General features: G+C 40.5%; 57 protein-coding genes and 1 tRNA gene (1 of these 58 cut by a window edge). 33 read left to right on the plus strand and 25 right to left on the minus strand.

The annotated features are described in order from the left end of the window. From F3059_RS12825 to F3059_RS12830, 3 genes are all read left to right on the plus strand, one after another. Positions 1 to 868 (plus strand): RHS repeat-associated core domain-containing protein (locus F3059_RS12825; RefSeq protein ID WP_151169914.1); only part of this gene is annotated, 868 nt, incomplete at its 5' end. A 471-nt stretch (positions 869 to 1,339) separates the two neighbouring features. Beyond that, complete coding sequence (locus tag F3059_RS13700; RefSeq protein WP_170265177.1) at positions 1,340 to 1,504, plus strand: hypothetical protein; 165 nt, start codon at positions 1,340 to 1,342, stop codon at positions 1,502 to 1,504. A gap of 16 nt (positions 1,505 to 1,520) precedes the next feature. Continuing rightward, entirely contained in the window at positions 1,521 to 1,751 is a 231-nt protein-coding gene (locus tag F3059_RS12830; RefSeq protein ID WP_151169916.1) for a hypothetical protein, read from the plus strand. Positions 1,752 to 2,094: 343 nt separating this feature from the next. Here F3059_RS12830 and F3059_RS12835 read toward each other — a convergent pair whose 3' ends face one another. Continuing rightward, positions 2,095 to 3,372: a DDE-type integrase/transposase/recombinase gene (locus F3059_RS12835; RefSeq protein WP_170265178.1), complete on the minus strand. Its 1,278-nt coding sequence runs from the start codon at positions 3,370 to 3,372 to the stop codon at positions 2,095 to 2,097. Positions 3,373 to 3,585: 213 nt separating this feature from the next. On the opposite strand from F3059_RS12835, the gene F3059_RS12840 reads away from it, so the two are divergent. From F3059_RS12840 to F3059_RS12880, 9 genes are all read left to right on the plus strand, one after another. Then, the gene (locus tag F3059_RS12840) at positions 3,586 to 5,238 is read left to right on the plus strand and encodes a PKD domain-containing protein (RefSeq protein ID WP_151169920.1); all 1,653 of its coding nucleotides are present in this window, start codon (positions 3,586 to 3,588) and stop codon (positions 5,236 to 5,238) included. Between the two features lie 145 nt (positions 5,239 to 5,383). Continuing rightward, positions 5,384 to 5,830 carry a type IV pilin protein gene (locus F3059_RS12845; RefSeq protein WP_151169922.1) on the plus strand — a complete coding sequence of 149 codons (447 nt, stop codon included), beginning with the start codon at positions 5,384 to 5,386 and terminating at the stop codon, positions 5,828 to 5,830. After that, positions 5,827 to 6,327 (plus strand): hypothetical protein, encoded by a 501-nt coding sequence (locus F3059_RS12850; RefSeq protein ID WP_151169924.1) that lies wholly within the window; start codon positions 5,827 to 5,829, stop codon positions 6,325 to 6,327. The genes F3059_RS12845 and F3059_RS12850 overlap by 4 nt, the downstream gene beginning before the upstream one ends. Next, positions 6,324 to 7,742, plus strand: a complete 1,419-nt coding sequence (locus tag F3059_RS12855; RefSeq protein ID WP_151169926.1) for a GspE/PulE family protein — start codon at positions 6,324 to 6,326, stop codon at positions 7,740 to 7,742. The genes F3059_RS12850 and F3059_RS12855 overlap by 4 nt, the downstream gene beginning before the upstream one ends. Positions 7,743 to 7,745: 3 nt before the next feature. Continuing rightward, positions 7,746 to 9,653, plus strand: coding sequence for a type II secretion system protein GspD (locus tag F3059_RS12860; protein WP_151169928.1), 1,908 nt, complete (start codon positions 7,746 to 7,748; stop codon positions 9,651 to 9,653). Positions 9,654 to 9,660: 7 nt separating this feature from the next. Continuing rightward, the gene (locus tag F3059_RS12865; protein ID WP_151169930.1) at positions 9,661 to 10,839 is read left to right on the plus strand and encodes a hypothetical protein; all 1,179 of its coding nucleotides are present in this window, start codon (positions 9,661 to 9,663) and stop codon (positions 10,837 to 10,839) included. After that, complete coding sequence (locus F3059_RS12870; protein WP_151169932.1) at positions 10,836 to 11,342, plus strand: hypothetical protein; 507 nt, start codon at positions 10,836 to 10,838, stop codon at positions 11,340 to 11,342. Before F3059_RS12865 ends, F3059_RS12870 begins: the two co-directional genes overlap by 4 nt. Beyond that, positions 11,299 to 12,261, plus strand: coding sequence for a fibronectin type III domain-containing protein (locus F3059_RS12875; protein WP_151169934.1), 963 nt, complete (start codon positions 11,299 to 11,301; stop codon positions 12,259 to 12,261). Before F3059_RS12870 ends, F3059_RS12875 begins: the two co-directional genes overlap by 44 nt. Further along, a complete protein-coding gene (locus tag F3059_RS12880) occupies positions 12,258 to 12,791 on the plus strand; it encodes a hypothetical protein (RefSeq protein WP_151169936.1) in 534 nt (177 codons plus the stop codon). The genes F3059_RS12875 and F3059_RS12880 overlap by 4 nt, the downstream gene beginning before the upstream one ends. On the opposite strand, the gene F3059_RS12885 is transcribed toward F3059_RS12880, so the two are convergent. Genes F3059_RS12885 through F3059_RS12910 form a run of 6 tightly spaced genes read right to left on the minus strand, consistent with a single transcriptional unit; the run spans position 12,778 to position 17,254 of the window. Further along, positions 12,778 to 13,899, minus strand: coding sequence for a type II secretion system F family protein (locus F3059_RS12885; protein ID WP_151169938.1), 1,122 nt, complete (start codon positions 13,897 to 13,899; stop codon positions 12,778 to 12,780). The genes F3059_RS12880 and F3059_RS12885 overlap by 14 nt on opposite strands. Further along, positions 13,871 to 14,347 (minus strand): type II secretion system protein, encoded by a 477-nt coding sequence (locus F3059_RS12890; RefSeq protein ID WP_151169940.1) that lies wholly within the window; start codon positions 14,345 to 14,347, stop codon positions 13,871 to 13,873. Before F3059_RS12890 ends, F3059_RS12885 begins: the two co-directional genes overlap by 29 nt. Beyond that, positions 14,337 to 14,678, minus strand: a complete 342-nt coding sequence (locus tag F3059_RS12895) for a hypothetical protein (protein WP_151169942.1) — start codon at positions 14,676 to 14,678, stop codon at positions 14,337 to 14,339. Before F3059_RS12895 ends, F3059_RS12890 begins: the two co-directional genes overlap by 11 nt. Then, positions 14,666 to 15,880, minus strand: coding sequence for a bactofilin family protein (locus F3059_RS12900; RefSeq protein WP_151169944.1), 1,215 nt, complete (start codon positions 15,878 to 15,880; stop codon positions 14,666 to 14,668). The genes F3059_RS12895 and F3059_RS12900 overlap by 13 nt, the downstream gene beginning before the upstream one ends. Next, positions 15,877 to 16,557: a toxin-antitoxin system YwqK family antitoxin gene (locus F3059_RS12905; RefSeq protein ID WP_151169946.1), complete on the minus strand. Its 681-nt coding sequence runs from the start codon at positions 16,555 to 16,557 to the stop codon at positions 15,877 to 15,879. The genes F3059_RS12900 and F3059_RS12905 overlap by 4 nt, the downstream gene beginning before the upstream one ends. A 49-nt stretch (positions 16,558 to 16,606) precedes the next feature. After that, entirely contained in the window at positions 16,607 to 17,254 is a 648-nt protein-coding gene (locus F3059_RS12910) for a response regulator transcription factor (RefSeq protein ID WP_151169948.1), read from the minus strand. Positions 17,255 to 17,487: 233 nt separating this feature from the next. Here F3059_RS12910 and F3059_RS12915 point away from each other — a divergent pair, with 233 nt between their 5' ends. Continuing rightward, positions 17,488 to 19,305, plus strand: coding sequence for a PKD domain-containing protein (locus F3059_RS12915; protein ID WP_151169950.1), 1,818 nt, complete (start codon positions 17,488 to 17,490; stop codon positions 19,303 to 19,305). A gap of 80 nt (positions 19,306 to 19,385) precedes the next feature. Here the strand turns inward: F3059_RS12915 and F3059_RS13705 are convergent, their stop codons facing one another. Next, positions 19,386 to 19,571, minus strand: a complete 186-nt coding sequence (locus F3059_RS13705; RefSeq protein WP_170265179.1) for a hypothetical protein — start codon at positions 19,569 to 19,571, stop codon at positions 19,386 to 19,388. Further along, the gene (locus tag F3059_RS12920) at positions 19,568 to 19,774 is read right to left on the minus strand and encodes a hypothetical protein (RefSeq protein ID WP_151169952.1); all 207 of its coding nucleotides are present in this window, start codon (positions 19,772 to 19,774) and stop codon (positions 19,568 to 19,570) included. The genes F3059_RS13705 and F3059_RS12920 overlap by 4 nt, the downstream gene beginning before the upstream one ends. A 348-nt stretch (positions 19,775 to 20,122) precedes the next feature. Between F3059_RS12920 and F3059_RS12925 the strand changes: the two genes are divergently transcribed. Further along, positions 20,123 to 20,494 carry a helix-turn-helix domain-containing protein gene (locus F3059_RS12925; protein WP_151169954.1) on the plus strand — a complete coding sequence of 124 codons (372 nt, stop codon included), beginning with the start codon at positions 20,123 to 20,125 and terminating at the stop codon, positions 20,492 to 20,494. 324 nt (positions 20,495 to 20,818) lie between these two features. Here F3059_RS12925 and F3059_RS12930 read toward each other — a convergent pair. Continuing rightward, positions 20,819 to 20,893 (minus strand) — tRNA-Pro (locus F3059_RS12930). A 217-nt stretch (positions 20,894 to 21,110) separates the two neighbouring features. On the opposite strand from F3059_RS12930, the gene F3059_RS12935 reads away from it, so the two are divergent. From F3059_RS12935 to F3059_RS12950, 4 genes are all read left to right on the plus strand, one after another. Next, a complete protein-coding gene (locus F3059_RS12935) occupies positions 21,111 to 22,181 on the plus strand; it encodes a cytochrome-c peroxidase (protein WP_151169956.1) in 1,071 nt (356 codons plus the stop codon). Between the two features lie 176 nt (positions 22,182 to 22,357). Next, the gene (clpB, locus tag F3059_RS12940) at positions 22,358 to 24,985 is read left to right on the plus strand and encodes an ATP-dependent chaperone ClpB (RefSeq protein WP_151169958.1); all 2,628 of its coding nucleotides are present in this window, start codon (positions 22,358 to 22,360) and stop codon (positions 24,983 to 24,985) included. Positions 24,986 to 25,169: 184 nt separating this feature from the next. Then, the gene (gene rpsA, locus F3059_RS12945; RefSeq protein ID WP_151169961.1) at positions 25,170 to 27,236 is read left to right on the plus strand and encodes a 30S ribosomal protein S1; all 2,067 of its coding nucleotides are present in this window, start codon (positions 25,170 to 25,172) and stop codon (positions 27,234 to 27,236) included. Between the two features lie 121 nt (positions 27,237 to 27,357). After that, entirely contained in the window at positions 27,358 to 28,500 is a 1,143-nt protein-coding gene (locus F3059_RS12950) for a pirin family protein (protein ID WP_151169963.1), read from the plus strand. A gap of 57 nt (positions 28,501 to 28,557) precedes the next feature. On the opposite strand, the gene F3059_RS12955 is transcribed toward F3059_RS12950, so the two are convergent. Both F3059_RS12955 and F3059_RS12960 read right to left on the minus strand, forming a co-directional pair. After that, positions 28,558 to 29,535, minus strand: a complete 978-nt coding sequence (locus F3059_RS12955) for an endonuclease/exonuclease/phosphatase family protein (RefSeq protein ID WP_151169965.1) — start codon at positions 29,533 to 29,535, stop codon at positions 28,558 to 28,560. A 47-nt stretch (positions 29,536 to 29,582) separates the two neighbouring features. Continuing rightward, entirely contained in the window at positions 29,583 to 30,002 is a 420-nt protein-coding gene (locus F3059_RS12960; RefSeq protein ID WP_151169967.1) for a nucleoside-diphosphate kinase, read from the minus strand. A gap of 94 nt (positions 30,003 to 30,096) precedes the next feature. Here F3059_RS12960 and F3059_RS12965 point away from each other — a divergent pair, with 94 nt between their 5' ends. The 4 genes from F3059_RS12965 to F3059_RS12980 are packed head-to-tail and all read left to right on the plus strand — an operon-like array spanning position 30,097 to position 33,327. Next, entirely contained in the window at positions 30,097 to 31,119 is a 1,023-nt protein-coding gene (locus F3059_RS12965) for a DHH family phosphoesterase (RefSeq protein WP_223274620.1), read from the plus strand. Then, the gene (locus F3059_RS12970; protein WP_151169969.1) at positions 31,112 to 31,648 is read left to right on the plus strand and encodes an FKBP-type peptidyl-prolyl cis-trans isomerase; all 537 of its coding nucleotides are present in this window, start codon (positions 31,112 to 31,114) and stop codon (positions 31,646 to 31,648) included. Before F3059_RS12965 ends, F3059_RS12970 begins: the two co-directional genes overlap by 8 nt. Positions 31,649 to 31,694: 46 nt before the next feature. Next, positions 31,695 to 32,504 (plus strand): FKBP-type peptidyl-prolyl cis-trans isomerase, encoded by an 810-nt coding sequence (locus tag F3059_RS12975; protein WP_170265180.1) that lies wholly within the window; start codon positions 31,695 to 31,697, stop codon positions 32,502 to 32,504. Beyond that, the gene (locus F3059_RS12980; protein WP_151169973.1) at positions 32,473 to 33,327 is read left to right on the plus strand and encodes an FKBP-type peptidyl-prolyl cis-trans isomerase; all 855 of its coding nucleotides are present in this window, start codon (positions 32,473 to 32,475) and stop codon (positions 33,325 to 33,327) included. Before F3059_RS12975 ends, F3059_RS12980 begins: the two co-directional genes overlap by 32 nt. Here F3059_RS12980 and F3059_RS12985 read toward each other — a convergent pair. The 3 genes from F3059_RS12985 to dnaA all read right to left on the minus strand — a co-directional run bounded on the left by F3059_RS12985 (position 33,311) and on the right by dnaA (position 35,976). Then, on the minus strand, positions 33,311 to 34,021 hold the full coding sequence (locus F3059_RS12985) for an SAM-dependent methyltransferase (RefSeq protein WP_151169975.1): 711 nt from the start codon (positions 34,019 to 34,021) through the stop codon (positions 33,311 to 33,313). The two genes, F3059_RS12980 and F3059_RS12985, sit on opposite strands and share 17 nt — an antisense overlap. Next, a complete protein-coding gene (locus F3059_RS12990; protein ID WP_151169977.1) occupies positions 34,014 to 34,475 on the minus strand; it encodes a low molecular weight protein-tyrosine-phosphatase in 462 nt (153 codons plus the stop codon). Before F3059_RS12990 ends, F3059_RS12985 begins: the two co-directional genes overlap by 8 nt. 64 nt (positions 34,476 to 34,539) lie before the next feature. Continuing rightward, complete coding sequence (gene dnaA, locus F3059_RS12995) at positions 34,540 to 35,976, minus strand: chromosomal replication initiator protein DnaA (RefSeq protein ID WP_151169979.1); 1,437 nt, start codon at positions 35,974 to 35,976, stop codon at positions 34,540 to 34,542. Positions 35,977 to 36,431: 455 nt separating this feature from the next. Here dnaA and F3059_RS13000 point away from each other — a divergent pair, with 455 nt between their 5' ends. Beyond that, the gene (locus F3059_RS13000; protein WP_151169981.1) at positions 36,432 to 36,836 is read left to right on the plus strand and encodes an acyl-CoA thioesterase; all 405 of its coding nucleotides are present in this window, start codon (positions 36,432 to 36,434) and stop codon (positions 36,834 to 36,836) included. Here F3059_RS13000 and F3059_RS13005 read toward each other — a convergent pair. Genes F3059_RS13005 through ribD form a run of 5 tightly spaced genes read right to left on the minus strand, consistent with a single transcriptional unit; the run spans position 36,833 to position 42,496 of the window. Beyond that, positions 36,833 to 38,608: a T9SS type A sorting domain-containing protein gene (locus tag F3059_RS13005; RefSeq protein WP_151169983.1), complete on the minus strand. Its 1,776-nt coding sequence runs from the start codon at positions 38,606 to 38,608 to the stop codon at positions 36,833 to 36,835. The genes F3059_RS13000 and F3059_RS13005 overlap by 4 nt on opposite strands. Then, positions 38,605 to 39,222: an IMPACT family protein gene (locus tag F3059_RS13010; RefSeq protein WP_151169985.1), complete on the minus strand. Its 618-nt coding sequence runs from the start codon at positions 39,220 to 39,222 to the stop codon at positions 38,605 to 38,607. The genes F3059_RS13005 and F3059_RS13010 overlap by 4 nt, the downstream gene beginning before the upstream one ends. Beyond that, complete coding sequence (locus F3059_RS13015; RefSeq protein ID WP_151169987.1) at positions 39,215 to 40,066, minus strand: EamA family transporter; 852 nt, start codon at positions 40,064 to 40,066, stop codon at positions 39,215 to 39,217. Before F3059_RS13015 ends, F3059_RS13010 begins: the two co-directional genes overlap by 8 nt. Beyond that, positions 40,063 to 41,469 carry a tetratricopeptide repeat protein gene (locus tag F3059_RS13020; RefSeq protein ID WP_151169989.1) on the minus strand — a complete coding sequence of 469 codons (1,407 nt, stop codon included), beginning with the start codon at positions 41,467 to 41,469 and terminating at the stop codon, positions 40,063 to 40,065. The genes F3059_RS13015 and F3059_RS13020 overlap by 4 nt, the downstream gene beginning before the upstream one ends. Continuing rightward, entirely contained in the window at positions 41,459 to 42,496 is a 1,038-nt protein-coding gene (gene ribD, locus F3059_RS13025; protein ID WP_151169991.1) for a bifunctional diaminohydroxyphosphoribosylaminopyrimidine deaminase/5-amino-6-(5-phosphoribosylamino)uracil reductase RibD, read from the minus strand. The genes F3059_RS13020 and ribD overlap by 11 nt, the downstream gene beginning before the upstream one ends. Here ribD and prmC point away from each other — a divergent pair. From prmC to dapA, 4 genes are read left to right on the plus strand one after another with little or no spacing between them, the layout of a single operon-like run. Beyond that, positions 42,474 to 43,424 carry a peptide chain release factor N(5)-glutamine methyltransferase gene (gene prmC / locus F3059_RS13030; RefSeq protein WP_151169993.1) on the plus strand — a complete coding sequence of 317 codons (951 nt, stop codon included), beginning with the start codon at positions 42,474 to 42,476 and terminating at the stop codon, positions 43,422 to 43,424. The two genes, ribD and prmC, sit on opposite strands and share 23 nt — an antisense overlap. Next, positions 43,417 to 45,438 carry an NAD-dependent DNA ligase LigA gene (gene ligA, locus F3059_RS13035; protein ID WP_151169995.1) on the plus strand — a complete coding sequence of 674 codons (2,022 nt, stop codon included), beginning with the start codon at positions 43,417 to 43,419 and terminating at the stop codon, positions 45,436 to 45,438. The genes prmC and ligA overlap by 8 nt, the downstream gene beginning before the upstream one ends. Further along, complete coding sequence (locus F3059_RS13040) at positions 45,435 to 45,995, plus strand: DUF6913 domain-containing protein (protein WP_151169997.1); 561 nt, start codon at positions 45,435 to 45,437, stop codon at positions 45,993 to 45,995. The genes ligA and F3059_RS13040 overlap by 4 nt, the downstream gene beginning before the upstream one ends. Before the next feature lie 4 nt (positions 45,996 to 45,999). Continuing rightward, entirely contained in the window at positions 46,000 to 46,893 is an 894-nt protein-coding gene (dapA, locus tag F3059_RS13045; protein ID WP_151169999.1) for a 4-hydroxy-tetrahydrodipicolinate synthase, read from the plus strand. On the opposite strand, the gene F3059_RS13050 is transcribed toward dapA, so the two are convergent. The 5 genes from F3059_RS13050 to F3059_RS13070 form a co-directional block, all read right to left on the minus strand. Beyond that, entirely contained in the window at positions 46,880 to 48,850 is a 1,971-nt protein-coding gene (locus tag F3059_RS13050; RefSeq protein WP_151170001.1) for an ATP-binding cassette domain-containing protein, read from the minus strand. The two genes, dapA and F3059_RS13050, sit on opposite strands and share 14 nt — an antisense overlap. A 63-nt stretch (positions 48,851 to 48,913) precedes the next feature. Continuing rightward, on the minus strand, positions 48,914 to 50,041 hold the full coding sequence (ribB, locus tag F3059_RS13055; protein ID WP_151170003.1) for a 3,4-dihydroxy-2-butanone-4-phosphate synthase: 1,128 nt from the start codon (positions 50,039 to 50,041) through the stop codon (positions 48,914 to 48,916). Positions 50,042 to 50,055: 14 nt separating this feature from the next. Further along, entirely contained in the window at positions 50,056 to 51,234 is a 1,179-nt protein-coding gene (gene mnmA / locus F3059_RS13060) for a tRNA 2-thiouridine(34) synthase MnmA (RefSeq protein ID WP_151170005.1), read from the minus strand. An 83-nt stretch (positions 51,235 to 51,317) separates the two neighbouring features. After that, positions 51,318 to 51,962 (minus strand): YceI family protein, encoded by a 645-nt coding sequence (locus F3059_RS13065; RefSeq protein WP_151170007.1) that lies wholly within the window; start codon positions 51,960 to 51,962, stop codon positions 51,318 to 51,320. Positions 51,963 to 51,968: 6 nt separating this feature from the next. Next, the gene (locus tag F3059_RS13070) at positions 51,969 to 52,919 is read right to left on the minus strand and encodes an isopenicillin N synthase family dioxygenase (protein WP_223274621.1); all 951 of its coding nucleotides are present in this window, start codon (positions 52,917 to 52,919) and stop codon (positions 51,969 to 51,971) included. A 232-nt stretch (positions 52,920 to 53,151) separates the two neighbouring features. Between F3059_RS13070 and F3059_RS13075 the strand changes: the two genes are divergently transcribed. The 6 genes from F3059_RS13075 to alr form a co-directional block, all read left to right on the plus strand. Next, positions 53,152 to 53,631, plus strand: a complete 480-nt coding sequence (locus F3059_RS13075) for a MarR family winged helix-turn-helix transcriptional regulator (protein WP_151170011.1) — start codon at positions 53,152 to 53,154, stop codon at positions 53,629 to 53,631. Positions 53,632 to 53,710: 79 nt separating this feature from the next. Next, positions 53,711 to 54,100 (plus strand): hypothetical protein, encoded by a 390-nt coding sequence (locus F3059_RS13080; protein ID WP_151170013.1) that lies wholly within the window; start codon positions 53,711 to 53,713, stop codon positions 54,098 to 54,100. Between the two features lie 6 nt (positions 54,101 to 54,106). Then, positions 54,107 to 55,567: a sodium:solute symporter family protein gene (locus tag F3059_RS13085; protein ID WP_151170015.1), complete on the plus strand. Its 1,461-nt coding sequence runs from the start codon at positions 54,107 to 54,109 to the stop codon at positions 55,565 to 55,567. 4 nt (positions 55,568 to 55,571) lie between these two features. After that, complete coding sequence (locus tag F3059_RS13090; RefSeq protein WP_151170017.1) at positions 55,572 to 56,006, plus strand: GNAT family N-acetyltransferase; 435 nt, start codon at positions 55,572 to 55,574, stop codon at positions 56,004 to 56,006. Positions 56,007 to 56,008: 2 nt separating this feature from the next. After that, complete coding sequence (locus F3059_RS13095; protein WP_151170019.1) at positions 56,009 to 57,157, plus strand: amidohydrolase; 1,149 nt, start codon at positions 56,009 to 56,011, stop codon at positions 57,155 to 57,157. A 1-nt stretch (position 57,158) separates the two neighbouring features. After that, positions 57,159 to 57,355: the start of an alanine racemase gene (alr, locus tag F3059_RS13100; RefSeq protein ID WP_151170021.1), read on the plus strand. It continues 955 nt past the right edge of the window; the window shows 197 of its 1,152 coding nt (coding positions 1–197); it begins with the start codon at positions 57,159 to 57,161; the stop codon falls past the right edge of the window.

Raw genomic sequence — 57,355 nt, forward strand, 5'->3', positions numbered from 1 at the left:
GATGATGCAACCGGGAAGGGTGTACAACTCGCCTGAGTATCGTTATGGCTTCCAGGGACAGGAAAAAGATGATGAAATCAAAGGAAGTGGAAACTCAATTAATTATAAGTACCGGGTACATGATCCAAGGCTGGGCAGATTTATGAGTATTGATCCTCTGTCTCCCAAGTATCCTCAATGGTCTCCTTATGTCTTTAGCGGAAATAGAGTTGTTGATGCTTTTGAATTAGAAGGACTAGAGCCCGTTGATGCAAAGAAAGGAGCAAAACATTTAGTAGTTGTTGTACAAGGTTTTTGGGGGGAACCAGGAAAGAATAAAACTTTGGTCAGTAATACTCCAATGGCTGTTGATAATACCGGTCTTGGCTCTGTAGAACAAGGTTTTGGGGGTAAAAGTCAAATTCAAGTTGCCACTTATAATTCTTCTCGCAAGAGCGGAACTATTGCTGACGTAGGTCAAACAATAGATAACTTTATGTCAGCAAATCCAGATGGTGAAATAATCATGGTGGGACATAGTTTAGGAGCTGATAATGTAATGGATATAGCAAATGAAACAGAACATGAAATTGATTTAATCATAACTCTTGATATTGCTGATTACTGGGATAGCGACAACGCGCCATCAAATGTCAATAATGTGGTTAACATATATCAAACCAATGATTTTCCCGGTGGAGAAGATGTAGAAGGTAATGGGAATACTAATGTGCAGAACTTCAATGCAAAAAAATCTACTCATAGGTCAATTGATCAAGATTTTGCTGGAACTATTTTGCAAATAATTGAGAATCAAGTGCATGTAAAACCGAGTAGTACCAGTGCTGGGAATGCTGCAAGTCATGAAGATGTAGATAAAGATGAATAATAGAAGCGTTAAAATATTTATTGCTGTCCTTGTTTTAGCTATCACCGCTTTGATGCTCATCATAAATACGAGGCCTTCTAAAGATTGGTTGTGGCTGACTTTATTAGGAGTAATTTTTTTATTCACTGCTAGAGAAATATTCTTTTACTGGAAAAAGAAAAGAATACTTCATCTTATTATCGTATTATTATATATGACCATCTTCTGTTTTGTGCTTTTCTATTTTTTTTATGGAAAACTGCTAATAGTCAATTGACTTAGGTGATGTCGGTAATGTCTCAAACATGTTGGTAGCCCTGTCTTACTTCTTTAAAATGCAGATTATCAGTGTTTCAATCAAAGTGAAATGATCGGTTTTAACCGAAACTACACCTCACTCAACAACTTTTAATCGCTAAAAACCACCTTAAAAAGGCTTCTTCCTGTACCTGGTGTATCAAATGTGTTGGAAATCTTATAAAACACTCACCCATGAAACCCCTCCAACGCATCCTGTCAGACTTTATCAACCTGATTTTCGCTCCTAAAGAGCGAGAAGAAGAAACGGTAAAGCGGAGCTGGGGAGAAATCATTTTAGTACTGATAGTTTTTGATAGGTATAGGAACCATTACGGCATAAGTAACCGTAATAAGTAGATAAAGAATTAATATTATGACGTATAAAAAATACTTTGAACAGCTGAGAAAGGACTTTGAGAGAACAACAGATGCTTACATGAAAGCTAAGCAAAACGGCATTGATAAAAAAACAGAAGAAGATTTTAGGTATGCAAAAACCGAATGGGAAAACGCAACTAACAACTGTAATACATTCCTTGCCTTTGCAAAGAAATATGAAATTAATCCTGAGGACGAGATAAAAGCTTCTAATGTGAACTTATAAGAAGCATCGAAACCAACTAGTATACGTCATAAATGAACTGGAAAGAGGGCTTTTCTATTAGGAAAAGCGACAAAGCCCGGGAAGAGTAGCCCGGGTTTTTTTGATTATTGCTTAAACTGATTTTTTACTTTAATAGAACTTAATTCGATAAAGCCATGAAATTTGATATTGAAAAGGTTACAATGCTACTTCCACGCAAATACTGGAATAAATTATCCGCTGGAGCGGAAGTGACAGAAAATGAGGTTGTTGAGTGCTAGTTAAAAGTAGAGGTATGAACCATTACTTTTTCAAGTTCACCAGGAAAGAGAAGTATGAACTTAGGAGAGTTCAGGTTGAACTGTTACTTGCAGACATTACAATTTGTTTTGCGGTTTTCTTTAATCCTTTTTGCTCTTGCTGTATAGGTGTTTTGATATTCTTTTGGTCTTTTTTGTATTGGATAAGTGTAAGCTTCGTAAGGGGTGAGGCCATCAAGTGAATTATGAGGTCTGTTATAATTGTAATCTTCTACTGCTTTCATGAGGTGTTTTTCGAGAGACTCTTTTGTGGTTGAATGAAATGCTATAATGCGTAAGTATCGTTTCATGATTTTGATAACTGCTTCTACAGGTGAATTAGAAAAGCGAATATGCTTACGGGCTATAAGCTTTTGAATGGTTGTTGAATTTGTTTCAGAGATCAGTGTTTCAATTTCTTTGTTATGGTTTTCCATACCGCCATCAGCCAGGAGATTTATCAGCTCACAGTTTGGGTAATAGTAGTTGATCTTTGCAATTGCATCTCCAAGAGCATCTTTAACGTTTTGTGCATTATTTAAAAATGAAGTATTCCAGCCCAGTATTTTTCTTGAGTAGTTATCTGTGACAATAGCAATAGCCAGTTTTTTATTTGATGAAGGAAGCTCCCAAAAAGTTGTATCAACATGGATGAATTGATTTGGACACTCGGTTTTGATGCCTTCCCTTTTCTTGAGTTTTGAAGGATGAAGCCTCTTTAAGTTGAGAAGTTTAGCATACTTGTAAAAAGTGCCTTTTGCTACTTGAATTTGTCCTTCTCTCAATCCTTTGTAATAGAGAGATGAAATCGGCCAACATTTAAATTGAGGGTTTTCAAAAAGGTTTTTAATACTATTTATTTCAGAAGTTGATAATTGAAGTGGATTTCTTCTGAAACAATTTTGAGTCGGTGAAATACCACATTTGAGTTTTACATTCATCAATTTGTTATAGAAGCCAGAAGATGAAATACGGAACCATTTAAAGTTTGTGTTTCCTGGGAAAAACTCTATCATGTACTGGATTTTGTCAATAAAGAAATCTTCATATTCTTTCATTTTGTAAACTACAGGCATAATAATTTTGCTACTTTGGATCCATACTCTTTTTATTGCAAATAATACTTTTTTGAGATTTCTATGCTCATTTAATAGAGCATAATGGTCGATCACTTCTTTGAGCATTGTGTTCATTTCAGAACCAAAATAGTGAGAGTGGTAGTTGCGGTTTTTCCAATCGTTGATTGTTGAACTGGGTATTTGACTGTGTAACTCTTCAGGAATTAAATGCTCTTTACCCATTGAACAGATTAAGGGTAGAGCTGTATCATACTGTTTTCTCATAGTAATAACTGACGGTTGTTCATGCAATAATGCAAAGAAGTTTTGTCGGTTATTTCTAGAATTCAATGTCGTAAAACGACAGACCCCCTCGTAAAAATACATTTACTGTTGGCGGTTATTTCGCTTTGATTTTTAGCAATTTAGTTAGCTGTCGAGGATTCATATTTGGATCTGACCATGAGAATAAAGTGTTAATCTAAAATCTAAAATTCTATGAAAAAATTAGCAGTAAGTGTTTTTGCGTTGGCTGTGAGCTTCGCAGGAATGTCACAAACATCGAATAATCTTGTCGATTTTGAGGATATTAACGGACATGCTCCGGTTGAAACAAACTCAATCGACAATAATTACTTTTACAACAATTATTGTATCGAGTTCTTTCATGATTCAATCAATAGTTCTACTTTACCTATTTACTCACAAGTTGGAGCACCCAGAACGGCTTTTGTAGTTGCATATAATACTTATAGTACTTCAAAAGGGACCGTATGTAATAATATATCGACAGACGATGATGCTCCTATAAGTTCTCCTTTGGATGAAGGGTGTTACTTACTTACAGACGTTGATGCTGGTCCTACTCAAAATCCAAAGCCGCTTGTCATTGATTACGATGAAGATTGTACTGTTTGCGACAGTGCATCTGGTTTTTTACTTGATGTTGATGGAAACAGTAACTTTCAGGAAGGCTGGAGATTAGAGGCTTTTACAACAAACCCAAATATTGCTGAAGATACTATTTACATTCTTTCAGACGACTGGAGTAATTGTGGAGTTTGTCCTAATGTTCCAGGTTTTTCTTCACCAGGCTATTACAATTCTGCTGACGATGGAACGGCAAAGTACTGGGAGTTTCAATTGAATAATCCAATCGATTATTTGAAATTTACATATATAGGTCACCCTGATCGTGGTGCCGGTATAGCTTTTGACGAATTTTATTTCTGTAGTATTGAACAGGATACTACACCTGAGCCGGAAATCTGTGAAGTGAATGCAGGCTTTGAACCGCAAATAGACATGTGTAAAGTTTCATTCACGAACTTTTCTGCACCCGGAAATTCATCAACTGAAATTGTCGGTTACAAATGGACTTTTGGTGATGGAACCTCATCAAATGAAGAAAACCCTGTTTATTTCTATGATCAGCCGGGAGTATATCAGGTTTGTCTTGAAGTAACAGCCATTAAAGACGGAGAATGCTGTACTGATATTTACTGTACTGAGATAGAAATCAACGAAGAGTGTCCTGAAGGTTGTGAAGGTGATATAGAATTAAACTATGAAAGGACAACGGTTTGTGATTCATGTGCTTATACTTTTAGTGCTAATATCTTTGGAAATTACTATCCGGTAATTGGATATCAATGGGACTTTGGAGACGGTACAACAAGCACAGAAGCGAATCCGACTCATGTTTACCAGGTTCCAGGGGCACAACAAGTTTGCTTGAGGGTTGTATTGGATAGCCCTGAAGAATGCTGCATTATCGAGAGATGTATTGAAATTCCGGGTTGTGAAGAAGTAAAAGCGATGATGAAAAATGAATCTACCGGATTCAATCCGTCAGACTCGGAAAGAGATTTCACAGATGATGTTAGAACAGGAGATAAGGTGAGCTTATTTCCAAATCCTGTAAACGATATGATGAATATAGAATTACTCGATAAAGTTGAGAGTTCAACTTTATACAATAAGCGTTATACAATATTTGATGTGCGCGGAGTTGAAGTACAATCAGGTACACTCGAAAGCACCTCAAAGAACAAAGCTATAGTTGATGTTTCTGAACTTCCTGAAGGAATGTATATCATGAAGATTAACGGCTTTGATGTAAACGAATCTTTCTCTTTCCAAAAGAAGTAAGAGATTAGTTTTACATTGATTAATTAGAAAAGGGCCTCCGGGCCCTTTTTTAGTTATTAAGTGTCGTGTTTTACGCAGGTAAATTGCGAAAAACCCGACAGTGTTTAGGGTTATATTTGGAGCTCTTCAATATAAACACCTAATCATGAAATTCAACAACCCTATTCATACCGGAACTTTTAATTGTAAAACATCAAAATCTAAGTTGGCTGCGTGGACCTTGATGGAAGTGTTGCTTGTTTTAGCTATAGTAGGCATACTGGTGTTATTGGCGCTTCCAAATTTCACTTCTATTATCTCTAAAGCCAAAGGAAAAGAAGCTGAGCTACAATTGAATGCCCTGCATATGATGCAAAAAACTCATTTCTACGAAAAGTCAAAGTATGGCAAGACGCTTGAATCTGTAGGGTTTCAACAGGAAAAACTTACAACTGAAGGGGGGAAAGCCAATTACAAAATTGAAATTGTGGAGGCTTCAAACACAGGTTACACGGCAAGGGCAACTGCTGTTGTCGATTTTGATGGTGACGGGCAGTACAACGTTTGGGAAATTGATGAGGATAAGAACTTAGAAGAAGTAACTAAAGATTGAATACCATTCTCTACATAGTATTGGGGATTGCACTCTTCATGATTCTTTACCAGGACTTGAAAGACCGTGCAGTTGAAGTACTTTGGTTGTTACTACCGGGGATAACAGGAGTGGTGTATTTGATAAGTGATTCTGCCAATAACATTGAAACCACACTTTATAATCTCGCATTGATTACAGTACTTTATGCAGTTGTCTATCTCTATTTTCTTTTAAAAAGCAAGATAAAGCAAACCAGATTTCAGTCATTTATAGGAGCGGGAGATGTTGTTTTTCATCTTTCGCTTTGTACCGTCATGTCTCCGGTTAGCCTAGTTACTCTTATAGTATTTGGAAATATAGCCGGTCTCTTGCTTTTGTTATTAAAACAGGCAAAACTGACACGAAACAGTATTCCGCTTGCAGGTATTCACTCCGGGACTTTGTTTGTGTGGTTGTTATTTGCTGTATTCTTATCTCCTAATTCAAATCCTCTTTTAATACCACTTGCCCAATGATTGAAAGTGAATTTGAAATAAAGACAAGCTTATTGCAATTGATCTCATCAGATCAGGCTCATCAGTATGAAATAGTCCCAAATTCAAGTGAGGGAGAAGTCTTGTCTTTGCTCACCTTTGAAAACAGCAAGGCTATTCAGAATAAAGATGAACTAGAACTTGTTTTAGGAAAGTCGATCGATTTTGAGATCATCGATAAAGAAACATTCAATCATCTTCTTCATTCCAATTACAGGAAGCGCAGGGATCAAGCGAAAGTTCTCAAAGGAAACAGCGCTGATTTTTTGGATGAATTGTTATCCCTTTCTACAGAGTTAGACAGTTCAGATATTCATATAGAGCCTTACGACAAAAGATGCCGGGTGAGGTACCGTATAGACGGTCACCTCGTGGAAAAATTCACGATCAGTAAAGTGAATTACCCTCCCTTGCTCAACAAATTGAAGATCAGATCCAATCTCGACATTTCTGAGAAAAGATTACCGCAGGACGGTCGGTTGAGATGGAAGAACCACGGCAAAGAGTTTGAATTCAGAGTATCTGTTTTGCCAACGCTCCACGGAGAAAAAGTGGTTTTACGTCTCCTTCAGAATGATGCCGATCACGTAGAGCTATTGAGGTTGGGAATGAACGATGATCAGTATAGAACATACAGCGAAATACTGAAAAGACCTAACGGAATCATCTTAATATCAGGTCCAACCGGTTCGGGGAAAACAACTACACTTTACGCCACGCTGAAAGAGCTCAACAAGATAGATCGCAACATCTGCACAGTTGAAGATCCAATTGAATACACACTGGAAGGAATCAACCAGGTACAGGTCAAGGCCGATATCGGGTTGACATTCGCCAAAGCATTGAGGTCATTTTTGCGGCAGGACCCCGATGTGATAATGCTCGGTGAGATCCGTGATGGCGAAACAGCCCAAATGGCGATCAGGGCAGCGCTGACAGGTCACCTGGTATTGTCTACCATTCACACAAACTCTTCTATCGATACAATCAACAGGCTTATCGATATGGGGGTACCTACATTTTTATTGTCCTCAACGCTCAACCTCAGCGCAGCTCAAAGATTGCTGCGTAAGCTCTGTCCGCACTGCAAGCAAAAACAGGATGATTTGAGCCAGGTCAAACCACCTGAGGGTTATTCAGTTAAAAACGATCACGAAATATATAAACCGGTAGGGTGTCAGGAATGTCATTACACCGGCTACAGCGGTCGACTGGCCATTTATGAATTAGTTGCCATCAGCAGTGCTATATCGACCGAAATCCGCAAGGGATCTGACCCTGATAAAATCAGGGAATCTGCTGACCATTTTAAATCACTTTCTGAACAAGCCTGGTATCACTACACACATGGGACAACTTCTCTCGAAGAAGTATATCCACTGCTAATACAAGATTAGTTTATGCGAACAAACAACATCATATTAATGACAGTCTTCGGTTTCCTGATGAGCATTTTGGCTCTTCAGGCTAATGGTCAGAACCGGATTGACACCCTGCGTAACACGCTGGATTCACTTTCTGCAGAGTTTCCCGGATTGGAAGAAAAAGTAGAGTTCAGCGTGAGTGGAGCTACCATTCACGAGTTTTTGAGAGGGATAGCTGAAAACCACGATCTCAATATTTCAGTTGATCAAAATCTCGATATAAGAGTATCGAATAACTTCAATAACGCAGTCGTGAAAGACGTCCTTATTTTTCTCAGTGAAAAATATCGTCTCGATGCAGATGTTTATGGTTCTATATTAGCGTTCAGGCAATTGCCGGAAAAAGAAAAAAAGCCGGTTATCAGGGAGCCTGATGTGAACTTCAACAACCTCAATTCCTTTCTCAGTCTGGATCTCAAGAATGATACACTGGCTAAAGTGATAAGAAAAATCACAGATCAATCAGGTCTTAACGTACTCGCTGATCCCGCAGTAAAAGACAGGAGAGTCAATGCTTTCATCAAGAACAGACCATTTGAAAATGCCATTATTATGATGGCTGAATCAAACGACTTGAAAGTTGAAAAAAAGGCAGATAACTACTTTTTCATCACAGAAAAAGGCCAGGAAGAGAACGAAAGGACTGCCCAACAAAACACTGATGAAAGAGGAGGCAGAGAAGAGATAGAACTGGTAAAAGGTCTTGAGATTGAGCTGGAAGACGACAGGCTTACAGTTGTAGCTAATGAAGTTGAGTTGAAAACAATACTCGACAAGGTTTCACAAAAATGTGAAGCCAGGTATTTTCTCTACACTGAACCTAAAGGCAAAATCTCAACTTACATTGATAATGTTACATACGAAGATTTTGTCGAGTATTTATTGCACGGCACAGAATACACATTTAAGTTCACTGAAGGAGTCTATCTCATCGGTAAGCGGGATCATGAGATTCTGAGAACAACAGAATTGGTGAGGTTACAAAACCGCACAATAGAGTCTATCTTAGATTTTGTTCCCCAGGAGCTAAAAAAGGGAGTAGACATAAAAGAATTTACTGAGCTAAACGGGTTGATCCTTAGTGGGTCAAGACCCAATATCAGGGAGCTTAAAACCTTTTTAGCTTCTGTCGATCAGGTTGTGCCGGTTGTTAAGATTGAAGTGATGATTGTTGATGTTACCCGTAATTCAACATTACAGGGAGGTGTTGATCTCAGGCTTGGAGGTGATGTTGTTCAACAAACATCAGGAAAACTGAGTCCCGGTATTGACATGGAACTATCCAGCACAACAATCAATCAGTTAATCAACAGCTTTAATGGATTCGGGTTTGTGAACCTGGGAAAAGTTACGCCTAATTTTTATGCAAGTATCCAGGCTCTGGAAGCAAACGGAGTACTGAAAATGCGTTCCACACCAATGCTAGCGACACTAAACGGACATGAAGCCGATCTCAAAATCGGGAATACCGAATACTATCTTGAAGTACAAAATGACTTAGTGGGAACTCAAAATCCGGTACAGCAGCAATCGCAAACATATAAAGCCGTAAATGCTGATCTATCGCTCAACATAAAACCGATTGTGTCAAGTGATGATAATGTTACGCTTGAAATTGAGGTTCAGCAATCAGATTTTACAGCACGGATTTCAGAAACAGCTCCACCAGGTAAAGTGACACGGAATTTTAAATCCTACATCAGGGTGAGAAACGGAGAAATGATTATGCTTGGCGGATTGGAAGAAAAATCGGTGGAACGTTCAGGAAGCGGGCTTCCATTCTTATCAAAAGTTCCGGTTTTGAAGTGGATCTTTGGCAAGCAGTCAAAGAACAATAATAAAACGAGGTTGAATATTTTCATCAGACCTCGAGTAATCTATTAGTGTTGGTATGGCGCTATCTGATTTAAAAGAAAAGTTTCTCAAGCGAAAGGAGCTCGGTTTAAGTATTGAGCTGGGAAATGAAGAGCGTACGTTCCATCTCTTTAAATCATCAGTAAAAGAGGGCAACCTCTCAGTTGATGAAACAATAAGTGTGCCTTCAATTACTGAAGTAACAGATCATTTTAAGGGAAGGAGTATTGTACTCCATTTGAGTGGTAAGGGAATTTTAGCCAAAACCGGTTACGAGGAAAGAGTGGAGGATGTTTTCCCCACGATCTCTGTCGATGAGTTTTTTATCCAGCATTTCAGCTTTGGTTCAAAGCATGTTTGGAGCATAGCTAGAAAAGAAACAGTGAACGCTGTGGTGGAGGAGTTGCTGAATGAAAACATACTGGTAAAATCAGTTTATTTGGGCCCTTCAGCAGTTCAGTTGGTGAATAGTGATCTCGTAAAATCTGATGATAAAATCGTTGCCAATCCGTATACCATAAATCCGGTTAGAGAAGAAGTTACAGTTGGTACAGAGGGAACGATAAAAAGCTATCAAATTGATCAGTTTGAAGTTGAAAGCATTTTCCTGAACGTTTTCGGAGCCGTTTTGATGAACATTCTGTCACCCCAAAAAGCAATCCCGGTAAAGGGATCTGAGAATGAGGAATTGCTAAATGATTTGATTTACAGTCAGCGGTTTAAGACACTGGCACCTGTAATGATTTTTACTTTTTTCTTTATCTTGTTGGTGAACTTTGGCGTGCAACAACATTTACAGGGCGAGAGAGAAACACTCAATGCTGAGGTGCAGTTATTAGAGAAAGATGCTGAAAGACTCGAGGAGATAGAGAAAGCAATTACGACTCAAAAATCACTGTTGGGAAACACGGGACAGTCTGTTAGGTGGTCTTATTACTTCGATCTACTGGCACAGGATATTCCCGGGGAAATCCAACTGGAAAGCTTAAACGCTTACCCGATGGACAATGATGAAATGCAACTGTCAGATCCGATGAAGGCTGACGTTGACAATATCGTGGTTGAAGGGTTGGTAGCTGATGTAACTGATTTTGAAAAATGGTACAAGAAACTGGATCAACACGACTGGATTAAAGGGAAATCAATCCTGAATTATGGAAAAAAATCAGGAGTTGAAAGATCAGTGTTTAAGATCAAACTGAATGTTTCGGTATGAATTTGAATTCGCAGCAGAAATATTATTTACTGATAGCGGGAAGCATACTACTGCTGATCCTGATTTATCCGTTGGCGATTTCTAAAACTGTTGCAGTTAGCTCGTCAATCGATAAACTGGAAAAGCGGAAAACGGAGTTGGCCAGCCTCAAGTCAAAAGAAAATGAGTTGCTCCGGATGCAATCCCGCCTCAAGGATACGGCTACCATCGGTTCTGACCGTAACTCTATATTGACTTATATTTCCATGAAAGGAGAGAAGTTGCCGGGATTGGAAGTTGCTCAAATTCCTGAAGTTCACTTTTACTCGAGTGATGACCTGAATATTGAAACGAATGTTTTTGTGCTGGAAGGACCGTTTAAGAGTCATTTGGGAATTTTAGACAGCCTGTATTTCAACGGAAAAATTTCACCTAAAAGTGTGCACCTGTACAAACAAAGAAACTTTAAAAAGCGAAAAAATGAGCTTTACTGTAAACTGTATTTTCAAAGAGTTAAGGATTGATTATTTGTCTGTTCTGCTCGTGATAGGCCTGCTTAGCAGCTGTGATGATATTATTGAAAAGGATATCAGTGATGAGCGTGTGTCCATTATTGCACCTGCAGACAGTTTGCGAACTGAAGAGAGCAGCCAGTTTTTCATCTGGAACGAAATTGACGGTGCAAGTGAGTATCAGTTGCAAATTGTTTCTCCCTCATTCAAACAGGTGAGAAGGTTTGAGCTGGATACAACAATAAATGATTATCGCTACGAGTATTCTTTTACACCAGGCGTTTACCAGTGGCGTGTAAGGGCAAAGAACGGAAGTTACGAAACTCCTTACGCTACAAGGACAATTATCATTGACAGCTCACTCAACCTGAGCAATACGACTGTGTTTTTGACCAGTCCGCCTGATAATTCGGTGATGAGAGAAGGTCCGGGGGAATTTCGTTGGAGTGAAGTTTACAATGCAAATTACTACGTGTTCAGGCTTGTAGAGGGAAATAACTTTGACGGAGGCGTCAGGGTCGTGCAGGATGAAGAAGTCAATACTCTTCAGTTCAATTATTCTGATTCATTACCTGAAGGTGATTACACATGGGGGGTGAGTGCTGAAAATCAAATTTCAAAATCTGCCTTTTCAACGAGAACCTTTACCATTGATCGCACTCCGCCTACCGTACCGCAGTTGACAAGTCCAAATGACGGAGATATTGTGAACCCCAATGTCACTTTAACGTGGAATTCTAACTCAGAATACGATTCATTGATTATTGGAAGTGATGGCCAGCTTAACCAGGTGCTTCAAAAAGTTTATTCTGATTCGAACTCTTACTCTGACTCACTGAGTAATGGTACTTATTACTGGACAGTGAAATCCTTTGATAATGCAGGAAATGTTTCGCAGGCTAATGAGATAAGAGAATTTATGGTTCAATGAGTAAGCCCAAAAAGAAGAAATATTTGACGTTTATACTCATTCCTGTAGTTGCAGGAGTTTGGGGATATATTGCCTATATCATTTACGATATGCTAAACCCTGATGAACCTGTTGTTTCAACTCAAACCAACTACAGCGAACACAAAACCGAGCCCGATTCAATCGATGAAGCTCAATTGAAGCTGAATTACGATGATCCGTTTTTAAAAGGGAGCCCTTACACCAGGAGGAAATACACGGTTCAAAAAAAGAAAGAACCTCAAAAAACACAGCAGGTCATTCAGCAGAGCAACCAAAATATACCAAAGTCTAAATTCAATTGGCCTGATATTGTCTTTGTGGGAAAAATGGAAAACAGATCAGATAACAGGACACAGGTGTTGTTGACCATAGGTGAAAAGCAGAATATTTACTCAATAGGTGATAGTCTCACAGCTGGTATTTACATTGATGAACTCCATCAGGATACTTTGATTTTAAAGCGAAGTTCCGGTGGAGAGTCAAAAACGCTGGTCATCAACTCCCGATAGAGAGCGAGAACAATGGCATGTACATCGCGACAAGTATCGTCCCGATTACGATAGCTACAAATGTAATGAGGATAGGTTCCAGGATCTTTCCCACTATTGAGGCCTGGGATTCGAGATCTTCACGCACCTGGCTCGAGATGCGTTCAAAGGCCTGGTGAAGTTGATTCGTCTCCTCAGAGATCTCGATATACATCAGTTCCGATTCACTGAACATCTCCGTGTTTTCCAACGATTTTTTCAGAGAACTACCATGAGCGATTTTTTCTGAAGCTTCACCCACTTTTGAAGAAATGTATTTGGTGTTCATCGAGTTTTGAGCGAGGTTGAGTGCCTCCAGTAAGTTGACATTCGCTTTTAACAGGAAAAACAGAACACTGCTGAATCGGCTTTTTACTGATTTGATGTAGAATGATCCAAAGAAAGGCACTCTGATCAGGATACTTTCAACCCTGATCCTGAAGGAATCCTTTTTCCATAGCTGCATGAAAACGAGGATCAGGATGAGTACAGCCATCAACCAGTACAAATATTGATTCTGAACAGTGTCACTGATCGCAATGATATGTTGTGTGATTTGTGGCAGTTCAGATCCCAGTCTTTCGTACAGTCCGCCAAACATGGGAACCACAACATTTACCATGAAGAATAAAATACCCGTTGAAACAACGATCAGTAACAAAGGGTAAGACATGGAACCGATGATCGTCTTCTGTATTTTGGCATTGAACTCATAGAAATACAGGAGATCGCCAAAAACAGCTTCCAGTTGTCCGCTCTCCTCACCGGCCTTTATGCTGGATGACTCAAATTTTGAAAAGTGCCCTGTTTGTTCAACAGCCTCTGCAAGTGAATTTCCTTTGAGTACACTCTGTTTGATTTCTGACAACACCTTAGCGTATTTATCCTTCTTTTTGGTGTTGACCGTGATCATTTCAAGGAGCGTATTCATGTCGACTCCCGCCTTGAGCAGTGAGTGAAACTCTTTGTAAAAACGAATCTTATATTTTTTGCCAAAACTGTCCTTTTTCAGGGCAGCGAGTATTCCGCTTCCTGTTTTTGATGAGGACTTAGCCTGAACTTTAGTATTTGCTTTGAGTTCTATCGGCATAATTGATCAATTGAGTAGCTGAGTACTGTTTCTTTAAAATAAATGGGTATTTTGATTGCGGGAACTGAACCTCAATAGCGTTTACCAGTTTCGTGTTTTTTTGATACCCGGTGTTTTGAACTGAAAAAGTGAGCGTGTCACTACCGGGTGAATTGCTCGTGGTTCTGACAGTGAACCCGGGTTTCAGCTCATAGTTGATTACTTCACCTGTTTTTTTCATCACCAGTGATGAGGTTGACTTGTTGATCTCTTTTGAAGATTCAATATCTGATTGCAGGACATGTAAACCCTGAAGTTGGTCGTATTTGGTGATCGATTGATGTTCAATATTCAGGAGGAAGTTATTACTCTGTTGATACACAAAGGCTCCCAGTAATGCCACGATGGATATAACAGCCATCACGATCATGAGTTCCAGAATCGTAAATGCTTTGAGTTTACTCTTCATGATCTTCCAGTTGTTTCAGGTTGCAGACTTGCAGATCATGATCAGTTGTGGAAGCACATATTTTCATCAGACCTGGGTTCAGTTTTTCGAAAGTTAAATGGATTTTTTTGTTTTTGTAGGATACTTCAACTTTATCAGACGAGAGGTTTTCCAACTCTCGGGTTGATTTGTTGCAGTATGAAACGGAAATAAAGCTCAACTCTGATCGGGTTAACCTGCTGTTCAAAGAGGTGAGTTTTCCAAATGTGGAAAAAGCAAGGAGGGCCACCAGTACGATTAAACTGGTAGCAATCACAACTTCGAGTATGCTGACAGCTCTTAGTTTAACCATTTCATTACCTTTCCTTTTTGACTTCCTTTCATCGTGACGGAGAGGAAGTCTTTTTGATGCATGTCGTGGTTGATTATTCCGTCCATCAAGGTATTCGTGTAAACACCCGTGGGAGTTTTTAAGTAAAAGCGCTGGGCAAAAACACTGCCCTGTACTTCTCCCTGCAGTTGGATGTCACCGTTTGTGATGATATTTCCTTTAACTGTGCTTTTGTCTCCTATTTTGATAAACGATTTTTTTTCAGTCAGGAAGATTTCACCGTTATATTCAGAACCCTCATCAATCTCAGCGTATCCGTTTTCACCCGTAACGACAATGTGTGAAGGATAGTTCAACTGAGCCATTGAGGAGATGAAGAGCGAATCGGTTGCCCAAAACTGTCCGGAGCCCTTAAAGCCGGCTTCGAGTCTGATCTCGGGTGCTGCCACGATTCCGCTATTTATGGTAATGCTGGACGGTATCGACAGCGGAGTGTTTGATTTCAGAATAATATTTCCCTCAAAAACGGAGGGGCGGGAGAGAGGCTGATCGATTTGAATAATCAGTGGATTTGACCTGAATGAGTTCCTTATTGTATCAGAATTGAATTCAGATAAAAGTCTGGTATTGCCGAATCCCGTGAGTCTCTTTGCTGTGTTTCGAATGTTTGTGATCGTTTCTTTGATCTCTTTAGGAAAGTCGCGATCACTCTGTTTCGGTTTCGACTTGAGAAAATCCTGAACAGTTGATGACTTCCCCTCAATGTAAACCTCTTTTACGCTTTTACTAGGGAGAAAAGCTTCACCGAATATTTCAGCCTTGCCAGTGTATTTGAGTTCATCAAAATTACCGGCCAGGTAAATTGCCGGCCAGTGTTTGTCTGCATAACCGATAGCCCATCCTTTGTAAAAGGTATCCTGTTCAGTTTTGATGTAGCCGGTATAGACATTGAGTAGTCCGAAGTTTTTAACAGATAATAAAGACGATGCAATAGATTGGGGTTTCCAGGAAGAGTTGTCAGATTCACTTATCGGAGACTTTGAGAATTCAACCATATTTTGAAATTCGTGGTTGATAAGAATGTTTTGTTCAATTTTAGAATTGACCGTTTGCTGTTTATCGAAAAAAAGGAGAATGGCAGAAAGCAGAGCAAATACAAGGGTTGCTATCAACAAGCTCTGTAAAATAGCTGACGACCTGAGTTTTTTGTTGTAAAACTTCATTCACATGCATCGTTTTTCTCTTTCTTCTCATCCTTTTTGAAAAAGAGTTTTACTCGTTTAAAGAATGTGGTATCGTTTTCCTGCTTCTTGAGTTCACGCTTCTGTTTCCTCAGTTCTCTTTTTTGTTCACGTTCTTTTGTTTTTTCGGGATCTGCTTTAAACAGAGATTTAAAAAAACGTTCTTTTTCTGGTTGAATGATTCCGTTTGAGTAATAGATTTCTGCTATAAGTGTATCATTATGATACTTCTTTGACCAACCATGCTTTAACCCGTTTTTAAATGGAGTGCTTATCACGGTATCTGACTTGTAAATGATAGTAGACCCGTTTTTCAATCCCTTTTTAAAATTTTCGATCTTGTGCAGTTCACCATTTTGATACCAAACTTTCCATTCCCCCACTTTCAGCCCTTTTTCGAACTCTCCTTTTTCCCTGAGGTTACCCTCGAAGTAATGAGAAGTGTATTCACCGTCAAGGAGTTTACCTGAGTAATCTCCTTCAGATTTGTGTATTTCGCGCGCCTTCATCCAGTAATAGTCCTTGCAGTTGATGGTACCTGTACTTTTATCAGTATAGGAAGTGTGAATAGTGCCGGAATCGGTACGTATCCGCAAAAGGTTATAATTGATGTCTTCTTTGACGTTGTAAGAGCTGCATCCAGTCAAAAGACAAATCATTAGGATACATATAAATGATGTGATTCTGAGAAACATATATAAAAATAAGTTATACAGTTAGCACTCCTTCCTCAAGCATCTTACGCATAAGCCCGAGAATATTGTCTGATCTTGTTTTCTTCAATAGACGAGATCTATATCTTTCAATTGACCTCACAGAAAGAGATAGTCTATCAGCAATTTCATCATTCGTTTCACCTTTCCATAATAGCGAAATGATTTCTTTTTCAATGCTCTTTAGTTCAGCAACTAGCACACCTTCAAGGTTTTTTTGCTTTGTCGCTATTATTCTGTCAATAAACCCTTTTGGATAGTAGGTTCTCATTGATTTATGACCGATACAATGATCAATATCAATTTTCAGTTCACTAATAGATGATGAAGAGTTAATAAATCTTTGAACACCATGTTTAAAAGCAAGATAACATTCTAGAGTATCATTTGAGTTATAACAAGCGATTGTCTTTTTAATTGCTTTAGCATCATTTAAAAGAATGAAAAAGTTATTTACTTGTTGTTTAGTGAAACCACTTAAGAATATAATGATATCTGAGAAGCCAGATAAATCAGGAAGGTGATCAGTTTCTATCCAGGTTTCAAATTCGACAGATGATTGACAAAGGTTTGTTATACCAAAAGTCTGAAATTCGCCTGTGCTAATACACAGAACTTTAGGGTCAGTAGCTTGAATTGTCATGTTCGCGGTATTAGGGTATTAGTAATTAAAGGGACTACTAAGTTAAAGTAATTTATATATAATTAACAAATCTTGATATAAAATAATGCCATATAACCTGTTATCAGATTAAAGTTTCATAAAAGTGGCGGTTTTTACTAGCTCTTCATTAGTAAAAATACTTTTTTCATTGGCGATTATCCGACTTCATAAGCCTTTAGTTTTACATCATTAAAACAATAAATTATTGCATTATGAAAACACTTAAAACTTTAGGCTTATTAGTCTTAATGTCGATGCTGAGCTATGTCAGTATTGCACAATCACCCAGCTGTAGTAGTTCAGGGTGTATCGTTGATACTTTAATACTCAATACTGGTTATGATCACACGACTAATAGTCAGTATAGTTATGGAGATTATGATAATTACTGGAGATTAACTAATGTTCCCAGTTCTTCAGGATTGACTTTACCGTCTCCAAGTTATGTTATTAGTCCGAACAGTGCATGGCATAATTTCCCGAATTCTCAGTGGATCTCGGCCTTTAATGATAATTCTTACAATACAAATAACCCTGTTCCTGATGATCCTTACAGCTTTGAGAACTGTTTTTGTATCTGTCAGGACACTACGGTGTACTTTAATTTTGAAGTTGTAGCCGATGATTATGGTTATGTTTATCTTGACAATAATCTGCTTGCAGCTGGAGATTCAGGTTATCATTTTCAGTATGGAAACAGGATTATCGTTGATACTGCCATTTCATTAACATCAGGAACACACTGTCTGAGGCTAGATATGAGAAATATTTCTGGAGTGGCAATGGGAATTAGCCTTGAAGGTTACATGACAGGTGGAAGCCCTCTAGATCAAAATTGTTGTAATCCAAACGGTAGTATTTGCGGAGTTAAGTATCTTGATCAAAACTGTGACAGTTCCTATGCTGGTGATCCAACATTAGATGGTTTTGAAATTATCTTGTACGACAGCCTCAATAACCCTATTGATACTACAATTACGGATTCACTCGGTAATTATTGCTTCCTGGATATCCCTGCCGGTAATTATTATGTTGGTGAGATTAACCAACCGGGTTATGTTCAGACTTACCCATCATCAGGACAACATAATATAGATGTTACAGTAGGTACTGTAACAGGAGCTGATTTTGCAAACTGTGATACAACAACTACACCATCAGAGCCAGATCCATGTGAAGAAAAACTGGAAATCAAACCTGAAATAAAAAATTGTAAAGCAACATTTAATTTACTCAACAGTCCTAGTAATCCGTGGGTTCTACTCAGCGCAGAATGGACATTTGGTGATGGTTACAGCTCCAATGAAGTTTCACCAACTCATTACTATGATGCTCCAGGAGCATATCAGGTTTGCGTTGAGGTTACTTATTACAATACAGAGACACAAGAATGCTGTACAGTTAAAGAATGTCTTGAAATAGAAATAAAAGAGCCTTGTCCTGAAGAGTGTCAAATTGATGGAGAAATACTGGTAGATTTTGACGAATGTTGTGAGTATGAATTCTCACTCAATGTGAATTCAAACACAGAGATCATCGGTTACATTTGGACATTAGGAGATGGAACAACTTTAACAGGTGAAGAAGTTGAGCACATTTATACTCAAGCTGGCGGTTATCAAGTTTGTGTTACTGTTATAGCTGAAGGCCCAGACGGAAGATGTTGCTCAAAACGCATCTGTATTGAACTCGAAGTTCCATGTGAAGGAAAACCACAGGATGACAGTAGTGGAAAGAGAAGTCTTGGAAATGATGAAACAGATGTTGATGATCAATACAACTTCAAGGTTTACCCTAATCCAACAAGTGATAATGTGAACATCGCACTCAACTTATCAGAAAAGCAGCAAGTGCAAATAAGAATGTTCGATATCAACGGACGTGTGGTAATCGAAAAAAATGCCGGTGAGCAAGGTGCCGGTAGTCACAAGTTCCCGATGAGCACAAGTAATCTCAATACAGGAATGTATTTCTGCTATGTGACGTTATCTAATGGAGAGGTATTACACACTAAAGTTGTAATAGAGTAGTCTGAATAGTACCCCACACTTACTTTCTTTATCAGAGAATAAAAGCCGCTGCAAATTTTGCAGCGGCTTTTTTATAGCAGCTAACTCCCCTGATCAATTATTAAAACAACTCCATTGTGTATTACTTCCCTTTTTTCGCAATACTGACATATTCTTGAATAAGGTTCTTTGTTTGGTTTAGTCTTATCAATAATTGCCCATTTATGAAAACCTAAATAGTTGCAACCAAAGCGAACGCGAAGAGATTTATTATTTGATTTTTTCATTTTGAACGGATTTCGAGAATTACATTATCGCCCACTTGCATGCGATGCAGTATTTCAGTGACTTTTTGTTTTTTCTTTAAGTTGCGGTGAAGTTCAAGTAGTGACAGGTCATCACGATCTTGATTGTTATTCAGTAGCTCCAGATATTCTTTCAGAGCCTCTCTTATAACTTCGTGCCATTTGGAATCAGCTTCGATTAGCATAAATTCGGTTGGTTTTGTAGTGAATATTTGAGGAATTGTTATTTAACTATCCACCTCGTTTAATGTGCGGTTTTTGCATGTTCATTGGCTGAATATCTCGCCACAACATTGGGAGTTGATGTTTTTTGTGTTTGCCGTTATTAAAAAAGGTTGTTAAATAGTTTTTTATTCTATTTTCGCTTGACTTCATAAATCAATTTTTCAGTATTCCTCTTCTCTTTTATTGCGTTATTGTGTGTTTTTGTTCGTTTTTAGAGTAATTAATTGACTCAAAAATAGCATAAATATGCGAAATAAGGTGTAGTATACTGATCGGTGTAGCTATAGATTTGCGAAAAATGACTTTTTATGGGTTCGAAAAATGAAAGCCCGAGTGATTTATTAATTGAAAGATTAAAGAAAGTTCGCAACGACAGAGGATTCTCCCAGGAGTATGTTGCCGATAAGCTCGACACAAGTGTAACATCCTATCAAAGACTCGAAGCCGGAAAGGTGAAGATTACTGTTGATCGACTTTTGCAGTTATCCTCGATTCTCAATGTCTCATTTAAGTATTTTGTCGATGACTTTATCGATGATGAAGTTGAAACTTCAACACTCAATGATGAGCAGGTTCCGTACGATAAAAAAAGCAGCAGAAAAATTCTCATCGAACTGGAAGTTGATGATGAGCTCGATAAAATTCTACGTGATAAAGTAAAAGAACAGTACAGTTCATAATATCTATTTATATCATCTGTTAGGTGAAGTTCTGAGAAAATAGACAAGGAGTACCGTCAGTTTGATTTAGCCATGCTCGAATGCAGATAGTACAAAAAAAGCCTCTCAATCAACCGATTAAGAGGTTTAATGCTTGAAGCTCAGTGAAGAGTTTGTCGGGGTGGCAGGATTGAATATCCTTTTACCCCTTAAGTGTTAGCAAACAAAACCCTGAGCTCGCTTCGCAGCGCTACTGGTCTTTTTTAATTCCTAAACCCTTGTGTAGTGGCACAGATGTTCAGCAATAAAAAAGCCCATTCGTTGGCACGAACAGGCTTTTATTTGTCGGGGTGGCAGGATTCGAACCTGCGACCTCCTGCTCCCAAAGCAGGCGCGATGACCGGGCTACGCTACACCCCGTTTCCGTCAAACGGATGGCAAAAGTAAACAACATTTTTACTTTCCCAAGTTCTTTAATGGAAGAATTCAACCTTTTTACAACTCTTCAATCACATTTTGCTGACTCAAAACTATTTAGAACTCTATTAAAATGTCTTATAGCTTTATTGACAAAAGTTAAATATGATTATCGGTATATGTTTATGATTTTTTATTTTTGACAAAAATCTGACAATCCATGAAGAAAGTATTAATAAGCGCTACAATAATTACAGCAACAATAGTTGCTTGTAACTCTGGTTCTGACCAAAAAGAAAGCGGAAAAGAAGAAAAAGCGAAGACGGAAACGAAAAAGAAGGAAGAAGCAGATCCGGTAGCTAAACAGGCTAAAGCTTACTTCAAGCAATTGCCTAAACCAGCTTCATTTGATAGACCAATAGCTAAACTCGGTAAAAAACTCTACTACGAAACAGATGTGAGTCTGTCGGGGGATATGAGTTGTAATTCTTGCCACATGCTAGATAATTATGGAGTGGATAACGAGCCAACTTCTCCCGGTCATGATGGTACGCGAGGAGAGCGAAATAGTCCAAGTGTTTACAATGCTTATTTCCATATCGCACAATTTTGGGACGGTAGAGCGGCAGATTTAAAAGAGCAGGCAAAAGGTCCGGTCCTCAACCCAATTGAAATGGGGATGAAGTCTAAAACGGATGTTGAAAGTGTACTTGGCGACAATGATGAGTATAAAAAGATGTTTGCTGAAGCTTTTCCTGACGACAAAAAACCGATCAACTTCGATAATATGGCTGAAGCTATTGCAGAGTTTGAAAAGACTCTCTCTACTCCGGCTCCTTTTGATGATTATCTCGGTGGAAAAAGTGATGCTTTGAGCAGCGCACAAAAAGAAGGACTTCAAACTTTCATCGAAACCGGTTGTACAACTTGTCACATGGGACCGGGGCTTGGCGGTCAGATGTATCAAAAATTCGGATTAGTTGAAGGTCCGTACTGGGAATACACCGGATCAGAGCACAAAGATGAAGGTCGTTTTGATGTTACTGGAAACGAAGGTGATAAATATTTCTTCAAAGTTCCATCACTCCGTAACGTTCACAAAACTGCTCCATATTTCCACGATGGAAGCGTTGCTGATCTTAACGAAGCGATTAAGATCATGGGAAAAACACAACTCGGTAAAGACTTAACTGAAAAACAGGTAGCCAGCATTTCAACTTTCCTCAAATCGTTGACTGGTGAAATTCCTGAGCACGCTTTACAGTCAGAACCGGCAACCGCTTCAATGTAAGTCTAAACGTTTTTCACAATATTTATCGAGCGCCTGTTCAATATTGAGCAGGCGCTTTTTTATGTTCTGATCTGCCTTTTTGTCTGTCATTTTTCAAATTGACTGACTTTTTTACCGTTTCTATCCCTGTAATCTCAATTGGTCTCGTATTTGACAATATCAGAGAAAAAAGTCAAATGAACTTCAATAACTTTACAATAAAAGCACAGGAAGCTGTACAGCAGGCACAGCAAATGGCTCAGGGAAATGGCCAGCAGGCTGTTGAAACGGGGCATTTACTGAAAGCCATGCTCGATGTTGACGAAAACGTAATACCGTTTTTACTCAAAAAAAATGCAGTCAATGAAGACACCTTCAGCAGAGCGATAGATAAGGTTGTAGAATCTTATCCCAAAGTTGAAGGCGGCAGCCTTTATCTCAGTCAGAACGCAGGAAAAGCTCTGAACAAAGCATCAGACCTCGCGAAGAAAAACGGAGACGAATACGTTTCGCTTGAACACGTATTCCTCGGATTGCTCAACGGATCTGACCAGGTTGCTTCAATGATGAAGGACAGTGGATTGAAATCTACTGATGTTGAAAAAGCGATTAACGAACTTAGAAAAGGAGAAAAAGTGAAAAGTCAGAGTGCTGAAGAAACATATAATGCATTAAATAAATACGCTATTCATCTGAATGAGCGTGCTAAAAACGGAAAACTGGATCCCGTAATCGGGCGTGACGAAGAAATTAGACGTGTACTTCAAATCTTGTCCAGGAGAACAAAAAACAACCCTATTTTAATCGGTGAGCCGGGAGTTGGTAAAACAGCTATTGCCGAAGGAATCGCACATCGTATTGTGAATGGTGACGTGCCTGAAAACCTCAAGTCTAAAGAGATTTTCTCACTCGATATGGGTGCGCTTGTAGCCGGTGCCAAGTACAAAGGTGAATTTGAGGAGCGACTCAAAGCTGTGGTAAAAGAAGTGACAAAGAGCGATGGAAATATCGTTTTGTTCATAGATGAAATCCACACATTGGTCGGAGCCGGTGGAGGCGAAGGCGCAATGGATGCAGCGAACATTTTGAAACCCGCATTGGCGCGTGGTGAGCTCCGTGCAATAGGTGCCACAACTTTAGGAGAGTATCAAAAGTACTTTGAGAAAGACAAAGCTCTTGAAAGAAGATTCCAAACGATTGTAGTTGATGAGCCAAATACTGATGATGCTATTTCCATCTTGCGTGGTATCAAGGAAAAATATGAAACACACCACAAGGTAAGGATCAAAGACGAGGCGATTATCTCAGCTGTAGAACTCAGTGAGCGATACATCACTGACCGTTTCCTTCCGGATAAAGCGATCGACTTAATCGATGAGGCTTCATCAAAGATGCGCATGGAAATCAACTCGATGCCGGCTGAACTCGATGAAGTTGAACGTAAAATTCGTCAGCTCGAAATTGAGCGCGAGGCAATCAAGCGTGAAAAAGATGATAAGAAGCTCGAAAAATTATCGAAGGATATTTCAGAATTGAGCGAAGAGCGCAATTCACTCAAAGCTCAATGGGAGAGTGAGAAAGAAGTGATTGAAGGCTTGCAAAAAGTCAAGGAGGACATTGAGAAATACAAGCTAGAAGCAAACCGGGCAGAGCGTGAAGGCGACTTTGGTAAAGTGGCCGAGTTGCGCTACGGTAAAATCAATGAACTTCAGGAGCAGTTGAAAGAGTACGAGTCTAAGGTTGCAGATTTACGCGAAAAAGGATCAGCTCTTATCAAAGAGGAAGTAGATGCTGAGGATATTGCTGAGGTAGTTTCGAAATGGTCTGGAGTACCGGTGAGCAAAATGCTACAAAGCGAACGCGAAAAGTTGCTCCACCTCGAAGATGAATTGCACAAACGTGTAATTGGTCAGGAGGAAGCAATCGAAGCTGTTTCTGATGCGGTTCGCAGATCACGATCAGGATTACAGGATGAGGATAGACCAATTGGTTCGTTCCTGTTCCTGGGTACGACTGGTGTTGGTAAAACAGAGCTGGCCAAAGCACTTGCCGAGTTCTTATTCGACACTGAAAATGCCATTACACGAATCGATATGAGTGAGTACCAGGAGCGTCATGCTGTATCCAGATTGGTGGGAGCGCCTCCCGGATATGTAGGCTACGATGAAGGTGGTCAGCTCACTGAGGCTGTCCGCAGGAAACCGTACTCAGTAGTGCTGCTAGATGAAATTGAAAAAGCACACCCAGATGTGTTCAACATCTTGCTGCAGGTACTCGATGATGGCCGATTGACTGATAACAAAGGTCGTGTCGCGAACTTCAAGAACACGATCATTATCATGACATCGAACCTCGGTTCTGACATTATCAAGCAGAGTTTTGAGAACCTGAATGATACGAATGAAGAAGAACTCTTTGAACAAACGAAGAACGAGTTGTTGGCTTATGTTCGTCAGAACCTGAAGCCAGAGTTCCTTAACAGGATTGATGAAACCATCATGTTTACACCGCTCAGCAAAAGCGATGTGCTCGATATAGTGAAATTGCAATTTGCTCACATTCAGAACCGGGTGAAAAAGCAAAACATCACCATCTCCGCAACTGATGAGGTGTTGGAAAAACTCGCCAGCCGTGGATTCGATCCGCAATTTGGTGCACGCCCCATCAAGCGATTGATGCAAAAGGAGATACTGAATACACTCTCGAAAGAGATACTGGCTAATAAAATTCAGGCAGGTGATAAAGCCGTGCTCGATGAATTTGATGACCGATTTGTATTCAGGAAACCTATCGAGAAAGATCAAATTTCAACAGAAGAAGAATAAGAGAAAGGCCGGATCCCCCGGCCTTTTTATTTTGCCCTAATTTCCAGTGACTTATTTTGCAACTGGATAAATAATCACTAATTTTGCACCTCCTTTCCAAAAGGAAGGGGCTGTTTAATGCGGAAACAGCTGAAGTTAAATTACTTGCAGATACCGCAAACTGCAATACAAATCGAGGCCATTCATGGCAGAAGAGAAAAAAGAAGCTGCTGAAAACAAAGAAGCAGCAAAAACCGAAGCGGCACAGGAGTCTGCTTCTAAAACTCCTGAAACCAAAGCTGATTCTAAAGCTGAGGAAAAATCAACTGAAAAATTTGAGCCAAAGGCTGAAACAAAAACCGAAGCGAAAAAAGCTGAGAAGGTTGACGTGGATGCTGAAACGGAAAAATCAGAACCTGAAGACAAAGGCGGCAACGCTAAAGCTTCTGGATCTGACAGTGAACCGGTTGATTACGACAAGGTTGAGCCATTAGACGATTTCGACTGGAGTAAACTCGGAAAGCAAAAAGAGATTTACTCTGAAGATGAAGTTTCTGAGATGGATGAAGAGTACAGCAAAACGCTTACTTCTATCGCAGAACACGAAGTTGTTGAAGGAACAATCGTTTCTCTCGGTAAAAAAGAAGCTGTAATCAACATCGGTTACAAATCTGAAGGAATTGTTCAAACATCTGAATTCCGTTACGATCCTGATCTTAAGGTTGGTGACAAAGTAGATGTTTACGTTGAAAGTCTTGAAGATAAAGAAGGACAGCTCGTTCTTTCTCACAAAAAAGCGCGTACACTTAGCGCATGGGAGAAAGTTAACAAAGCGAAAGAAAACGATGAAATCATCAAAGGATACGTTAAATGTCGTACTAAAGGTGGTCTTATCGCTGATGTATTTGGACTTGAAGCTTTCCTTCCGGGTTCTCAAATTGACGTGAAGCCAATTCGCGACTACGATCAGTTTGTGAACAAGACAATGGATTTCAAGGTTGTGAAAATCAACCACGAATTCAAAAACGTTGTTGTATCACACAAAGCATTGATTGAAGCTGAGCTAGAACAGCAAAAAGCTGAGATCATGACGAAACTAGAAAAAGGTCAGGTACTTGAAGGTACTGTTAAAAATATCACTTCTTACGGTGTATTTATCGACCTTGGTGGAGTTGATGGTCTTATCCACATTACAGATCTTTCATGGGGTCGTATCAACCACCCTGAGGAAGTTGTGGAACTCGATCAAAAACTCAATGTTGTTATCCTCGACTTTGATGATTCGAAGAAACGCATTGCACTTGGTCTAAAACAACTTCAGTCTCACCCATGGGATAACCTTGATGAAAACCTCAAAGTAGGCGACAAAGTAAAAGGTAAAGTAGTAGTACTTGCTGATTACGGTGCTTTCGTTGAAATTCAGCCAGGTGTTGAAGGTCTTATCCACGTTTCTGAAATGAGCTGGTCACAACACTTGCGCACAGCGCAGGACTTCTTTAAAGTTGGTGACGAAGTAGAGGCTGTTATCATGACGCTCGATCGCGAAGAGCGTAAGATGTCGCTTTCAACTCGCAGACTCACTCCAGATCCATGGGAGAATATCGAAGAAAAATATCCTGTTGAATCTAAGCATAAAGGTAAAGTTACCAACCTTTCAAACTTCGGTGTGTTCGTTGAACTCGAAGAAGGAATTGACGGATTGGTACACATTTCTGACCTTTCTTGGAGCAAGAAAATCAATCACCCAACGGAATTCTGTAAAGTTGGTGACGAGCTAGAAGTAGTTGTTCTCGAAATCGATAAGGACAACCGCAGACTATCACTCGGTCACAAACAACTCGAAGAAAACCCATGGGATGTATTCGAAACTGTGTTCACTGAAGGATCAGTTCACCAGGGTACTGTAATTTCTAAGAATGATAAAGGATTCATCGTTTCACTTCCTTACGGAGTTGAAGGATTCTGCCCAACACGTCACGCTAACAAAGAAGACGGTGGCAAAATCAATATCGATGATACTTTAGATTTCGAAATCCTCGAATTCAACAAAGAAGCGAAGAAAATTATCATCTCGCATGGTAAACTTCACGATGATGTTGATGAGAGTAAAAGCAGTGGCGGTGGAGCCAAGAAGAAACCTTCTGGCGCCAGAAAAGCTACACGTCAACAAATCAAGTCGCACAATGACAAAGGAGAAAGAACCACTCTTGGTGATCTCGATGCATTGAGTGATTTGAAACAAAAAATGGAAAATGGCGATGACGAGAAATAGATAGTCGCTCTTCTATAAATTTTGAAACCGCTCCAATTTTCGGAGCGGTTTTTTTATACCTAAAAAATTACATGTATAAACAAATAATTACTAAATTTGGTTATATCAAAAACAGAATGATATGAGTACCAAAAATGACAGGAGAAGTTTTTTGAGTAAACTCACGGTCGGAACCACAGCCGTGTTAACGTGGCCGTTTTCAGGAGTAACTCGTTCTGGATTTGTCAACGATCAAAAATCAGTAGATGTGAACCCGATAAGAAACATAAAACCGCTAGGATTTAACTGGGAAACGCCAAACCCGTTTCTCTTTTGTGTACACCATGATGACCAATTTCCACAGGGAAATGAAAATATGGGACCCGATAAGGAACTGCTCAAAGGTAGGGATATCGGAAACGACTTCATCATTAAAGATGGGTTCCGAATGTATCACGGAACAAAAGTACCCGGATTTCCGGGACATCCGCACCGCGGATTTGAAACCATAACGCTCGTTCGTGAGGGATTAATCGACCATGCTGATTCACTGGGTGCTGCTGGTCGTTATGGATTTGGTGACGTTCAATGGATGACAGCCGGAGAAGGAGTACAACACTCTGAGATGTTTCCGCTCATTAATGAAGATAAGGAAAACCCGCTCGAACTATTTCAAATATGGTTGAATCTACCGCGAAAAAGCAAAATGGTAAAGCCACATTTTAAAATGATGTGGAAAGAAGATCAGTCGAAATACTCTGCTCGCGATGAAAATGGCAATAAGATTAAAGCTGAAGTTATTGCCGGTAAGCTCGGAGATGTTAAAGCTCCGGCACCACCACCTGATTCATGGGCAGCAGATGAAAACAATCACGTTGGAGTTTGGAACATTGTCCTCAACCCAAACGCTAAATGGACATTACCAAAAGCACCAAAAGGCGTAAACCGCACTGTTTATTTCTATGTAGGTAAAAGCATCACAGTAGCAGGAAAAGAGATTCCACGCTATCACTCAATCGAGGTTGAGCCAGATGTCGATTTGCCAATTATTAACCACGATCACGTGTCACGTATACTTGTTTTACAGGGCCGCCCGATCGATGAGCCGGTTATTCAGTATGGTCCGTTTGTGATGAATTCCAAGGAAGAAATCCAGCAAGCATTTAAAGATTACCAACAAACACAATTTGGAGGATGGCCATGGCCGCGCAGAGATCAGGTTCATGATCGCAATGAAGGAAGATTTGCGATCCATGCTGATGGCCGCAAAGAAGTTAAGGGGTAAACGAAAATTTATATTAGAAAATGAGGAGTGCTGAAATATTCAGGATTCCTCTTTTTTTTACAAAGATTTCACTTCAAAATCAGCGATCACAGGCAAGTGATCACTAACGATTCGCATTCTGCCGGGCTCAAAAGGCTTGTAGATCTTAGCAGAACTATCGATCAATGATTTCTCCATGCTGCTGTTGTAAAGAATGTAATCCAATCTCCTTTGAGGTTGATCAGAAGGGTGAGAGTAAACAGAGTCACCTAACGGATCAAAGAGCTGTGTGCGTTTTGTTCCCTGTTTGAGCAGCTCCAGCTCTTTACTGTCTGGATAGGCGTTGAAATCACCTAGAACAACAAGGTTTTCGCGTTTGTTGATCTTTGTCAACTGTTTCATCTGGTAGTTCAAAAAATCAATCTGACCGGCACGAGTAGCGATATCTCGGTTATCTCTTCCGGCTTTTAAATGTAAACCGGTAATCACGACAGATTTCTTCTGAGTGGGCCAAACGCGGCAACTCCACATGCGTGTATTGATATTGATCTGTGTTTCTTTGCGCTCTTTCCCTTTTTCGTCAACATACTCAACCGGAGTGTATACATTCCCATAACCGTACATTACACCCAGCGGAACTTTGCTCATGATCACAACATTCATGTACCAACCCAAACTTTCATAATCGGCAAAGAATTGATAATCGTGTTCCTGATCGAGTTCACCCATCAATTTTTCGAGATACTGGGCACTCTCAAATTCCTGAAGTACTACAACATCTGCGTCTGATTTTAGAATAGCCTCAATGAAAAGAGCCTTTTTCTCAGGTGCAACTGACGGATTATTTTCTTTGTAGGCATCAGTGTAAGGAGAATCGTATTCATCGACAAAATGCTCCACATTCCAGGTCATGATGCGCAGTTCATCACCAACCGGATTTTTGTAATCCATGGGCAAAGCAGCCTGATTCGGTAACATTTCAATTTGTGAGCAACCCAGCAACGAACCGAGTGCAAACAAAACCAATAACTTGTATGAAAGAGAGAGCAATTTCATCTGAGAATAGAAATTAAAAAAGGCAGCTTTGAGCTGCCCTGCTATTTTTAGAATTTTTCGAAACGTGAAAAGAAGAAGCTTCCTTCAATCTGTGCATTTTCATCACTGTCAGAACCGTGAACCGCGTTCTCAGCTTTTGACGTAGCGTATTTTTTGCGGATAGTTCCTTCAGCAGCTTCGCTTGGATCAGTTGCACCGATCAACTCACGGAAGTCAGCTACAGCGTTGTCTTTTTCCAAAATTGCAGCAACGATAGGACCTGAACACATGTAGTCAACTAACTCACCGTAAAATGGACGCTCTTTGTGTACTGCGTAAAATTCACCAGCCTGGTCTTTGTTCAATTGCGTTTTTTTGAGCGCAACAATTCTAAAACCAGCCTCATTAATCATCTGTAAAATGTTTCCAATATGCCCTGCTTCTACTGCTTCGGGCTTGATCATTGTAAATGTGGTTGTACCAGCCATTGTTAATAATTTTCTTGTTCAATTTCGCTGCAAAAGTAGCATTATTGTTACTATTAACCTTTCCTTTGTTTTATCTAATTTTAAAATAAAAATTTTGACAGAAGGCGATTATTTACATTTACACGATATACTCAACAAACCGCAAAAAATTGCGATCACCATGCACAAGAGTCCTGACGGTGATGCCGTTGGATCTGCTCTCGGTTTGTTTCACTACCTCAAGCTTATCGGTCAGCAGGAAGTTACAATCGTAGCACCTGATCCGTATCCTAATTTTTTGAACTGGCTGCCCGGAAGTGATGAAATCATGGTTTACACTGAGCAGGAAGAAGAAGCAAAATCTGCGCTCAAAAAGGCAGAATACATCTTCAGCCTCGATTACAACAATCTCAAACGTACCGGTGATCTGACCGAAATACTAGAAGACAGCGATGCTTGTTTTATCATGGTTGATCATCACCAGGAGCCTGATGAGTTTGCGGAGTTTGTATTGAGTAAAACGAGTGCTTCTTCAACGGCTGAGTTGATTTACGAACTCATCAAGAATCTCGAATTTGATCAAAAATTGACGCTCAACTCTGCCCAGGCACTTTACACCGGGATTTTGACTGATACAGGCGGATTTAGATTTAATTCTACTTCAGCTAAAACGCACCGAATTGCAGCTGAGTTTATCGATATTGGACTCAAACCACACGTTGTTTATGACCGCGTTTTTGATCAAAACAAGTTGTCAAAACTCAAGTTGATGGGGTACGTTCTCAACGATAAGCTCAAACTAGTGGAGGAAAATGCAGCTTACTTCGCTTTATCGCAGGATGAGTTAAACGCTTACGATTATCAAAAAGGCGATACTGAGGGTCTTGTGAATTACGGACTCAGCATAAAAGGTGTTGTTTTTTCAACATTTATGCGTGAGAGTAGTGAAGGATTTATCAAACTTTCATTTAGGTCAAAGGGGGATTTTGACGTCAATAAATTTGCTCGCGAACATTTTGAAGGTGGTGGTCACATCAATGCTGCGGGAGGAAAGAGTGATCTTTCTCTTCAGGAAACTATCGATAAACTGGAAGCGTTAATCAAAGAAGTTAAACTGGAACTTTCTCAAAATGCGTAGCCTCATCTTTTTGTTTCTGTTATCTGCGATTTTCAGTTGCAACTCCAACTCAAAGTCATCTGAAAATAAGTTGGTAAATGCCGATAAAAAGGATTTTACAAAAGAGGAGTTGTTGGAAATCAACCGCGAACGTGAGATGGTTGAGTTCAAGCTGATTGAAAAATACATCGAGCGAAGAGGATGGGAGATGGAAAGATCAGGATCAGGACTTTTTTATTCCGTTTATGATTCGGCATCAACTCCCGGACCCAAAGCAACAGAAAAGAGAGTGGCAACGATTGAATACGTTGTGTCATTACTCAACGGAGATACCGTTTATACCAGCGAAGAGGACGGTTTAAAAGAATTTGTCATCGGGATGGATCACGTTGAAAACGGCTTGCATGAGGGGATTACCTACATGCGGGTTGGTGATAGGGCACGTTTTATTATTCCGCCCCGTTTAGCTCACGGTTTGGCTGGTGACAGAAAGAAAATTCCAATGCACTCATCAATTGTTTACGATGTTAAACTGGTGTCGCTTAAGTAGTTTGATCGTTCTTGTGTTGCTCACATTTGGCTGCCAAAAGCACGAAATGGACGGGAGCTCAATAACTGCGAGCGGGCTCGAATACAAGATTCACTCTTTCTCTGATACTCGTGATTCAGCCCGGGATAATCAATGGATCGGCATTCGCTACAAAGCTGAAACAATCAACGGAGATGTCATTCAGAACCCGGATTCTATCACTGTCATTCCATATCAAACTTATGTGGATACCGGAATTATGGAAGCGCTATCATTGTTGTATTTAGGTGATAGCGCAAGCTTTGTCATGCCTGGGCGCAGGTTGAGACCACTTGGCATTTCAAGCAGTGCACCAAAAGTGAAATTGACATTGAGCTTCAAAGAAATATTTTCACCTGAAGAATACCAGTTTTCAAAGCAATATCCCGGATTATTACAGTTAATTCCTGATTCTAATCAGCAGCACATTATTTCGATGGTCAGATCCAAATCTATAGCTGACTATCGTGTGACAAGCGGAATTCACGCTTTTTGGTTGAAAGAAAATCATCAAGGCAAAAGAGCAATTGCAGGTAAACGAGTGGTGATTGATTATGAAGGATTCACGACAGAAGAAAAACTCTTTGACAGCACTGTAAAGCGATCAGAGCCGTTTGATTTTGAGTTAGGCTTACAGGGACAGGTTCTCCGCGGAATTGAAATTCTACTCCAACAGATGCGAGAAGGTGAAGAAGTGTTGGCGGTGATTCCGCCCGAATTAGCATTTCAAAACGGCTCAAGTGATGGAACGATTCCGCCAAACACCGTTGTAATGTACAATGTGAAATTGCGAAAAGTATTTGACAATGAAACAGCAGACGCTACTACTTCTCTTTAGTTTCTTCTTCATGATTGGTTGTAACAACAGCCAGACTAACAAAAACGGTTCAGGAAATGAAAACGAAGGTGAGCCAGTTAAAGGCTCTGACCGTGAAACAGAATACACTGTTCTTGATAGTTCGGGATTGATGTATAAAACGCTTGAAAAAGGGAAAGGCGAAAAAATTGATTCTGGAGATGTTGTAATCTTTCATTACAAAGGAAGGCCACAAAATGATGATCGTTTTTTCAGCAATACTTTTCAGTCTGGAAGCCCTTCACAAATGGAGGTTGGGCAGGTTCAAATGGTTGACGGGATGAACCGGTTTTTCCCTCATTCCAGAGAAGGAGGAAGGTATATTTTGAAAGTGCCATCTCACCTCGGGTTTGGAAATAAGATTGTGATGCGTGTCCCGTCAAACTCAGATTTACACTACGAAATTCAGGTGCTGGGAAAAAAGAAATCGGTTGCTCCACTCGATACTGCCGGAGCTGAAGAATTGATTACTAATTCAGGACTGAAAATTTATAAGGTTAGCTCAGGAGGCGGTGCCAGGCCAGCTCCCGGAGATCTCGTCAAGATTCACTACAACGGTTATTTCAAAAATGGGCTCAAATTCGATTCGTCTTATGACAGGGATAAGCCTCTGGTTTTTAACCTCGGTAAGGGACAGGTTGTTCGCGGATTGGATGAAGCGGTGTCAATGATGAGACAAGGCGATCAATGGAGAGTTGTCATTCCTTCTTATCTCGGCTATGGAGAGCAGGGGAAAGGTGTTGTAGGTCCAGATAAAGACCTGATTTTTGATGTGAAACTGATCGATTTTAAGAAGCCTGAATAAGAAAAACAGCGGGCTGTTTGTTGAAGTCTGGCGTTTTGTTTTTCCATTCTGACACCGTTTTGGTCATAATCTTTTCCTGATCAGTTGTGATGTTAGCTGCCACGCAAACATGAGTTTTTGGACCGCACGTTTCCACGATGCTTTTTATCATTTGATTATTCCTGTACGGAGTCTCGATGAAAATTTGTGTTTGATGATGCCTGCTGCTCAACCGCTCAAGCTCAAGTAGCTTTTGTTTTCTGTCTTTTTCATCTCGCGGTAGATAACCGTGAAAAGTAAAAGACTGCCCGTTGAGTCCGCTCGCCATCAATGCCAATAGAATAGAAGAGGGACCGACAAAAGGAACCACCTTTATCTTATTTTCGTGAGCCATTTTCACGAGCAAACTTCCGGGATCAGCAACTGCAGGAGCTCCGGCTTCAGAGAGCATTCCCACATCTTTACCCATTAAAAGTTCCTGTAAAATCTCAAGAACATCATCTTCGCTCGATTTTTTGTTGAGAATGAAAAACGAAGTGCTGTCAATATCGCGATCTCTATTCACTTTTTTGAGAAATCTGCGAGCTGTTTTCACTTTTTCAACCGCAAAACAGTTGAGTTCATCAATTTTGGTCAGAACCTCACCTGGCAGGGAAGTCTCCAGTTTTCCAGGGCCAAGAGTAGTTGGTATGAGATAGAGTGTTCCTTTATTCATCCTCGATTCTGTTTAGGAGATTGTCAGATGCAGCATCCAACAACTTGAAAACGTGCTCAAAACCGTCTTCATGACCAAAATAAGGATCGGGAACACTCAGGTTTTCGCCATCGATCTCTGATAAGAAGAACTTCACCTTTTTGCGCTCTGACCGATCTTTTGCCTGAGCAATAATGTCGTTGTAATTATTCTCATCCATCGCAAAGATTTCATCGTATTCCTCAAAGTCTGATGGAATGAATTGTCTGCCTTTTAAATCGCTGATATCGTAACCGTAGCTTTTCATTTTCTCCTGGGCACGATTATCAGGTGACTCATCAACATGGAAATTACTGGTGCCGGCACTTTCAATTTCCAATTCGATACCGCGTTTTTGAGACTTGTCGCGAAGCAAACCGTGAGCCATTGGAGAGCGGCATATATTTCCTAAACAAACAACGAGAATCTTCTTCATAGGGCGAAAATAAAAAAGGAACCGCAATGCAGTTCCTTTTATCCAATAACAATGCAGTAATTAATTACTGTATAGAGATTTTCTTTTCAAGGTCGTCAATGTAGTTTCTAAAGCGCTTATCTGTATCGATAAGGTTGTTGACTGTTTTGCAGGCGTGCAATACAGTAGCGTGATCTTTCCCGCCACAGTGAGCACCGATGTTTGCCAATGACGATTTAGTCATTTGCTTGGCAAAGAACATCGCAATTTGACGAGCCTGAACAACTTCTCTCTTGCGCGTTTTAGATTTCAGTAGTTCAATTGGTAGGTTGAAGTAATCGCATACAACTTTTTGTATGTAATCGATTGAAACTTCTCTAGCCGTGTTTTTCACAAACTTGTCAATCATCTCCTTGGCCAAATCGAGTGTAATCGATTTTTTGTTGAGTGACGATTGTGCGATAAGTGAAATTAGCGCACCTTCAAGTTCGCGAATATTACTGGTAATGCTGTATGCAAGATACTCAACAACTTCGTTAGGAAGCTCTATTCCTTCAGTGTACATCTTCTTTTGAAGGATAGCAATTCGCGTTTCGAGTGACGGAACCTGTAGATCAGCACTCAATCCCCATTTGAAACGCGATAACAAACGTTGTTCAATGCCCTGCATTTCAACCGGAGGTTTATCAGCTGTTAAAACTAACTGCTTACCGGTTTGGTGCAAATGGTTAAAAATGTGGAAGAAAACATCTTGTGTCTTTTCCTTTCCGGCAAAGAATTGCACATCGTCAATGATGAGTACATCAATCATTTGGTAGAAGTGCACAAAATCATTTTGTGTGTTATTCCTTACCGAGTCGATAAACTGCTGAGTGAATTTCTCTGAAGAAACGTAAAGAACAGTTTTGTTGGGATGATTATTCTTAATCTCGATCCCAATAGCGTGTGCCAAATGTGTTTTACCCAAGCCAACGCCTCCATAAATAAGTAATGGATTGAAAGCAGTTCCTCCTGGCTTGCTAGCTACTGCATAGCCTGCACTCCTGGCCAAACGGTTGCATTCACCTTCTACAAAATTCTCAAAAGAATAGTTTGGATTGAGTTGTGATTCAACAACAACTTTCTTCAACCCCGGTATGATGAATGGATTCTTGATTCCTTTATTTCCACCAACTTCATAAGGCATGGAAACAGAGGGATTTTTCACGGCACTCTTATTTGTAGTGGGAACTTTTACAGACAACGATTTGTTGTTGTTCTTGTAATTGTTCTCCATGATGATAGAGTACTCGAGTGAACCATTAGGACCCAGTTCTTTTTTAATGGTTTTCTTGAGTAGAGTGATATAGTGCTCTTCTAACCATTCATAAAAAAACTGACTTGGAACTTGAATTGTTAACGTGCTCCCTTTTTGATTGAGAGGCTTGATTGGCTCGAACCATGTTTTGAAGCTCTGGTGACTAACATTATCCTTGATAATAGACAAGCAATTGTTCCAGACCTCCTCGTGTGGTTTACTCATTACGCTAACAGTTATTAAATTAATAAATCGTTTAACTTAAACACCAAAGGAAAATTGTTAACGTCTCTCCTGACAGTTTAGGGTAGGTTAAAGACTTTTTGTTCCGTTTGATGCAAGACAAAAATTTTAAGAAAAAAGTGAAAAAAAAAACCGAATGTGGGTTGTAATTCAAGTTTTTTTTACTCCGTGTTTTGCCTCTCAATTTAAAGAAAAAAACGAGACTACAAAAGGTTTAGAGCTTAGAGTTCACGCGGTTTTTTGATATTTTTTCTTTTCTTAACAACAGTTCCTTTGATGCTCAGTAGATTGGTGACTTTTGACTTTGTTTCAACAAATTTGAAAATTCTGTGTATAACCTCTATTTACCCAATTTTTGACGATTACATATACAAAAATTAGTATGTGAAAATTTCTTTTTTAACCTTTAACAACTGTTCATAAATCGATTTTAAATAATGCTTCAATTTACACATAAGTTAAGGGTCCGTTATGCCGATACTGATCGCATGGGATATGTCTATTACGGGAATTATGCAACTTATTTTGAGGTTGCCAGAGTAGAGATGTTGAGAAATTTGGGAATTTCTTACCGTGATTTAGAGGATTCTGGTGTGATGCTTCCCGTTTTGGAATATCAAACGAAGTTTTTCAATCCGGCTTATTACGATGAAAACATCACAATAAAAGTTGAAGTTCGCGAATTGCCATCTGTGCGAATTACTTTCCATTACAAGGCTTACAATGAAAAGGGAAAACAACTAAACACAGCTTACACAACGCTTGTTTTTGTGGATGTCAAAACTGGTAAGCCAACCAAACCACCTGAAGATCTCATCTCAAAATTCAAACCTTATTTTTAAGGAACAACGATTTTTTGAATGCGGCTTGCATTATCTGTTTTCACTTCGATGATGTAAAGTCCGCTTGTGGGTAGTTTGTTAGCTACAATTCGGTAATGGTCAGATCCCGGCTCTGACCGAAAAACCAATTTACCTGAAATGTTGTAAACCGAAATTGATTTGAGTGGGCTTGAAGCATTTACTTCTAAAGAGCCATTTTGATAGGTAAACCCGTAAGTGTTTTTTATTTCGATAAATGAACTGTGATTGACTTCCTCAGCATCGGCAATGATACCGGGTGGGCGGGGAACCTGAGACTCCTGGATAAATCCGCGATCTAATAATATGTGTGAAATAACAGGATAATTAGATCCGCCAGTGAGGTTGCTATCAGCCTGAATGAAAAGGTGGGCTGCTTGCCTCATCGTCATTCCAGATTGGTAGTTTCTCATACTTTCGAACAATATTTCATGAGTGAGATCTCTGCTAAGGTTGTTTTCAATGTGAACAAGAGCTGAACTCCACAACTCTGCATTTTGGTAAAAGTTACCGGTTAAAGTCTGCGGATAAGGATCGTTGCGCCATGCAATGCGACCATCCCAAAATTGATTGTGACCGTCCCAATTGAAAACCTCACTGTACAAATGATTGGTGTATGTTTTTGAATAAGAAACAGCTGTGTAATCGCAAATTCCTTCATCGAGCGCTCTTCGTTCGCCACCCGAGTTTGTAAAAGGAGCCAATGCGTGGGAAATAGCGTGAGTGTATTCGTGGACGATTACGTCTGCATCCTCGCCATCATCTACTCCTCCTTCACCAAATGTGAGTTGAGGTGGGTTAGTGAAATTGTCAAATGATGATTGATCATCACCGTTAAATCCGTGTGCATCGACAGGTATTGAATAGTTTATCTCAGTACCGTAGCCGAGTCCATCTATATAATGCCAAAAATTTGAAATGTGATAGAGAATATTGGCGTCTTCAAATCCTGATTGATCTCTGGTGAAATCAAAGTTTGGAGTTGATGAGGTGACAGGAGCTACATTTGGCAAACTGTGTTCGCGTATTCTCACATAGTCGTTTTGGAGAAAATACGTTCCGGTATCGAGGGTAACTTCTACAGAATCGAATTGTATTTCAGCTTCTAATGCTGAGTTGTTAGCGTCATTGTTATCGAGGAAAGGAGATTGCGAGTAGGAGGAGCCTGAGCTCGAAATGGGATCGGGAGCGTAGTGACTGCATCTTGCTTTTACGTTTTGCCCGGAGAAAGCTCCCCAGGGTCTTTTTATAAGGTTACTTCCATCGAGCTTCGTGACAGATTCGTAGTGCATTCCCCCAGCATCTTCAGATGTCTCGGTCAGAGCCGGAATCAGCTCCTTACCATCGAAAAACCAAACGTCAAATTCCTGGCTCGAAGTAGGTCTGGCGTTCCATTTATCTGGTGATGAAACTCCAATAAAGACTTTATTCTGAAGCCGTTTTAATCGCTGTACAGAAAGTTGAGCTAGATAGACCGGTTTATCCTGGTAAGAAATATTGTAGCGAATGATGGCTCCGGTTTTTGTTGTCTTGTGACTTGTCTCGCTAAGCGTGATGTCTCTTGCAATATGAGCTGGGAGCGTTTTAGAGATGGCTTTTTGAGCCAAATATTCAGTTGGTGCATCGCTTACTTCCTTATTCAAATAGAAATAATGGGATTTGTTGCCCGTATAAGTATCAACTTGTAAATCCTTTTGTGCTAAAGCACTAAATGAAAGGGTTGTAGTGAACAGAAGTGTGAAAAAAAGCTTCATTGTACTGTTTTAATAAATGTAGGCTCGCTCAGTTGTTTGGCAGTTAGCTGTGCTAGCAATTGCTCGCTGTTTGTGGTTCTGACCGCAAAAGTCATACTGACAGAGCTCCCAAAATCCTGATTGACAATTCTAACGTTTTGCTGCTCTAATATACGATTTAACAGACTAATGTTTTCGTAACTTTCTGTAATGCTGTAATAGTGCTCGATGTATCGTTTTTCAACGGTGTTGTTTTCGAGTGCTTCACGGGCTGCTGTTTTGTAGGCGTTGATCAACCCAGAAACTCCCAGCTTTGTACCTCCGTAATACCGGACAACTGCAACGAGTGTGTTGGTAACTTCAAATGATCTGATTTGATTTAGTATTGGAGTTCCGGCAGAGTTTGATGGTTCTCCGTCATCATTTGCTCTTATCTGCGGTTGTTTCACACCAATGATGTGAGCAAAACAAACGTGGCGTGCATTGTGATGTTCTTTCCACAAAGCATCAATTTTTTCTTTCACTTCCTCAACGCTTTCAATCGGAATTGCATATCCTAGAAACTTGCTGCCTTTTTCTTTGTAAAAGCCTTCAGTTTGCTTAGTTATAGTAAGGTATGTGTCTTGCTCATCCATGACTTAAAAATCCTAAAATTGCAATGCTCGCTATTGCGAAGAGTATCCCTAAAATATTGAGCAATGATAACTTTTCTTTGAAAAAAGAGGCTGAAACAAAGGTCGAGCACAATACAATTGAAAGGTTGTTGATGGGAAATATGGCGCTTGCACCCAGAATATCGGCATTGAGAGTTTTGAGAATAAAGTAAATACTGCCAAAGTTTACGGTTCCCAGTACCAAACCGCCAATTAGAGCTTTGTTCTGGAGCTTTTCCCGCTTAAAAAGGATGGCTATAGCGCCTAAAATTCCGGCAGATAAAAAGATAAATGAAGTGAAAATTCCTTCAAATTCCCTCACTAATTTAAAGGCTGCATAATTTAAGATTGTATCGATGAGTCCGCTACCCAGGAATACAATTATTGGAAACAACCCGATGTATTTACTGCTGTCTTTTCCTTTCTTTTTGTTGGTAAGGTACAGGCTGACGATAGCGAGCAAAATCCCGATAACCTTCCATGAATTTACGGGCTCTGAATAGAGAAAGATGGCAACAACTGTGGGGATAACGACTGCCATTTTATTGGCTACACTTCCCACGCTGATGCCGTACTCTTGTGTGGTTCTTACCATGAAGTAAAAAATGGTGATAAAGAGGATTCCCATCGCTCCGCTAGTAATGAGATTATCTGATTTTGCTGTAAACTCCGGGACATCCCTGAAGAATAGTCCGAGCCCCAACAATCCGGCAACCCAGTAGTTGATAGCGACTGCCTGAAAGTTGTTGATGCGCGCTACGCCAATCCACCTGAAAATGACAAATAAAAGGGTAGAAGAGGCTATGGACAGTATTAAATAGATCATTTATTGACGCTTTTACGGACGGCAAAAGTGTAGAAAATAATGGAGGATAATGTTGTTATTCCAAGCTGGAGTGTGAAGTTTAGTTTGCTTGAAAAGTCGATATTCCAATAATACTGAACGATGTGATAAAGAATTCCTGAGAAGCTGAAAATGATAAGGAACCAGGATACTTTTTTGATAAGCTGAGAAATAAATGATGTTTTTAATTTTAGTGATATTAGGTTGATTATCAGGAAAAGTGCTAGAGAGCTTGAGTAGACCCATAGTCCGAACCTGAATCTGTTTTTTCGTTTCTCTTCAAATGCTTTTTGTTTTATTTCTGCTTCAGTCCTTTCCTGAATCTCAGCTATTTTCACTCCATCGTTTACCAGGTCAAGGCTGTCTCGAAGTTGAATACTCCTCTTGTAATGCTCGAGAGCCTTTTTGTGATCTCCTTTTGATGAGTAATATTTCGAGAATGTTTTGTAGTAATCGAACTCCAAATCCGGGTAGTTGATTTCTTTCGTCAATTTAAGTCCTTTGGTTCCGTATTTCAATGCTGAATCTAATTGACCTTTATAAATATACAGGTCAAAAATGTTCAATAGCGCTACTGCTTTACTTTCAACATCCATAGCTGAGTCGAACCGACTCAAAGCTTTTCTTGTGTAGTACAACCCGAGGTCATAGTCGCCTTTTTCAGCATATAGATTTCCAATATTGATGTAACTTTTGACAATACCGTTGTCTCTTTTTAACTGTTTTTCGAGTTCCAGCGATTTCATAAGATACTCAGCTGCTGTATCGTATTTGCTGAGCTTTTGATAACAAAGAGCTACGTTGTTGTAAGAATTACAAATTCCAAATGTGTCTTTATCACTTATATTGAGTAAAAGCCCTTTTTTCGCTGTTTCAAGTGCCTTTCTATATTTTCCCTGTATGCGGTATATTTCGCATAAATTGGAATAGTTAGCTCCGGCTGAAGAGAGATAATTCAACTCCTGGTTGATCTTTAGAGCATTCATGATGCTACTGATTGCATTGCCGTAATCAGTTTTTTTCTTGTAAATTATCCCCAACAAGTTGTATGTGAGAGCCGCATTGCTTTTATCATCATTTATGACTTGAATTTCGAGTGCTCGATCAGCTAGGTGTAAAGCTGAATCCAGCTCACCGGCATAGAGTTGTTTTACTGCTTTGTAGCGCCATCCCTGGCTAACTCCTGCATGATAACCAATTGCTTTTGCATCCTTCATTATCTCACTCACTTCCGTCTCAAATGAATCGGGGTGTGAGGACATATAATCCCAAATGTCGTAAAGTCGCTGATCAATTTTTTTGATAAGAGCGGAGTCTGGGTTCTGACCAAAACTCATGCTACTCAATAGCAGAAAAATGAATGAAATGAAAAGTCTAATTTTCATAATATTCAATTAAATCATTACCAATTGAAAAGCGGTTTTTAAACGGAAAGTTGAAAGTTGGTGCTTTAACTCCTTCGGTCAGAACCTTGGGTGAGCTGTAGAGCCAGGCATCATCCCATAAATCACGTTCAATGAAGCTTTGCAAGAGCATCGATCCACCTTCAACAAAAAGCGATTGAACTTGCAATTCATGTAAATCGTGAAGCAGAGACGGAATTAAATCGTTATCAAAAGAGCGCTTTTTATAAACCACTTCTCTTTCCACATGATTTTCCTGTGCATTGAAAACAACTGTGGGTTTTCCATCTGTGAAAAGCTTAAGGTCTTTTGGCAACATAACATTGCGATCGAGCGTGATGCGCACCGGGTCATTTCCATTCCAGTATCGCGTGTTGAGTGAAGGATTATCCAGCCATGCAGTTCGGGTGCCAACCATAATGGCTGCATGTCTGCTGCGCATCTTGTGAGTTAGAATTGCTGTATGCTGACCTGAAATTGCCTGAGCACTTTTCTCACTCGAAATACGGTGGTGATCGATAAAGCCATCTGCACTTTTAGCCCATTTAAGTGTGATAAAAGGACGCTTTTTCGTGTGAAAAGTAATGAAAGGTCTGTTCAGTTGTTGAGCCTCACGTTCGAGCACTCCGATCTTTACCTCGACTCCGTTTTTTTTCAATCGTTTGAGTCCTTTTCCCGCAACAGCTTTGTGCGGATCCTGCATAGCAACTACAACACGTTTTATCTTTTTTTCTACTATCAGATCACTGCATGGAGGAGTTTTACCGTGATGCGAACAAGGCTCTAAATTGACATAGAGAGTGGACTCAGGAAGCAATGACTGATCTTCAACCGAGTTGATCGCATTTACTTCAGCATGAGGTTCGCCAGCTTTTTTATGAAATCCTTCACCGATGATTTTTCCATTGTGAACAATCACACAACCAACCATCGGGTTGGGAGCTGTAAATCCGTTGGCCAAATTCGCCAATTCCAAACAACGCTGCATGTACTGTTCATCAATGTTCATCGGGTATTCAGATTTTCATTTTAATGGCTCAAATGTATCCATTTCTCATAACTTCGCAGTCGTGGAAATACCCGAAAATACAATAAAAGCCGTTAGTGAGTATCTGCATCGCAAACTTTCTGCTCAATTCACTAGCGGAGAGATTGATTTTATCACAAAAGAGGCTATGCGTAAGTTCCTTGGAATGGCGCCTCATGAAATGCGGTTGAATCTCTCGCAAAGGCTTTCTGAATCGGAGTTGTTGAAGTTTATTTACCTGGTAAAAGATCTCAAAAAAGACATTCCGCTACAATATATTTTGGGTGAAGCACATTTTTACGATCTCGATTTTGAAGTTGACGAAAATGTGCTCATTCCGCGACCTGAGACGGAGGAGTTAGTACATTTGATTTTAAACCGTTTCGGTCAGAGCCATCATAGCTTGCTCGATGTGGGAACCGGCAGCGGTTGTATCGCTGTATCGGTAAAAGTCAATCGGCCAGAGTGGAATGTTGCGGCAATTGATAAAAGTGTGGGAGCTGTTGAGGTGGCCAAAAGAAATGCCGGCAGATTGAATGCTGTGATCGATTTTGAGGTAACGGGTATAGAGGATTACGGCTCTGACCGTGAATTTGATATTGTAGTGAGTAACCCACCTTACATCGATACAAATGAAAGAGAATCAATCGATAAAAATGTGGTTGATCACGAACCACACCTCGCATTGTTTGCTCCTGAAAACAAACCACTCTATTTTTACGAACTCATAGCCGATAAAGCCAAAAAGCTATTGCGAAAAGGAGGCTCACTATTTTTTGAAACGCATTATCAATACGGAGATGAAGTAGTGAAAATGCTAGAAAAAAAAGGCTATGAAAAAGTTGAGTTGATTGAAGATTTAAGTGGAAATCCGCGAATTGTAGCGGCTGAATACCATCAAAATGGCTGATAAAAAAGACATTGAAGAAAAGATAAAAGCGCTCCGTGAAGATTTACAGCGCTATAATCATGAATATTACATAAAGAATGATCCTTCGATCAGCGATCAGGAGTTCGACATGAAAATGAAGGAACTCGAAAAGCTGGAGGAGGAAAATCCGGAATTTGACGATCCAAACTCTCCTACGAAGCGAGTTGGCGGAGACATCACAAAGGAGTTCAATACAATTGAGCACGATTACCCGATGCAATCGCTCAGCAACTCTTATTCAAAAGATGAAATTGTGGATTTCATCAAACGTACGGCAAAGAACATTGAAGGAGAAACAGAGTTTGTATGCGAGCTGAAATACGATGGTGTGGCTATCGGGATTAAATACCGGGATGGGAAGTTTTACCAGGCTGTGACCCGCGGAGACGGACAAAAAGGCGATGATGTATCGAACAATGTGCGCACGATCAAAACGGTTCCACTGGTTCTGACCGATGCTGATTACCCTTCTTCATTTGAGATTAGAGGTGAAATCATGTTGCGCAAACCGCAATTTGAAAAGCTCAACAAAAACCTGATTGACAAAGGCGAAAAGCCTTATGCAAACCCGCGAAACACAGCTTCAGGTTCCTTGAAATTGCAGGATAGCAGTGAGGTCGCCAAACGCGGACTCGACTGCTTTCTGTACGGGATCTACTCAGAACATGAAGTGGCTGATGAACATTTCGCATCAGTTGAAAAAGCCGGTGAATGGGGCTTTCAGATCCCTAAACCTAGCGATCACCGTATCAAGAAATGTAAGAACATCGATGAAATAATGGATTTCATCAATTACTGGGAGGAGAAACGGCTCGGACTCGATTTTGAGATTGACGGAGTTGTCATAAAAGTCAACAACTACGAACAACAACGAGAGTTGGGAAGTACGGCTAAGTCGCCACGTTGGGCAATTGCTTACAAGTACAAAGCAGAGCAGGTACAAACAAGGCTGAACAGCATTTCTTTCCAGGTTGGCCGTACAGGGGCTGTGACACCAATTGCGAACCTGGAACCGGTTCAGCTTGCCGGAACAACCGTAAAACGCGCTTCACTTCACAATGCTGATATCATCAAAAAGCTGGATGTGCGAGAAGGAGATCAGGTTTACGTGGAAAAAGGAGGCGAGATCATTCCGAAAATTGTGGGTGTCAACAAAACGGAACGAAAAAAAGATAGTGAGCCTTTCAACTATATAACTGAATGTCCCGAGTGCGGTACTGAACTGATTCGCAAGGAAGGCGAAGCGCTACATTTTTGCCCAAACGAAGCCGGATGTCCACCACAGATTATTGGAAAAATGCAGCATTTTATCAGTCGGAACGCGATGGACATTGACGGGATAGGTGAGGAGACAATCGTTCAGCTTCACGATGCAGGATTGATCAATAACATGGCTGATCTCTTCGAGCTCAAAAAGGAAGATGTGTTGCCACTTGAACGGATGGCAGAAAAGAGTGCTGAAAACCTGATCAACGGAATTCAGGAAAGTAAGCAACAACCGTTTGAGCGTGTTTTATTCGGATTGGGAATTCGCTACGTTGGAGCCACGGTTGCAAAGACGCTTGCCAAAGCGATGAAATCGATGGAGAATTTGAAAAAGGCATCTGTTGAAGAATTAGAATCCATTCCCGAAATTGGAACTGTCATTGCCAAAAGTGTTCACGACTATTTTGAAAATGAAGATCACGTTGAAATTGTAAACCGCCTGAAAGATCACGGTTTGAGCATGGAACTGAGCGAAGAAGAGCTCGCTTCATCGTCTGATAAATTAGTTGGTAAAAAGTTTGTGATTTCTGGAGTATTTGAAAAATATTCGCGCAGCGAACTCAAAAAGATGATCGAGGATAACGGAGGCAAAAACACGGGCTCAATCTCAGGCAGTACTGATTACCTCGTGGCCGGAGACAACATGGGGCCGGCAAAACGTGAAAAAGCTGAAAAACTCGGTGTTCCGATCATCAGTGAGACAGACTTTTTAGAAATGGTAGAATGATACTTGGAAAACTGAGGAACAGATTTGGAAAATACATGCTCGGCAGGCTTCCGGCTCTGACCGAGAAAAGGAGAAAAAACATCAACCTCGATGAGGTTCAAAGTTGTTTGCTACTCGGCTTTATTGAGAGTCAGCAGGATTATGACGATTTAAAGTGGTACTACAGCAAATTGAAATCTGATTACGGGATATTTGATGTGGATGCTGTTTTTTACATCGATGTAAAGGAAAAGAAACTGCCCCAATACCTGGAAAATGAATCGAAAATCGTGATTCTCAACCGTGACGATACGAATTTTTACGGCAAACCGAATGACGAAAAAATTGCAAATTTGAAGCAGGAATACGATTTGGTGATTATGCCATCTCGTAACCCGGCTATTCCACTGCTTTTCATTAATAAACTGACTACTGCTAACACGCGAACAGCTCGCAATGCATCGTGGTCAGAACCGTATTTCGACCTCCTGCTATCAATTCGTGAAGACGAAACCGCGCGTTACTTTGCCGAGCAATTAGAGCGCTTTTTAAGAATGATAAATAAGAAAACAGCTTAGGATTATGGATAAATTCAATGGAGTAGGCGTAGCGATTGTCACGCCATTCAAGCAAGATACAAGCATCGATTACAAAGGATTTGAAAAACTGATTGAGCACCTTATAGCAGGCGGAGTTGATTATCTCGTTGTTCAGGGAACGACAGGCGAAGCTGCTACGCTCAATCGCGAACAAAAGAATAACTCGCTCGATTTTGTGATTGAAACGGTTAATAACAGAGTTCCGGTTGTGTACGGACACGGAGGAAACAATACTTCTGCATTAATTGATCAACTGGCAGATATCGATTCACTGGCAAAAGTTGATGCGCTGTTATCAGCTAGTCCGGCTTATGTTAAACCCAACCAGGAAGGAATTTACCGCCATTTTGAAGCTGTGGCAAAAGCAACAGACAAGCCAATTATTCTGTACAATGTTCCGGGGAGAACCGGTTCAAACATGGCCGCTTCAACAACTCTCAGTCTGGCACGCGAATTCAGCAACATTGTTGGAATTAAAGAAGCGAGCGGAGATCTTGCTCAAATGACGCAACTCATCAAAAACAGACCAGAGAATTTTAAAGTAATCTCAGGAGATGATGATTTAGTACTTCCTCAAATGGCTATCGGTGCTGATGGAGTCATCAGTGTTATCGCCAATGCATTTCCAAAACGATTTAAATCGTTGATTGAAGCCGGTAAATCTGGCGACCTGGAAACTGCGAGAAAGTATCACTACCAACTTTGTGATATTATTCCGCTGCTCTTCAAAGAAGGCAGCCCGAGCGGAATTAAAGCTGTACTCGAAATGCTCGGAATTTGTGAAAGCACGGTAAGACTTCCTGTTGCACCGATCAGCAAAGAATTACGCGATGAACTATATCGCACCATCGGGAATGCGGGAATCAGTCTTGATTAACAGCTTCCATTTCATCGAGCTCATTCTGTAAAGTCTCCCATTCGTGCATGTATTGCTCGAGTTTTTTGGTGAGCTCACCGTGTTCAAAAAAAGTATCTTTTGAATGCTCCTGATCGTAAAAATCGGGGGCATTCATTTTTTCTTCCAACTCGGCAATTTTATCTTCAGTCTGCGAAACTTTTTTCTCCTTGTTATTGACCGCTTTTTTCAATTTTCTGATCTCTTTTTCGCGTTCCTTACGCTCCTCATGAGATTCTTTCTGCTTCTTTTTAGCAGTCGATTTCTTTTGCTTTTTCTCCTTCTGTTTTTGGTCAGATCCACCTTGTTCAAACCCGCGGAAATCCTCAACCTGGTGGTGATCTAAAAACTCTTTGATATCGCCCAGGTGTTCTTTGATTTTTTGATCCTTGAACTCAAACGTTTTATTGGTCAGATCCTGGAGGAAGTCACGGTCGTGAGATACGAGAATCAACGTTCCGTCAAAATCCTGTAGAGCTTGTTTTAAAACTGCCTTACTGTCCATATCGAGGTGGTTCGTGGGCTCATCGAGAATGAGTAAATTACTCGGGTGAAGGAGTAATTTGGCCAGAGCTAACCTTGACTTTTCACCTCCAGAAAGCACTTTCACACGCTTGTCCATATCCGCGTCTCCAAAGAGGAAAGCACCTAACAGCGACCTGATGTGTGTAACATTTCGCCAGTCACCGGTAGCTTCATCGTCAATTGTGTCGAAGACTTTCTTTTCTGGGTCGAGCTGCCCTTCCTGGATCTGAGCGTAATAACCGATCTTTACTTTGTGTCCCAACTCGAGTTCCCCCTCGTGTTCAAGACCTTCAGCGATGATTTTAACCAGAGTTGATTTTCCCTGTCCGTTTTGTCCCACAAATGCTACACGATCGCCACGTTCCAGTTCAAAGTCCAGACCTTTAAACACCGTTTTGTTTTCGTATTCTTTACCAATGTCTTTCCCTTTCATCGCGATTTTACCACTGTGCGGAGCGGGAGGGAAGTTGAACTGAATAGAGGCCGTATCGAATTGATCGGTCTCGATTTCATCTAACTTTTCGAGCTGTTTGATCTTGGACTGAACCTGCTTGGCTTTGTTGGCCTGGGCTCTGAATCGCTCGATAAAACGTTCTTGCTGCTCGATGAACTTATCCTGATTGCGTTTGGCATTCAATTGTTGTTCTAGTCGTTCTTCTCGTTGAATCACATACTTTGAATACGGAACGTTGTAATCGTAAATTCTGCCGGCTACAATTTCAATCGTGCGGTTTGTGACGCTGTCTAAAAACATGCGGTCGTGAGAGATCATCAAAATTGACCCCGAGTAATTTTTGAGGAACTGCTCCAGCCATAGAATTGCCTCGATATCGAGGTGGTTTGTAGGCTCATCGAGAAGGAGAAGAGTCGGCCTTTTGATGAGCAGCTTGGCGAGCTCGATTCGCATTTGCCAGCCACCACTGAGTTCACTTACAGATTTTTGAAACTCTGAAGGCTTAAAACCGAGTCCTTTCAGAACCCTTTCAGCTTCACTCTCCACTTTTCCCGGATCGAGGAGGTGAAGTCGTTCGTGCTTTTCGCTCAGCTTTTGAATGAGATCAGAATAACTTTCAGATTCATAATCGGTGCGGTTTTCGAGTTGTTTGTTGATTTCTTCTATTTCCCTTTCCAGCGAATGGACTTCCTCAAATACACTTAGCGTTTCAGCCATGATCGATTTTTGACTGGAAACTTCGAGTTCCTGTGGAAGATAACCGAGTGTGTCGTCTTCAGATAGCGCAACTGAACCGCTGTCCGGTTCCTGGATGTTCATAATGACTTTGAGGAGAGTGGATTTCCCTACACCATTTTTCCCTGTTAAACCGATGCGGTCTTTAGGGAGTATTTTAAAGGAAATGTCTTCAAAAAGCTGGTGTCCGCTAAACGAAACAGAAATGTTGTTGATTCCGATCATGCTGCAAAATAACAGAGATTCGGGAAAATAGACGCAGTGGAGTTGGGTTGATTTAAGAAATAATCATGCTTTCTCTGTTAACGGAACAAACTCTGTAACCTCTAAACCGTAGCCTACCATTCCTGTGCGTTTTTTAGGATGGTTAGACATGAGCTTCATTTTTTGAACCCCAAGATTGTTGAGGATTTGAGCTCCCACACCGTAATCGCGCGGATCCATTTTCATCTTTTGCAGTTTAGCATCAACAGCATCGATTCCTTCTTTACGCTGTTTGCGATTCAGGATAGTGTTACTGTTTTCCTGCTGCATGTAAATGACTACACCTTTATCGGCATTTTCTATCATGGAAAGCGCTGCGTAGATTTCAGGTCCGGCTGAGATTTGAGTCGATTTCAAAATATCTCCGCGCAGATAGGAAGAGTGTACGCGAACCAGTACTTCTTCTCCTTTTTCCCATATTCCTTTTGTAACTGCCACATGTCGTTCACCTGTAGTGGTTTGGTTGAAAACATGGAGTTGAAATTTATCGCCATTGTGATCGAGCGTTGTGGAAAATACTTTCTCGATAAGCGATTCATTTTCCATCCTGTACGCAATTAGGTCTTCGATGGAAATGATCTTTAAATCGAATTTATCGGCAATGTCAAAGAGTTGTGGAAGCCTGGCCATGGTGCCGTCTTCATTCATGATTTCCACGATAACTCCGGCCGGTTTTAGTCCGGCCAAACGTGCCAAGTCAATAGAAGCTTCAGTATGACCGGTTCTGCGGAGCACACCACCGTTTTTGGCTTTTAGCGGGAAAATGTGCCCGGGACGGTTAAAATCTGTCGGTTTGGTTGATTTGTCGACAAGGGCTCTGACCGTATTTGCGCGATCGTGCGCAGAAATACCGGTTGTATTTCCGGCTCCGTTGAAGTCGATCGAAACAGTAAAAGCCGTTTCGTGCGGATCTGTATTCTTGCCCACCATGAGCTCCAAATTCAGCTCTTTTGCTCGTGTTTCAGTAATGGGCGTGCAGATCAATCCGCGACCATGGGTAGCCATAAAATTGATCATTTCAGGAGTCGCCATTTCGGCTGCAGCCACAAAATCACCTTCATTTTCGCGGTCTTCATCATCAACGACAATGACAATTTTTCCCTGTTTGATATCTTCAAGAGCTTCTTCTATCTTATTTAATTTATCGCGCATCTAACTATGTTTCGTTATGCAATTACTCCGGAACCAATCAACTCGTCACCGTTGTACCAGGCCGCAAACTGGCCTGGCGTAATGCCGCGTTGAGGTTCGTCAAATTCAATGTAAATACCTTCTTCTGTCTTATGAACAGTTCCGGCTTGTAAAGGTTGGCGGTAGCGGATGCGAATATCGAACTTTTGGCTCTGACCAGCATTCATTTTCAAATCCTCGCGAACCCAGTGAGTATCACTGTTTGGAATGAAAAGAGCCGATCGGTAGAGCCCCGGGTGATTTTCACCTTGCCCGGTATAAATAATGTTGTTTTCAGTATCCGTTTCAATCACAAAAAGCGGCTCAGGCGTTCCACCTATGCCGAGACCTTTTCGCTGGCCGATTGTAAAAAAATGTGCTCCGTTGTGCTCTCCAACCACATTGCCCATTTCAGCAGTGTGAGCGAAGGGAGTAGCCATTTTTTCAAGGTCACGGTCAGAGCCGTTTTTAGCGTAAATCCCGGCATCTTTCGGAATTTCCACGACCTTGCCGACTTTGGGTTTGAGTTGTTGCTGAAGAAAATCAGGCAACTTCACCTTTCCGATGAAACACAACCCCTGGGAGTCTTTTTTGTCAGCCGTTACAAGACCGGCTTCCTCTGCAATTTTACGAACCTCAGGCTTTTGTAAATGCCCTATTGGAAATAAAGCCTTGCTCAGCTGATCCTGATTGAGTTGGCAGAGGAAGTAGCTCTGATCTTTATTTTTATCAGCCCCGGCAAGCAGTTTGTAAACTTTTTTGCCGTCAATTTCTTCAACACCTTTTTGACAATAATGACCGGTTGCCACATAATCGGCACCCAGTTTCATCGCAGCATCTAGGAAAATGTCAAACTTGATTTCGCGGTTGCACAGTACATCGGGATTGGGTGTGCGTCCACGTTGATATTCAGCAAACATGTAGTCGACAATTCGTTCTTTGTACTGTTCGCTGAGATCGATCGTTTGAAAAGGAATTCCGAGTGACTCAGCAACCTGCAGCGCATCATTGCTATCGTCAACCCAAGGGCATTCATCACTGATTGTCACAGAGGTGTCGTGCCAGTTTTTCATGAACATCCCGATGACTTCATAGCCCTGTTGCTGAAGAAGATAAGCTGTTACGCTTGAATCAACTCCGCCCGATAAACCAACTACAACTCTTCCTTTTTCCATAATTCGCTGCAAAGGTAGGGCTTACATACGAAAAACCCCGACAAGTTTGTTGCCGGGGTTCGGTTCTGATTGTTAATGATTTCTTATTTACAATCCTTTTGGACTTTTGAGGAAATTTCAATCTTGACCTCAGGCCACAATTTACTCACACCGTCAGATCCTTTGTGGAGATCGTAACAAACTGTGTTGAGTGAATCGACAGCAGGCTGGGCTTTCCATTGAGCAAGGTCAATTACACTTGATAAAATGATAGAATCATTGCGGATTAAAGATTCTGTTTCCACGTCTTTTTGTATTCCATTCATTTCGATTGAAACACTTGACTTTTTATCACCGAGCTTTTTTACTCCACCAGTAATCATGGTTGTTTTATCAAGAACACCAAAGAAGTGTGCCAGGATTTTTTTGTCGCGGTCAGGAGCGTTGGAATTGACCGTAGCAACCGGAATTTCAAATGTCGCATTTTCAAAAACACCTGCTATTGAATTGGCTTTTTGTGTGTTTGAAACTATGAGTGAATCAAACGTTCCGCTCACGCCAATTTTTTCAGTGGTTTTGTAAGCAGTCCATTTAACTGAAGTGTTTTCAAGGTCAAATGCATAAGTGCATTCTTCTTTTTTTGCGGTTTTGTCTTTTTCTTCAGTTTTCTTCTCAGTTCCCTGATTTCCGCAACTCGCGAAAAAGGCAAACGAACCAACTGTCAATAGTGTTAAGAATTTTCTTTTCATGACTTTTTATTTTTTGAGTCCTATTTCTTTTAAGCGTTCGTCCAGGTATTCACCGGCAGTGATATCGTCAAATTGTTTTGGATGTTCTTCATCAATACATGAATCGAGACAATCAAGCTTCATGTCACTCTTTGGGTGAAGGAAGAACGGGATTGAGTAGCGCGAAGTGTGCCACTTATCTTTGGGCGGATTCACAACGCGATGAGTAGTACTTCTCAGTTTCGCATTTGTGAGGCGTTGGAGCATATCACCAACATTGACCACGATGTGATCGGGAAGAGCTGTAACATCAACGTATTCACCTTTCCTGTTCAGAACCTGAAGTCCGTCAGCTGAAGCACCAATCAGCAATGTTATGAGGTTGATATCTTCGTGCTCACCGGCTCTGACCGCATCCTCAGGAGCGTTTTCATCGATGGGAGGGTAGTGAATAGCACGTAAAATGCTATTTCCTCTAAGCACTTTGTCATCGAAATAATTTTCATCCAGATCGAGGTAAATTGCGATAGCACGCAACATTTCAACACCTGTTGCTTCTAGCGATTGATAAGCTTTTTTACCGACTAAATTGAATCGTGGAATCTCTTCAACGTAAATGTTTTCAGGGTATTCTTCCCTTAGCGGATCATCATCTTCAACGTATTGACCAAATTGCCAAAATTCTTTGAGGTCGCCTGTGTTGCGGTTTTTGGCGTGTTCTTTACCAAATGATGTGTAACCGCGTTGACCGGCTAACTCTGCGTGTTCATATTTCAACTTTACATCCTCATCGAGGTCAAAAAAGCACTTAACTTCTCTGTAAAGTTTTTCGATGAGTTCATCGTCAATTCCGTGGTTTTTCACAGCCACAAAACCTATTGTTTCGTAAGCTTCACCTAGTTTCTTGACGAAGTTTTGTTTCTTTTCACTATCGCCTGATGTGAAATCAGCTAAATCTACACTGGGTATTCCTTGCATATTGTTATCTGCCGACATGATTCGTTTATTTTAAACCAAAGTTGTCAATTTCCGTGAAAATACGAAAGTATGGGAATTCGGTTTTAGTATAGTCAGAGTGGATACCTTTTTTGGTAAACAATCGTTAATTATTGTTAGAATAGAGGCAGTAAGTGGACTTTTCGGGATTTTTTCAGTAAACTTTGCGGTCAATTATAACCCCAATCTATATATAATTTTTATTTTTTATGAAATGGATGCGAAAGAAATCATATTGAATATTCGCAAAATTGTGAGATCGATTAACCTGGAGTCAAAACGAATTCAAAAAGAGTTTGGTGTGAGCATTCCCCAATTGTTGACACTTGTGTACCTCAATGAGCAGGAGGAGTTTAAGGCTCGTCAAAGTGATATCAAAAGATATCTCAATCTCAACGCGAGCACAGTAACCGGATTGATGTACAGGCTTGAAGCTAAAGGATATGTAGCTAAGTTACCAAAGACTGGTGATAAACGTGTAACATATGTGTCGCTTACTAAAAAGGGAAAAGACGTTATTGAGAATTCTCCCGGCTTGTTGCACACTGAGCTAAAGGACAAACTCGAAAATATGACTCCTCATCAGTTTGAGGAAGTTAAAAAAGCATCTGACTTGCTAGTTAACGTGTTAGGGGCTAAGGATATGAGTGCTTCACCGGTACTTACAGATCACGAACCAGCTAACGTTCAATAGCAATATTTATTCCAAAATAGTTTGTACAAGAACTAAATTTTACTTTTTTTGTTTAACACTATATAATATCAAGAAATAAATGGCAACATCAACATCACAAAAGAAAGAGAAGGTTTTAAAGAAGCTCGTCAAGAAATTGGAAAAAGAAGGGTACGATGAGCTTAAAACCCGTTTTGCCGGCTACAAGACACCAATTGATCTCAACTACAATGGATCGATGAAGAAGTTTACTCCAGATTTAGTAGCCGTTAAAGATGAAGTTTCTGATGTGTACGAAATAGAACACAAAATGAAAGAGCGTGAAATACAGGATCAGGTAGCTAAGTGGATTCTGTTTAGCTCTTATTCAAAACAAAATAGAGGAAAATTCAAGCTTCTGGTACCTAAAGATCGTGCTGAGAAATTCCAAAATTTAATTGACCGTATGATGATTGATGCCGAACTCGTGAAGCTTGAGAATATAGCGTAATTCTCAATGCACTGGATAGACCTAACGATTTTCATTACATATATGGTTGTCATGCTCGGTGTGGGCTTCTTCTTCATGAGGAGGAACAAATCCAAAGACGACTATTATGTTGGCGGTAGGTCTATGGGAAGTTGGCATATTGGCCTTTCAGTCGTTGCTACCGATGTTGGTGGCGGATTTTCGATCGGACTGGGAGGCCTTGGTTTTGTTATGGGGATCAGTGGTTCGTGGATGTTGTTCACGGGACTGATAGGAGCCTGGTTGAGCGGTGCTTTTCTAATTCCCAAAGTAGCCAAATTATCGAAAAAGGTCAATTTACTTACATTCCCGCAAATATTCAATCAATTTTACGGACCTGAGGTAGCGCTATTAGCCGGACTCATTTCTGCTATTGGCTACCTCGGTTTTACCAGCTCGCAAATTTTAGCTGGAGCTAAACTGGCTTCTGCTTCATTTGTGGATTTGGGTCTGACCCAGGCGCTCATCATCATGGGTGTTATTGCGGTTGTTTATACCGTACTGGGCGGACTAAAAGCTGTTATTTACACCGATACAGTTCAGTGGGCGATTCTGATGATAGGTCTTATTTTCATCGGGTTGCCCTTGGCTTACGATGCTATTGGCGGGCTTTCAGCAATTAAAGCTTCAGTGGGACCCGAATTTTTGTCGCTCACCAATATAACGTGGAGTGAGCTAGTCAATTGGGCAATTACGATTATTCCCATTTGGTTTGTCGGGATGACGCTTTACCAACGGATGTACGCGGCAAAAGGCGAAAAACAAGCTAAAAAAGCGTGGTTCATTGCAGGGATTTTGGAATGGCCCATAATGGCGATGATGGGTGTACTTCTAGGGCTTTTTGCTCGTGTGGCTTTCGATCAGGGAATGTTTGGTGAACTCGGTTTTCCGGTAGGATCTGACCTCGACTCTGAAATGGGTTTGCCGCTATTACTCAGAACCGTGCTCCCAGTTGGATTGATGGGAATCATGATGTCTGCATATTTCTCAGCGATCATGAGTACAGCAGATTCCTGCCTGATGGCTGCATCGGGAAATATCGTGTCAGACTTACTCTCTAAAATTGTCAACCTAAAAGAAAATCAGGTTGTGCGAATTTCACAGGTCATTACATTGATCATTGGAGCAGCAGCAATTTTGATTGCACTCAATTTACAGAATGTACTCGATCTCATGTTGCTTTCATACTCTTTTATGGTATCGGGGCTTTTAGTACCGGTTATTGGTGCTTTCTTCTGGAAAAAGCGAAGTACAATTGGTGCTGTTACAGCAATGTTAGGAGGTGGATTGACAACGGTTTTCCTCAATGCTTTTGAAGTGAAACTTCCATTTGAGCTAGATGCCAATTTCTTTGGGATTCTTGCCTCAGCGGTACTTTTCGTATCTTTTAGCAACTTATTTCCCAATAAAAGAACTGTAATTGAAGAAGAAATAGAAACTAAAACATAAACTCATGAAATTTAAGACACTCAACAAAAACTCAGGAAAAGATAAACTGCACAGCAATGACGTTATTGCCGATTTTCTCCATGAACATCTCGAGGAGTTTGGTGATCCTAAAGAAGATATATTGAAAGCTCTCAATTATGTTTTTGATCGCGGAGGTTTTATCCTTTTGGGGCTTGAAAACAAAGAGATTGTTGGAGCTGTTGTCATCAATGATACGGGAATGTCAGGATATATTCCTGAGCACATATTGGTTTACATAGCTGTTCACCACAATCAGCGCGGAAAAGGAGCAGGAAAAAAATTAATGGAAGGCGCCTTAAAACTTTGTACCGGAGATGTGGCACTTCACGTTGAGGATAATAATCCGGCCAAGTTCCTTTATGAAAAGGTTGGCTTTACAAATCCGTATCTTGAAATGCGCTGGAAAAGGAAACAATAAGCATGGAAATTGAGCAAGATTTAATCCAGGAAATCACCGATTTTAGAAGACAACTCCATCGTGAGCCGGAGGTTTCCGGAAATGAATACAACACTTCGAAAAAAATTGAAACCAAGCTGAAATCGCTGGATCCTGATGAAATTGTCCATCTCGGAGATACGGGATTAGCTGCAATTTTTAAAGGTAAAGAGGAAGGTCCGTCAATTCTTTTCAGATGTGAGCTTGATGCTCTTCCAATACATGAAATCAATCAGTTTGATCATCGGTCAGAGCGCGATGGCGTTTCGCATAAGTGCGGACACGATGGCCACATGGCCATTATGGCAGCATTGGCAACTCTTGTATCCAAAAAAAGACCTAAAAAAGGTCGGGTGATTTTGCTCTATCAACCGGCTGAGGAAGATGGAAGAGGAGCTCGCTCTGTGATTGAAGATTCAAATTTCTCTAAAATTGAACCGGATTACGTTTATGCGCTCCACAATTTACCGGGATTTCCAAAAGGACAGGTTGCAGTTAAAAACGGAACATTTACGGCTGCAGCAAAGAGTATGATCTCGAAGTGGAAAGGTAAAACCTCTCATGCTGCTGAACCCGAAAAAGGCCTTAATCCGGCATATCCAATAGCTCAGGTTCTGACCGAAAGTGAAAATGTGGTGGTCAAAGATCCCACACACGAAAAATTCAGGCTCATAACACCAATTCATATTAACCTGGGGGAAAAAGCTTATGGTGTATCAGCCGGTTACGGAGAGCTTCACCTCACTTTCAGATCCTTTTCAAACGAGCTCATGGATCAGTTGACGAATGATATGGTGGATCTGACCGAAAAGGCTTCAAAAGAATTTCACATTCCGGTTGATATTTCGTGGACAGAGGTTTTCAGCGCCAACCAAAATGCGCCTGAAGCAGTCGATAAAGTGCGAAAAAGTGCGCACGATGCAGGAATAGATTTAAAAGAACTCGACACACCATTCAAATGGGGAGAGGACTTTGGTTTGTTCACTGAAAAATATGAGGGTGCTATGTTTGGTGTTGGCTCAGGAGAAGATTGCCCGGCATTGCACAACCCTGATTATGATTTCCCCGATGAAATTATTGAGCCGGCTGTTAAAACTTTTTACGGGATTCTAAATCAGCACTTAAACGAATAATATGTTTCACACATCGGAAATTGAAATAGACAAATCAGCATTTAAAAACAATATTTCTTTTTTAAAGGATTTGTACGGTGATGATGTTGGTTTTTCTTCAGTGGTCAAGGGTAATGCTTACGGTCACGGGATTGAAGATTTCGTTCCGATTGCTGAAGATGTTGGAATTGATCATTTTTCGGTGTTCAGTGCAGATGA

Source organism: Salibacter halophilus (genome assembly GCF_008806325.1).
GTDB classification, from domain to species: Bacteria; Bacteroidota; Bacteroidia; order Flavobacteriales_G; family Salibacteraceae; genus Salibacter; species Salibacter halophilus.

Excerpts from the sequence above, each read along its gene's own strand:
- F3059_RS12925 (WP_151169954.1), top strand. The coding sequence starts at position 20,123 with ATGGGTTCGAAAAATGAAAGCCCGAGTGATTTATTAATTGAAAGATTA.
- F3059_RS13085 (WP_151170015.1), top strand. The coding sequence starts at position 54,107 with ATGCACTGGATAGACCTAACGATTTTCATTACATATATGGTTGTCATG.
- F3059_RS12920 (WP_151169952.1), bottom strand. The coding sequence starts at position 19,774 with ATGCTAATCGAAGCTGATTCCAAATGGCACGAAGTTATAAGAGAGGCT.
- F3059_RS12935 (WP_151169956.1), top strand. The coding sequence starts at position 21,111 with ATGAAGAAAGTATTAATAAGCGCTACAATAATTACAGCAACAATAGTT.
- F3059_RS13065 (WP_151170007.1), bottom strand. The coding sequence starts at position 51,962 with ATGAAAAGAAAATTCTTAACACTATTGACAGTTGGTTCGTTTGCCTTT.
- F3059_RS13080 (WP_151170013.1), top strand. The coding sequence starts at position 53,711 with ATGGCAACATCAACATCACAAAAGAAAGAGAAGGTTTTAAAGAAGCTC.
- F3059_RS12855 (WP_151169926.1), top strand. The coding sequence starts at position 6,324 with ATGATTGAAAGTGAATTTGAAATAAAGACAAGCTTATTGCAATTGATC.
- F3059_RS12895 (WP_151169942.1), bottom strand. The coding sequence starts at position 14,678 with ATGGTTAAACTAAGAGCTGTCAGCATACTCGAAGTTGTGATTGCTACC.
- F3059_RS13095 (WP_151170019.1), top strand. The coding sequence starts at position 56,009 with ATGGAAATTGAGCAAGATTTAATCCAGGAAATCACCGATTTTAGAAGA.
- F3059_RS13700 (WP_170265177.1), top strand. The coding sequence starts at position 1,340 with ATGAAACCCCTCCAACGCATCCTGTCAGACTTTATCAACCTGATTTTC.
- F3059_RS13040 (WP_151169997.1), top strand. The coding sequence starts at position 45,435 with ATGATACTTGGAAAACTGAGGAACAGATTTGGAAAATACATGCTCGGC.
- F3059_RS12875 (WP_151169934.1), top strand. The coding sequence starts at position 11,299 with ATGAGCTTTACTGTAAACTGTATTTTCAAAGAGTTAAGGATTGATTAT.
- F3059_RS12845 (WP_151169922.1), top strand. The coding sequence starts at position 5,384 with ATGAAATTCAACAACCCTATTCATACCGGAACTTTTAATTGTAAAACA.
- clpB (WP_151169958.1), top strand. The coding sequence starts at position 22,358 with ATGAACTTCAATAACTTTACAATAAAAGCACAGGAAGCTGTACAGCAG.
- F3059_RS13015 (WP_151169987.1), bottom strand. The coding sequence starts at position 40,066 with ATGATCTATTTAATACTGTCCATAGCCTCTTCTACCCTTTTATTTGTC.
- F3059_RS12835 (WP_170265178.1), bottom strand. The coding sequence starts at position 3,372 with ATGAGAAAACAGTATGATACAGCTCTACCCTTAATCTGTTCAATGGGT.
- prmC (WP_151169993.1), top strand. The coding sequence starts at position 42,474 with ATGTACTGTTCATCAATGTTCATCGGGTATTCAGATTTTCATTTTAAT.
- F3059_RS12990 (WP_151169977.1), bottom strand. The coding sequence starts at position 34,475 with ATGAAGAAGATTCTCGTTGTTTGTTTAGGAAATATATGCCGCTCTCCA.
- F3059_RS12955 (WP_151169965.1), bottom strand. The coding sequence starts at position 29,535 with ATGAAATTGCTCTCTCTTTCATACAAGTTATTGGTTTTGTTTGCACTC.
- F3059_RS13075 (WP_151170011.1), top strand. The coding sequence starts at position 53,152 with ATGGATGCGAAAGAAATCATATTGAATATTCGCAAAATTGTGAGATCG.
- F3059_RS12880 (WP_151169936.1), top strand. The coding sequence starts at position 12,258 with ATGAGTAAGCCCAAAAAGAAGAAATATTTGACGTTTATACTCATTCCT.
- ribD (WP_151169991.1), bottom strand. The coding sequence starts at position 42,496 with ATGAACATTGATGAACAGTACATGCAGCGTTGTTTGGAATTGGCGAAT.
- F3059_RS12905 (WP_151169946.1), bottom strand. The coding sequence starts at position 16,557 with ATGATTTGTCTTTTGACTGGATGCAGCTCTTACAACGTCAAAGAAGAC.
- F3059_RS12985 (WP_151169975.1), bottom strand. The coding sequence starts at position 34,021 with ATGAATAAAGGAACACTCTATCTCATACCAACTACTCTTGGCCCTGGA.
- F3059_RS12830 (WP_151169916.1), top strand. The coding sequence starts at position 1,521 with ATGACGTATAAAAAATACTTTGAACAGCTGAGAAAGGACTTTGAGAGA.
- rpsA (WP_151169961.1), top strand. The coding sequence starts at position 25,170 with ATGGCAGAAGAGAAAAAAGAAGCTGCTGAAAACAAAGAAGCAGCAAAA.
- F3059_RS13000 (WP_151169981.1), top strand. The coding sequence starts at position 36,432 with ATGCTTCAATTTACACATAAGTTAAGGGTCCGTTATGCCGATACTGAT.
- F3059_RS12890 (WP_151169940.1), bottom strand. The coding sequence starts at position 14,347 with ATGAAGAGTAAACTCAAAGCATTTACGATTCTGGAACTCATGATCGTG.
- F3059_RS13090 (WP_151170017.1), top strand. The coding sequence starts at position 55,572 with ATGAAATTTAAGACACTCAACAAAAACTCAGGAAAAGATAAACTGCAC.
- F3059_RS12970 (WP_151169969.1), top strand. The coding sequence starts at position 31,112 with ATGCGTAGCCTCATCTTTTTGTTTCTGTTATCTGCGATTTTCAGTTGC.
- F3059_RS13705 (WP_170265179.1), bottom strand. The coding sequence starts at position 19,571 with ATGAAAAAATCAAATAATAAATCTCTTCGCGTTCGCTTTGGTTGCAAC.
- ligA (WP_151169995.1), top strand. The coding sequence starts at position 43,417 with ATGGCTGATAAAAAAGACATTGAAGAAAAGATAAAAGCGCTCCGTGAA.
- F3059_RS12865 (WP_151169930.1), top strand. The coding sequence starts at position 9,661 with ATGGCGCTATCTGATTTAAAAGAAAAGTTTCTCAAGCGAAAGGAGCTC.
- F3059_RS13005 (WP_151169983.1), bottom strand. The coding sequence starts at position 38,608 with ATGAAGCTTTTTTTCACACTTCTGTTCACTACAACCCTTTCATTTAGT.
- F3059_RS13020 (WP_151169989.1), bottom strand. The coding sequence starts at position 41,469 with ATGAAAATTAGACTTTTCATTTCATTCATTTTTCTGCTATTGAGTAGC.
- F3059_RS12915 (WP_151169950.1), top strand. The coding sequence starts at position 17,488 with ATGAAAACACTTAAAACTTTAGGCTTATTAGTCTTAATGTCGATGCTG.
- F3059_RS12975 (WP_170265180.1), top strand. The coding sequence starts at position 31,695 with ATGGACGGGAGCTCAATAACTGCGAGCGGGCTCGAATACAAGATTCAC.
- ribB (WP_151170003.1), bottom strand. The coding sequence starts at position 50,041 with ATGCGCGATAAATTAAATAAGATAGAAGAAGCTCTTGAAGATATCAAA.
- F3059_RS12840 (WP_151169920.1), top strand. The coding sequence starts at position 3,586 with ATGAAAAAATTAGCAGTAAGTGTTTTTGCGTTGGCTGTGAGCTTCGCA.
- dnaA (WP_151169979.1), bottom strand. The coding sequence starts at position 35,976 with ATGAGTAAACCACACGAGGAGGTCTGGAACAATTGCTTGTCTATTATC.
- F3059_RS12980 (WP_151169973.1), top strand. The coding sequence starts at position 32,473 with ATGAAACAGCAGACGCTACTACTTCTCTTTAGTTTCTTCTTCATGATT.
- F3059_RS12860 (WP_151169928.1), top strand. The coding sequence starts at position 7,746 with ATGCGAACAAACAACATCATATTAATGACAGTCTTCGGTTTCCTGATG.
- F3059_RS13050 (WP_151170001.1), bottom strand. The coding sequence starts at position 48,850 with ATGATCGGAATCAACAACATTTCTGTTTCGTTTAGCGGACACCAGCTT.
- dapA (WP_151169999.1), top strand. The coding sequence starts at position 46,000 with ATGGATAAATTCAATGGAGTAGGCGTAGCGATTGTCACGCCATTCAAG.
- F3059_RS12870 (WP_151169932.1), top strand. The coding sequence starts at position 10,836 with ATGAATTTGAATTCGCAGCAGAAATATTATTTACTGATAGCGGGAAGC.
- F3059_RS12885 (WP_151169938.1), bottom strand. The coding sequence starts at position 13,899 with ATGCCGATAGAACTCAAAGCAAATACTAAAGTTCAGGCTAAGTCCTCA.
- mnmA (WP_151170005.1), bottom strand. The coding sequence starts at position 51,234 with ATGGAAAAAGGAAGAGTTGTAGTTGGTTTATCGGGCGGAGTTGATTCA.
- F3059_RS12910 (WP_151169948.1), bottom strand. The coding sequence starts at position 17,254 with ATGACAATTCAAGCTACTGACCCTAAAGTTCTGTGTATTAGCACAGGC.
- F3059_RS13010 (WP_151169985.1), bottom strand. The coding sequence starts at position 39,222 with ATGGATGAGCAAGACACATACCTTACTATAACTAAGCAAACTGAAGGC.
- F3059_RS12950 (WP_151169963.1), top strand. The coding sequence starts at position 27,358 with ATGAGTACCAAAAATGACAGGAGAAGTTTTTTGAGTAAACTCACGGTC.
- F3059_RS13070 (WP_223274621.1), bottom strand. The coding sequence starts at position 52,919 with ATGCAAGGAATACCCAGTGTAGATTTAGCTGATTTCACATCAGGCGAT.
- F3059_RS12900 (WP_151169944.1), bottom strand. The coding sequence starts at position 15,880 with ATGAAGTTTTACAACAAAAAACTCAGGTCGTCAGCTATTTTACAGAGC.
- F3059_RS12960 (WP_151169967.1), bottom strand. The coding sequence starts at position 30,002 with ATGGCTGGTACAACCACATTTACAATGATCAAGCCCGAAGCAGTAGAA.